Here is a 57022-nt window from a genome sequence, read left to right as displayed (position 1 = left end):
CGATGCGGACGGCCTTGGAACCGCGGCGGTGCTTGCCCTTGCCGGAAAGCAGCATGGAGATTCTCCTCACCGACGCCTACGAGGTGAGCTGTCGGGTTCGGGCGAGTGAGTTGCCCGGCCGTGCGACCTAGCGCACGTCTTAACCCCCAGCCGGTGGCGTGACCGTCTCTCAACGGCCGCTCCCGGCACCTACCTTGGTTCCCCCGCTCCTGCCTTCGGCGCTTGACGCGACGACTGTTCCCCCCGTCCGCCGGCAGGATTCGGCGATGCGGTCGAAGGAGCTCGCGGTGGCGAGCGATTCAGAAGGTAGACAGGTCTCTCCCCGATGTTCAACGAGGGACATCGGGGAGAAACGGCTCCTACTTGCGCTCCCCGCAGGGGTGTTTGCGCAGGTGAGGACGGGGTTTGCGGAAGCCCCGGGACGGGACACGCCAGTTGACCGGAAGAGATGCATGTCTCACTTGCAGAAACCCGACATTCAACTCTTTCCGGATGAATGAAGTGTCCTTATTACGGGGTTAGATCCAGGTTCTGGCCGGGCTTGATCAGATCGGCGTCCTCGCCGATGACCTGCTCGTTGGCCTGGTAGAGGCCGCTCCAGCCGCCCTCGACCCCCTTGGCATCCGCGATGGCGGCCAGGCTGTCGCCCACCTGGACCGTGTACGTGGAGCTCGACGCGGCGTCAGACGCCACGGGAACCTCGGCGGCGGGCGCACCGCGGTGCTTGCCGCTGCCCTCGCCGACAGTGGCTTCCGGGGCCACGGGGGCCGCCGGGTCGACCGGGAGCAGCCCCGGGGTGGTGGGCGGGGTGGTGGGCGCGGTCGGGTCCCCCGGGAGGGCGGGGGCCGTCGGACCGCCCGGGGTCACCGGAGGCGTGGTCGGATCGCCCGGGAGCCCCGGAAGGGTCGGGTCGGCGGGAGGCGTCGTCGGCACGTCCGGCGCGGGCATGACGGGCAGTCCGACGGACGGTGCGTCCGGGATCAGGAGCGGGCTGTCGGACGGGCTCGGGGCCGGCGGGGTCGGAGCCCCGAAGTCCGTGGCCGGATGGCCGCCCCCGGTGGTCGGCACCGTGTCGTCCGGGCGGGACGGGGTGGGGCCGACCGTGCCGGATCCGCCGGGCAGACCGGGGTCCACCTCCGCGGCGGGGCCCTGCCGGTCCAGCCCGGCCGAGGCCGCGCACAGCGGCCACGCCTGCGGCCCCTGCGAGGCCAGCACCCGCTCGGCCACGGCGATCTGCTGGGACCGGCTCGCGAGGTCGGGCCGCTCGGCGAAGTCGAGACCGCCGGCGCTCTGCCACTGCTCCTGGGTGAACTGGAGCCCGCCGTACGCGCCGCTGCCGGAGTTCGCACTCCAGGAGCCGCCGCTCTCGCACTCGGCGACCTTGTCCCAAGTGGAGGTGTCGGCAGCGGTGGCACTGGTGGCGGCTAGCAGCGGCAGGGCCAGCGCGGAGCCAGTGACTCCGGCTGTTACTACCAGCGCGGGGACCTGGCGGGGTCGTCTGTGGCGGCCGTTCCCGGAACGCATGAGGGTGCACCTTTCGCATAACAGCGGGGTAACGGCAGAACCTAGCGGCCTTCGAACGATTGTCACAAGTTCTGCGGGAAACTGACCCCGAATCAGGCGGCCCTCAAATGTTTGGAGCTGTGAAGCGGACGGGTAGGGTGCGCAGCCCACGCATGATCAAACCACCACGCCAGCGCAGGTCTTCGGGTGGAACGGCCAGTTCCAGATCGGGCAGCCGCGTCAGCAAAGTCGCGAGCGCCGTCTGCCCCTCAAGTCGCGCGAGCGGGGCGCCCAGGCAGTAGTGGATGCCGTGCCCGTACCCGAGGTGCTGGTTGTCGGTCCTGGAGAGATCGAGGGTGTCCGGATCGGCGAACCGCTCGGGGTCCCGGTCTGCGGCCGCGAGGACGACCAGGACCGGATCGCCGACCCCGATCCGCCGGCCGCCGAGGGTCAGCGGCTCGGTGGCGAACCGCCAGGTCGCCAGCTCCACGGGGCCGTCGTAGCGCAGCAGTTCCTCGACTCCGGTGGCCAGCAGACCGCTCTCGCCGGCGGCGAGGGAGAGCTGGAGCCGCTCGCGCTGGCCGGGGTTCATGAAGAGGGCGTGGACGCCGTTGCCGATGAGGTTCACGGTCGTCTCGAAGCCGGCGAAGAGCAGGATGAAGGCCATGGCGGTGGCCTCGCCCTCCGTCAGGTGGTCGCCGTGGTCGCTCGCCCGGATCAGGTCGGAGATCAGGTCGTCGCCCAGATCGTCCCTTTTGCGGTGGATGAGCTCGCCGAGATAGGTGCGCATCTGCTTGACCGACCGGGCGACCCCGCCGCGCGGGCCTCCGCCGTGCCGGATCATCATGCCGGCCCAGTCGCGGAAGTCGTCCTGGTCCTCGCGCGGTACTCCGAGCATCTCGCAGATGGCATAGATGGGGAGCGGGAAGGCGAACTCGTGGATGAGGTCCGCGGTCCCCTTCTCGCAGAACTGGTCGATGAGGTGATCCGTGAGCGCCTGCACCCTCGGGGTGAACTCGGCGACCCGGCGCGGGGTGAACGCCTTCGACACCAGCCGCCGCAGCCGGGTGTGGTCCGGCGGGTCGATGTTGAGCAGATGCGTCATCAGCTCGGCTTTGCGCTCGCCCGGGATCCCGGTCTTGCCCTTGGCGTGCGCGGGCTCCGCGTGGTGCGCCGGATTCTTGCTGAGCCGCTGGTCGGCGAGGGCCTGGCGGGCGTCGGCGTACCGGGTCACCAGCCAGGCCTCGACCCCGCTGGGGAGCGTGGTGCGGTGCACCGGGGAGTGCTCGCGCAGCCAGGCGTAGGCCGGGTACGGATCGGTCGCGAACTCCCAGTCGAAGAGGGTCGGACCCTCGGTGGCAGGGGGGTCGGCGGGGGCTGCGGGATTCTGCTCGTGCACCTGATGACCGTATCCCGGCGCCGGCCCGTCATCCCATATGACTGGTTCGTCGCGGCTGTCCGTAGATCGGCCATCGCTTGACCTCACCTTCCACGACACTCCTACTTTCGGTTCTGTGGATGTAAGGATCTTGAAAAGCAGTTTCGCGGTGGTGGAGAGACGGGCCGAGCACGCGGTCAAGTTCTTCTACGCCCACCTCTTCTGGCACCACCCCGCGGTCCGGGACCTCTTCCCGGCCTCCTTCGAGGACATGGAGCGGCAGCGGGACCGGCTCTTCGCGGCGCTCACCCACGTGGTCGCCCACCTCGACGACGAGACCCTCGTCCCCTACCTCCGCGACCTGGGGCGCGACCACCGCAAGTTCCAGGTCGGTCCCGAGCACTACGCGGCCGTGGGCTCCAGCCTCCTCGCCGCGCTCGCCGAGACCTCCGGAGAGGCCTGGACCCCCCGGGTGGAGAAGGCCTGGACCGAGGCGTACCAGGTGGTCGCCGACGCGATGACGACCGGCGCCGACACGAGCCAGGATCCGCCGTGGTGGGACGCCGAGGTCGTACGCCACCTCACGTACGGGCAGGACATCGGCGTCCTGACCCTGAGGCCGCACGCCCCCTTCCCCCATCTCCCCGGCCAGTACACGAGCGTGAGCAGCGCGCGCGTCCCGGCGACCTGGCGCACGTACTCCATCGGCAACGCCCCCCGCCCCGACGGCACCCTCGACCTGCACGTCAGCCGGATCGACGGGGGACGGCTCAGCACCGCCCTGGTCCGCGAGACCCGGCCGGGCGACGTGCTGCGGCTCGGCGCCGCCGGCGGGCAGCTGACCTTCCGCCGCGCGGACCGCCCGGTCAGCCTCATCGCCGCCGGGACCGGCTGGGCTCCGATCCGGGCCGTGCTGGAGGACCTCGTGGAACACCCTCCTGATCAGGACGTACGGCTCTTCGTGGTGGCACGGGACGGCGCGCACCTCTACGACCGCCCGCTCATCGACGAGTACGCCGCCACCTGCGGCTGGCTCGGCGTCACCTACATCACGCCCGCCCCCGGGCAGCACCGCGACGAGGCCACCGGCCGGCTCGCGACCGCGCTCGGCACCCGGGTCCTGTGGCCGGACCAGGACGTCTACCTCAGCGGACCGCCGGGGTTCATGGAGGAGATCGCGTACGTCCTGGAGGAGCTGGGCGCCCGCCCCGACCGCCTCTTCTACGACCGCGTACCCGCCGTGGGCAGGGACGACGGCGTGAACGGCCGCCCGCTCGGCTTCGGCGAGTGGTTCCTGAACCGCCCGCCGCCGCACTGGCACGACCCCGCGGCCCGCGCGCCGAGGGAGTACTGAGTCCTACGCCGCCGAGGCCTATCCGCCTACGCGCCGACGCCCTCGGCGGCCCGGATCGCGTCCCGGTAGACGCGGGCCGCCGCGCGCAGCGCGGTCTCGGGGTCGATCCCCGCCGCCTCGGCGCGCGCCGCCATCTCCAGCAGCTCGTAGCCGATGCCCTCGCCCCGCGGCAGCTCGACGGCCACCCCGCCCGCCCGGACCCGGCCCGCGAGTTTGGCGGCGAGCGCCAGACCCGGCTGGCCCACCGGGATGCCGTCGGTGACCGACTCCCGCTGCTTCTCGACCGCCTTGGTGCGCTGCCAGTGCGCGTGGACGTCCTCCGGGGTCTCGGCCTTCGCGTCACCGAAGACGTGCGGGTGCCGGTGGATCAGCTTCTCCACGAGGGCCCCGGCCACGTCGTCGATGGAGAACGCCTCGTCCGGCTCTTCGTGCTCCTCGGCGATCCGCGCGTGGAAGACCACCTGGAGCAGCACGTCGCCGAGCTCCTCGCGCAGCTCTTCCCGGTCCCCGGCCTCGATGGCCTCGACCAGCTCGTACGCCTCCTCGATCGCGTACTTGGCCAGGCCCCGGTGGGTCTGCCGGGAGGTCCACGGGCATTCGCGGCGGACCCGGTCCATCACCTGGACCAGGTCGAGCAGGCGCGCGCCCGGCAGGTCGTACGAGCCGGGCAGCAGCTCCAGGTCGGGCATGGAGACCCGGCCGGAGCCGGCCAGCCGGGCGAGCCCGTCGGTGAGCCGCTGGTCCCCCTCCCCGCTCGGGAGCACCACGACCGTACGGCCGCCCGCGCAGGCCTCGACCAGCGCGTGCGCGTCCGGGGTCTCGTGCGCGACCTCGATGCCCGCCTCCCGCAGGTACGGCAGCTGCGGGTGGCCGGGGTCGGCGCACAGCACCCGGTCCGCGGCGTGCAGGGTCTGCCACGCCGGCCAGGACAGCACGCCGGGGGCGACCCGGTGGCTGGTGGTCAGCAGGACGATGCGGCCCGTGGGCTCGGCGGCGGTGGATTCGGAGTGGTCGGTCACCCTCCGAACCTACCTCCGGCCGGCGGCCTCGGGCTCCGGCGGGGGCCTCGGCTTCCGGCCGGGGCCTCAGGCTCCGGCGCCGGCCTCAGGCTCCGGCCGGGGCCTGCTCGGGCCGGGTCCGCTCGGTGATCCAGGGGGTCTCCCCGAGGCCGAGCTTGATCTGCTGGGCGTCCCAGGCGCCGTAGCGCGGGTTGACCTCGATGCGCAGGGCCCGCACGGCGGCCCGCGCGGGCTCCTCCAGCTTCCCGCTGCCGTACTTGGCGGTCAGCTTGGCCAGGAGCACCCGGTCCCTGAGGAAGCGGTCGACCTGGCCGGGGGCCAGGGCGCCCTTCTGCAGGAGCAGCGCCTCGAACTGCTCCTTCCCGCCGTTCTCCTCGACGTACGCCGTGCGCTCGTCCTCGATGTCCTTCTCGGTGGCCGTGAGCCCGGCGGTCTCGGCCATCTTGTCGATGATCCGGCTCTGGAGGATCGAGTCGAGCTTCTGCCGCTCCAGGTTGGGCGTGCTCGCGATGAGCTCGGCGGCCGCCTGCCCGGAACGGTTCTGTGCGGCACGGACGTCGTTCACCTGCGCCTGGAGCGCGGAGGTGGTGATCCGTTCGCCACCGACGACGGCCGCGGTGCCGGGACGGGCCTCACCCGAGCAGGCGGACAGCAGGGGCGCCGCCAGGAGCAGGGCGGTGGAGACGGAGAGCGCTGTGCGACGGTGCAAAGGAGCCTCCAGGGCCGGGAGATTGTGCGTCGGTGCACAAGAGGGCCGTGCGGTGATCGATGGTATGCAGTCCGGGTGATCCGGACCACCGGTTCGGCCAACGATTCGCGCGTGGACCGAACACGCCTGGCGCAGACCGGATCTGCGGCTGGCCACCCGGACGCCACCCTTCGGTTACCCGGTGGTGCCAAGGTCTGCCCACTATGCCGACACCGCGCCGCTCACCGCACCTGACACGCCACTCGCCGCGCAGCGCGCCGCCGCGCCGCGCGAGCCTGCTCGGCTCGGCGCTCGCCGCCCTGCTCACGGCGGTGGCCGTGGGCGCCGGGGACGCCGCCGCCCGGGTCTTCCCGTACGGACCGCGCCACCGCAGCATCAACGACCTCGGCAACCAGTTCGTCCCCTTCCACGCGCACCTGTGGGACCTCCTGCACGGCCGCGCACGGGGCGGACTGCTGTTCAACTGGCAGTCCGGGTACGGCACCAGCTTCCTGCCGGACCTGGGCACCTACCTGAGCAGCCCGCTCTCCGTCCTCGTCGGGCTCTTCCCGCGCGACGGCATCGACCTCGCGGTGTACGCCGTCACCGTGCTCAAGACGGCGGCCGCGGCGGCGGCGATGGCCTGGCTGCTGCGCACGCAGCACCGCGGGCCGTGGTGGGCGGCCGGGCTGCTCGGGGCCTCGTACGCGCTGTGCGGCTGGTCGGTGATCGAGGCCTCGTACAACCCGATGTGGCTGGACGGGCTGATCGCCTTCCCCCTGCTGTGCCTGACCGGCGAATGGGCCCTGCGCGGGCGGCGGGCGCTGCTCGCCCCGCTGGTCGTCGCCGTCTGCTGGACGGCGAACTTCTACACCGCCTACATGGCGACGCTGGGTGCGGCGCTGGTGCTGGTGGTACGGGTGGTGCTGACCCGGGAGGGAGTCCGGTCCCGGGTGGCGGTGGTCGCGCGGGCGGCCGGGAGCACCCTGCTGGGGGTGGCGCTCGCGGCGCCGGTACTCCTTCCGCTGTTCCTCAGCTCGGGACGGGCGTACCCGGGGTGGGTCAAGGAGTTCCGGCCGGTGTCCTGGGCGGACCTCTTCGCGCGGCTGCTGCCGGGGACGTACTCCTTCTCCTCCCCCGCCGTCTTCGTGGGCACCGGGACCCTGCTGCTGGTGGCCGCGCTGCCCTTCCACCGGGCGGCGGCGGCGCGCACCCGGCTGTGGTGGACGGGGCTGACGGTGGCCGTGGCGCTCTCGCTCCAGTGGGCGCCGACGCACCTGGCGTGGCACCTCTTCGCGACGCCGAACGGAAGCCCCTACCGGCAGACCTTCGTCCTGGCCGGGATCGCCGTGATCGCCGCCTGGACCGGGCTGGCGGCGGGCCCGCCGCGGCCCCGGGCGCTGGCGGCGGGGGCGGGCGTCCTGGCGGCCGCCGGGCTGTGGGCGGGCGGGAGCACGCTGGTGACGGCCCCGGGGTACGTGCTGTTCGGCGGCGGGCTGGTGCTGGCGGGCGCGGCCTGGTGGGCGCTGCGCCACCGCCGGCTGGCGCTCCCGGCGGCCGGGGTGCTGGCGGCGGTGCTGCTGGCCCAGGCGGCCGCGACGAGCGCCTACGGTCACAAGGGGAAGCTGGGCGGCCTCGACGACTACCCGTCCTGGGGTCCGGCCCACACCGGGCGGGCCCAGGCCCTGGCGGGCGCCGGGGGCTGGCCCGCGTACCGTACCGACCCGAGCCGGCCCGCCTTGTCGGGCAACGATCCGCTGCTGCTGGGCGGGGAGGGCGGCGCGTACTACAGCAGCCACACCCCGGAGGTGTTCACGCGCACGATGGTGGCCCTCGGAGCGGGCTGGACCTCGCGCGGGCGCAACGTCCAGAGCATCGACAACCCGGTGACGGACGCCGTCTTCGCGGTCGGCGCGCGCCTCCAGCCCGACGGCACGGTCCGCCGCGCGCAGGTCCCCCCGCTGGTGACGACCCGCCCGCCCGGCGCGCCCGTCTCCTACGGCGACTCCCCCTTCACCAACCAGGAACTGCTCCTGGGCGCCCGGGTGTACGAGGACCCGCTCGCGCCGGGGGTCTGCCGCGCGGGCATGGAGGCCTACCTGTGGGCCCCGGAGTACAACGCGACGGCCCGCCTCGCGGACGGCCCGGCCTTCCGCCTGGGCGGCAACGCCCCCCGCAACCGGGCGGCCCTCCAGCCGATGGGCCTGTCCCGGGGGTCCTCCTCGGCCCTGGTCTTCGACGCGGCCCCGCCCCCGCGGTGGGCCCTGTCCTGCCTGGACCGCGCCCGGCTCGACGCCGCGGTGGCGACCCTGCGGGCCACGGCGGCCACCTCGGTCTCGGTCGGCTCCTCGGACGTCCGGGCCACGCTCCCGCCGGGCAGCACGGGTACCGCGGTCCTCTCGGTCCCCGCGATCGCGGGGTGGACCTGCAACGACCGCCCGGCCTCGGCGTACCTGGGCCTGGTGGCGATCCCCCTGGACGGCCTCACCACCACGGTGACCTGCGCCTTCCGCCCGCCGGGCCTGGTCCCGGGCGCGGCGGTCGCCGGGGTGGCCCTGGCCGTCCTGCTCGGCCGGATCCTGTGGAGGCGTCAGCGCACCTGACCGAGCCAGTGCAGGGTGCGGCGCACCTCGGCCGGGAACGGGTGGGCCGGGCCGTGCAGGCGTTCCGCGTCGAACAGGAGGCGGGCCAGGGTGTCGTGGGCCGCCTGGCGGTCGCCGAGGGAGAGCAGCAGGTGCGCTATCCGGCGGCGGACCTCCAGCGGCAGGCCCGGGTCCGGGTTGGCGTAGTGGTTCTCGAAGAGCGGGAGCAGCGAGCGGTACTCGGCCAGGGCGGCGGCCGGCTCGCCGAGTTGCTCCAGGCACTGGGCCGAGTCGTAGCGGAAGCGCAGGGACTGGGGGTCGCCGGCCGGGAACTCGTCGGCGAGGCGGCGCAGTTCCGGCAGGGCGCGGCGGTACTGGCCGTCGTCCATCAGCGTGGCGGCGTACTGCTTGCGCAGGGAGCGGACCACCGGGGAGTGCTCCCCGTGCTCGGCGGCCGCCGCCGGCAGGATGCCGCCGAGGATGTCCACGGCCTGGGTCAGGCGCCCCTGGTCCAGGAGCTTGCGGGCCTCGTCCACGGCGCCCGGGACGTCCGGCTTGGGCGGCGTCGTCGGGGTCGCCGGCGTCATCGGCGTCGCCGGCGGCGGGGCGCTGGGCCGCGGCGGGACGACCGCGGCCCGGTCGGGCCACGGCGCCTGGGGGCGCAGGAAGGGGCGGGTCGGGTCGAGCGGGCCCGAGGGTGCGCGGCCGTCGCGGGCGGGCAGCAGCGGGGCCAGGGCCTCGTACACCTCCTGCGCGGAGGCGGGCCGGTCCTGCGGGTCCTTGGCGAGGAGGTGGAGCAGGATCTTCTCCAGCTCCGGCGGGACCTCCGGGCGCAACTGGCGGACCGGGAGCGGGGGCTCGTACAGGTGGCGGTGCAGGACGCCGAGGGCGGTGGATCCGGCGAAGGGAACGCTGCCGCTGAGGAGTTCGTACAGCAGCACGCCGAGTGCGTAGAGGTCGGTGTACGGGCCCACCGCGCCGCCCATGGCCTGCTCGGGGGCCATGTACGCGGGGCTGCCGATGGGCGAACCGGTGCTGGTGAGGCGGGTGGTGTCGGTGTCCATCACCGAGGCCACGCCGAGGTCGAGGACCAGCAGGGTGCCGTCGGGGCGGACCATGACATTGCGCGGCTTCAGGTCCCGGTGGACGATCGGCACCGCGTGCACGGCCGACAGGACCGAGCACAGCTGCGCGACGACCGCGACCGCCCACTGCCAGGGGTACGGGTCGTGCTCGGCGAGGTGGTCGGCGAGGTCGGCGCCCTCGACGTAGCCCATGACGAGGAAGAGTTCGTCGCCGTCACTGCCCGCGTCGTGCACGGTGACCAGGCCGGGGTGGTCCACCTGCGCCGTGACCCGGCACTCGCGCACGAAGCGGCGGCGCAGTTCCTCGGCGACGGTGCCGGGGCCGGCGACCTTGTCGGGGCGCAGCAGCTTGACGGCGACGCGGCGGTCCAGGCGCCGGTCGTACGCCGTCCAGACCTGGCCCATGCCGCCCTGGCCGAGGACGGTCGCCAGTTGGTAGCGGTCGCCGATGAGCCGGTCGGTCACTGGTTCGGGTCCTGGAACGGGGTCTGGTGGGGGTCCGGGCGGGGGCCGGCGGGCGGCGGGGTCTGCTTGCGCAGCAGTTCGCTGAGTTCGTCGAGCTCGGCGCGGACCTGCCCGATGCGCGGGGCCGGGGTCGTCTGCGGCGGTACCTGCGGCGGGGCCGGCGTCGGCGTGGAGGGCTGGGTGGGGACCTGGGCGGGCGGGTACCCGTAGGCGGGCGAGGTCTGCTGCGGGTGGGTGTAGGGCGCGGGCTGCGCCGGGTACCACGGCGCCGAGGCCGCGACTCGCTGCGCCTCGTGGTGCTTGATGTCGGCGACGAGGAAGTACACGCAGATGGCGAAACCGGTGAGGACCGTGCCGCCGGCCCCGGTATCGCTCTGCCAGCCGGTGGTGTCGGGCGTCGGGTCGAGGCCGAACAACACGAACCAGAAGACGGCGAGTACGCAGCTGACGACCATCAGCACCCAGTCGCGGGTCTTCCGGGTGACCAGCGCCAGTCGCAGCATCGAGCCCCAGGCCAGGAACCCGCAGCTCAGGATGGGCAGCAGCGTGAACAGCACGCGCAGTGCCACCACGCCCCCGGAGGTGGGCTGGGGGCCGTGCTGCGGCGGAAGGCCGGGGCCGTGCATCGCTGCTCCTGACGGGCCGTGCGGAAGGACTTTTCGGGTCTGAGGGTATACAGCGTTTCCGGCCGTGAGTGAGGGGATGCCCGCAACCGTTGCACGGTCGCTGCACGGCTGCTCACTCGGGCGTGACCGTGCCGTCCGACAGGCCGTCGTAGAAGCCCTGTACGAGTTGTTCGCCGAGCCGTCCCGCCAGCCGCAGCGCGTCCTCGAACTCGGCGAGCGCGCGGAACCGGGCGCCGTAGGGCCGCTGCTGCGCCAGGGGCAGCCGGGGCAGCCGCAGCCGGCGTACGTCGAGCCGGGTGGCGGTGGAGGCATGGCTGCTGGCGCGGCGGTTGTTGGCGGTGCCGCGCAGGAATCCGGCCAGGAACCACGGGTCGAGGGCGGCCGGGTCGGGGCGCAGCAGCACCAGGCCCCGGCCGGGCACCGCGCCCGAGGTGGCCTCGCCGACGACCCGGGCGATGGCGGCGCCGCCGACGACGGGGACGAGGACGTCGCCGGGCGCGGTGAGGACGGGCTCGTCGGCGGTCGCCGCCAGGGTGCCGGAGGGCCCGGTTCCGGCGTACACGTCCTGCTCGGTGAGGACGGGTGCCGTGCCGGTCCCGCCGCCGGTGCCGGTGTGCAGCTCCAGGGCTCCGGCGCGGGCGAGTTCCCCGATGGTGGTCAGCGGCGGCCGGGCCGCGGCGCGGGCGGGCGGGGTGGCGGGCGGCGGGGTGAGCCGGGCGGCCCGGCCGAGGGTTTCGCCGAGCTGCTCCCGTACGGCGGTCAGCTCGGCCGGCCCGCCGCCGGCGGCCGGCGGCGGCAGATGGCGGGCGGGGGTGAGGTCCACGTCGTCGTCGAGCAGCTCGATGACGGGCACGACGCGGCTGACGCCCGGGACCTCCGCCACCGAGCCGGTGCGGTCGTACGCGCTCCAGGCGGCCTCCACCGCACGGTGCACGGCGGGCCAGGCGCCCCGGAGCTGCCCGTCGGCGGCGGGGGCGGCGGTGCCCGCGGCGGCCGCGCTGTCGATGAGCAGCAGCCCGGCCGGGGGCGCCGCGTGGGGCGCGGGCCGGCGCAGCACCCACAGGTGCAGGGGGATCCCGTACGGCGGCGCGGCGCCGGCCGGGAGCGCGACGACGGCCCGCAGCGCGCCCCGGCGCAGCAGGTCGGCGCGGATGCGGCGGCCGGAACGGCGGGCCGCGACGGCGGGCGGCATGAGCAGGACGGCGGTGCCGCCCTCGCGGAGGTGGGCCAGGGCGTGCTGGACCCAGGCGAGTTCGGATTCGGTGCGGGCGGGGAAGCCGTACTCCCAGCGCGGGTCGTAGGCCAGTTCCTCGTGGCCCCAGTTGCGTTCGTTGAACGGGGGGTGGCACAGCACGGCGTCGAAGGCGTCCTGCGCGAAGGCGTCGGCGCGCAGGCTGTCGGCGGCGGCCGCCCGGACCTGGGCGGGTCCGTGCAGGGCGAGGCGCAGCGCGGCCAGGGCGGCGAGTTCGGGCGCGGAGTCCTGCGCGTACAGGGCGGTGGCGCCGGAGACGGCCCGCAGCAGGGTGCCGGTGCCGCAGGCGGGGTCGAGCACGGTACGGGCCGAGGGCCCGGCGAGGACGGCCATGAGTTCGGCGAGGCCGTCCGGGGTGAGCGTGTACTGGCGGGGGTTGGCGTCGAGGTGGCGGCCGAGGAGGAACTCGAAGGCCTGGCGGGCGCCGAGTTCGGCGGCGAGTTCGGCGGCGGCCCGCAGCAGCGGCATGGCGGCGGGGCGCAGCGGGACCTCGGCGAGCGCGTGGCCCGGCCCGAGGCGTGCGCCGAGCACCTGGTCGAGGACGGGCCGCAGCAGGGTGGCCATGTGCGCGTCGGAGACGGCGGTCAGCTCCAGCCAGTCGGCGGGCCGGTCCCGTACGACGAGCAGCGCGCTGCCGGCGTTGACGAGCGCGGCGACTGCCCCGCCGGGGTGGGCGGTGATCTGCTGCCAGACGCGCTCGCGCAGGGGGACCTCGGCGAGTTTGCCCTGGGCGCGCAGCCAGTGCTCCACCTCGCCCAGAGAGAAGGAGGGGCTGGTCTCGGTGCCGCCGACGGGCTTGGGGAAATCGGCGTGGCGGCGCCGCCAGTTGCTCACGGCGGCACGGCCGACCCCGGCCAGGCGGGCGACCTCGGCCGCGGTGACCTCTGCGGCGTTCTCCTCGGACATGCCGGGAGCATACCCGTTCACACGCAGAGAGATCACTTCACAGCGTGAACCGAATTTCTTTCGTGAACCGTGTTGACTCGGTTCACACTCTTCTGGTCTGATCGGCACGTCGAACAGAGGACGCCGGACCTTCCGGAACCGATCATTCCGGTTCTCTCCTATTCTTCCTTCACCCCCGCTTCCCAGTCGTAGAGAGTCCCCATGCGCACCGTTCACCGCCTGACCGCCAGCACCGCCCTCGCCTGCGCCGCCGCCCTCGGCCTCACCGGATGCCTCGGGACCGGCCCGTCCGGCCCCTTCCCCGACCTGACCGGCTCCGAGGTGGCCGACAAGTCCGTGACCGCCCTGCGCGGCGCGTCCTCGCTCACCGTCAGCGGAAAGGTCTGGGACGAGGGCAAGCCCCTGCAGCTGAACATGGCGGTCAGCAAGGCCGGTGACTGCAAGGGCACCATCTCCGGCCAGGACGGCTCCTTCGAGCTGATCCGCAACGCCCAGTCCGTGTTCATCAAGGCGGACGAGCCCTTCTACCGCTCCCAGCTGAAGGACCTGCCCAAGGCGGAGGCCGACGCGGCGGTCAAGCAGCTCGCGGGCCGCTGGCTGAAGTCCAAGGCCGCGGACCCGGACTCCAAGGAACTGGCCGCCCTGTGCGACCTGGACGAGCTGCTGAAGGAGTTCGACGAGAGCAAGGGCGCGCAGAAGGGCAAGGTCACCACCGTCGACGGCCAGGAGGCCCTGACCCTGACCACGAAGACCACCGAGGGCGTGGAGACCCTGCTGGTGGCCACCAAGGGCGAGCCGTACCTGCTGAAGGCGAGCGTCACCGGCAAGGAGCCGTCGGAGGTCACCTTCAGCGGCTTCAACAAGCCGGTCCAGGCCGACGCCCCGACCGGCAAGGACGTCATCGACGCCGACAACCTCGGCTGATACCCCACCACGGGGGAACGCCCGGAGGCCGGGAGTCCGCACTGCGGACTCCCGGCCTCCCCGGCTGTCAGGACACTTTCCTCTTCCTCACGAGCCGAGGATCGTGGTGAGGAACTCCCCCGTCCACGCCAGCAGCTCCCGCCCGACCACCGGCTTGCCGCCGATCTTGCCCGCCTTCGGACGCGGGACCAGCACCTGCGAAGTGGCGGGCTTGAGCACCGTTCCCGGGTAGAGCCGCTTGAGCCGCAGCTCCTGCGACTCGCGCAGCTCCACCGGCCCGAACCGGATGTTGTTGCCCTGCAAGGTGATGTCCCCGACCCCGCAGGCCCGGGCGAGCATCCGCAGCCCGGCCACCAGCAGCAGGTTCTCCACCGGCTCCGGCAGCTTGCCGTAGCGGTCGGTGAGCTCCTCCCGTACGGCCTTGATGTCCGCCTCGGAATTGGCCGAGGCGATGGACCGGTACGCCTGCAGGCGCAGCCGCTCGCCGGGCGCGTAGTCGTGCGGGACGTGCGCGTCGACCGGGAGCTCGATCTTGACCTCCAGCGGCGGCTCCTCCTCCACGCCTCCCTCGACGGCGGCCCGGTAGTCGGCCACGGCCTCGCCGACCATGCGGATGTAGAGGTCGAAGCCGACGCCCGCGATGTGGCCCGACTGCTCACCACCGAGCAGGTTGCCCGCTCCGCGGATCTCCAGGTCCTTCATCGCCACGTACATGCCGGCGCCCATCTCGGTGTGCTGGGCGATCGTCGCGAGCCGCTCGTGCGCGGTCTCGGTCAGCGGCTTCTCCGGCGGGTACAGGAAGTACGCGTACCCGCGCTCGCGGCCGCGTCCCACCCGCCCGCGCAGCTGGTGCAGCTGCGAGAGGCCGAAGTTGTCGCCGCGCTCCACGATCAGGGTGTTCGCGTTGGAGATGTCGATGCCGGACTCGACGATCGTGGTCGACACCAGCACGTCGAACTTCTTCTCCCAGAAGTCCACGACGACCTGCTCCAGGGCCTGCTCCGACATCTGGCCGTGCGCCGTCGCGATGCGCGCCTCGGGCACGATCTCGCGCAGCTTGGCGGCGGCCCGGTCGATGGACTCGACCCGGTTGTGGATGTAGAAGCACTGGCCCTCGCGCAGCAGTTCACGGCGGATCGCCGCGCCGATCTGCTTCTCCTCGTACGGGCCCACGAAGGTGAGCACCGGGTGCCGCTCCTCCGGCGGGGTGGTGATCGTCGACATCTCGCGGATGCCGGTCACCGCCATCTCCAGGGTGCGCGGGATCGGGGTCGCGGACATCGTGAGCACGTCCACGTTGGCGCGGAGCTTCTTCAGCTGCTCCTTGTGCTCCACGCCGAACCGCTGCTCCTCGTCGACGATGACCAGGCCCAGGTCCTTGAACTTCGTCTCCTGCGAGAACAGCCGGTGGGTGCCGATGACCACGTCCACCGAGCCCTCGCGCAGGCCCTCCAGCGTGGCCTTCGACTCCGACTCGCCCTGGAAGCGCGACAGTGCCTTCACGTTCACCGGGAACTGGCTGTAGCGCTCGGAGAAGGTCCCGAAGTGCTGCTGCACGAGGAGGGTCGTCGGCACGAGGACGGCGACCTGCTTGCCGTCCTGGACCGCCTTGAAGGCGGCGCGCACCGCGATCTCGGTCTTGCCGTAGCCGACGTCACCGCAGATCAGCCGGTCCATCGGGACCGACTTCTCCATGTCCTCCTTGACCTCGGCGATGGTGGTGAGCTGGTCGGGCGTCTCCGCGTACGGGAAGGCGTCCTCCAGCTCGCGCTGCCAGGGGGTGTCGGGGCCGAAGACGTGGCCGGGGGCCGCCATGCGCGCGCTGTAGAGCTTGATGAGGTCGGCGGCGATCTCCTTGACCGCCTTCTTCGCGCGCGCCTTGGTCTTGGTCCAGTCGGCGCCGCCCAGCCGGTGCAGGGTCGGGGCCTCGCCGCCGACGTACTTGGTGACCTGCTCCAGCTGGTCGGTGGGGATGTAGAGCCGGTCGCCGGGCTGCCCGCGCTTGGCCGGCGCGTACTCCACCAGCAGGTACTCGCGGGTGGCGCCCTGGACCGTCCGCTGGACCATCTCGACGTAGCGGCCCACGCCGTGCTGCTCGTGGACGATGTAGTCGCCGGCCTCCAGGGTCAGCGGGTCGATCGTCTTGCGGCGCCGGGTCGGCATCCGGCCCAGGTCCTTGGTGGCGGTGCGCTGGCCGGTCAGGTCGGTCTCGGTGAGGACGGCGAGCTTGAGGGCCGGGTCGACGAACCCGTTGTCGATCGAGCCGCAGGCGACCTGGACCAGGCCCGGCTCCAGGGTGCGCAGGTCCGGCTCCAGCCGGGCCGCGATGCCCTCGCCGGAGAGCACCTCGACGGTACGGGCGGCCGGGCCGTGGCCCTCGGTGAGGTAGACGGTGTGCCAGCCGTCGGCGATCCAGCCCTTGGTGTCGGCCAGCGCCCGGGCGGTGTCCCCGCGGTAGGCCTCGGGGGCGTGCATGCCGAGCTTGAGCACCGCCGGCTCGCCGGCTGATGTCAACGTGCCGCCGGCAGCCTCTTCGTCGGCGGCGAAGGGGGAGACCGACCACCACATCATGTTCAGCTCGCGGGCCCGGTCGCGGACCTCCGCGATCCCGCGCAGCGAAGCCGCGCCGACGTCGATGGGGGCCTCGCCGCCGCCCGCCGTCGCCGCCCAGGAGGCCATCAGGAACTCCTGGCTCGTCGCCACCAGGTCGGCGGCCCGGGTCCGTACCCGCTCCGGGTCGCAGACGACGGCCATCGCCCCGGCGGGCAGCACGTCGAGCAGCAGCTCCATCTCGTCGACCAGCACCGGCGCCAGGGACTCCATGCCCTCGACGGCGATCCCCTCGGCGATCTTGTTCAGCAGCTCGCCGAGTTCGGGATGGGCCTCGGCGAGGGCCGCGGCCCGCTCCCGTACCGCGTCGGTCAGCAGCAGCTCGCGGCAGGGCGGCGCCCACAGCCCGTGCTCGGCGACCTCCAGGGAGCGCTGGTCGGCGACCTTGAAGTAGCGGATCTCCTCGACCTCGTCGCCCCAGAACTCGATGCGCAGCGGGTGTTCCTCGGTCGGCGGGAACACGTCGAGGATGCCGCCGCGGACGGCGAACTCGCCGCGCTTCTCGACGAGCTCGACGCGCGCGTACGCGGCGGCGGCCAGCGCCGCGGTGACCTCCCCCAGGTCGGCGCTGCCGCCCTGCCGCAGGCTCACCGGGACCAGCTCCCCGAGCCCCTTGACCTGCGGCTGGAGCACGGAGCGGATGGGTGCGACGATCACGCTCACTGGGCCCGCCGTCGGGTCGTCCTTGCTCGGGTGCACGAGCCGGCGCAGGACGGCGAGCCGGCGGCCCATGGTGTCGCTGCGCGGGCTGAGCCGTTCGTGCGGGAGCGTCTCCCAGGACGGGTAGTCCACCACCTCGTCGGGCGGCAACAGGGAGCGCAGCGCCGCGGCCAGGTCCTCGGCCTCGCGTCCGGTGGCGGTGACCGCGAGCACGGTCCGCTCGGTCTGCCGGGCCAGCGCGGCGATCGCGAAGGGCCGCGCGGCGGCGGGGCCGACCAGGTCCACGTGCATGCGGGTGCCGTCCCCGGCCGCGGTGACCGCCTCGGCGAGGGCGGGGTCCCGGGTGACGGCGTCGAGCAGTCCGTGCAGGCTCATGAAGGGGCTTTCCATCCGATGGAGGGCGTGCGGGGCAACGCGAAGGACCCGACACGTCGTACGGGCCGGGGGTTCCCACCCTACGACGCCCTCGACCCCCACGCGCGAGGGATTCGGGTCACCCGTGGGAGTGAGGGAGCTGGCGCCGGCTGGGCCGATCTGATTACGCTTGGTCCAGCAGTTAGCCCACCTTTCCCTGCCCTGGAGTGCCCATGGAAGCGGCCCGGCAGTACAACGTCCACGAGGCGAAAACGAACTTCTCCAAGATCCTGGAGGCGGTCGCCACCGGCGAGGAGGTCATCATCAGCAAGGCCGGCGAGCCGGTCGCGAAGGTGATCCCGCTCGCGGGGAAGGTCCGGCGCACGGATTACGGCGCCCTCGCGGGGCGGATCAAGATCGCCGATGACTTCGACGATCTGCCCGACGGATTCGCCGAGGCATTCGAGGCGGACGCGTGAAGCTGTTGCTCGACACCCATGTCGTCCTGTGGTGGATGAACGGGGAGCTTCCCGACGAAACGCGGGAACTCCTCGGGCGCGAACTCACGGTCTACATGAGCGCCATCACGCCCTGGGAGATCTCCGTGAAGCAGGCAGCGGGCAAGCTCACCAGCACCGAGGATCTGGCGATGCAGGCCTGCAACACACAGTTCCAGGCGCTGCCCATCGACGCACACCACGGTGTCCTCGCAGGGAAGCTGCCCCTCCACCACAAGGACCCCTTCGACCGGATACTGATCGCACAGGCCCAGTCCGAAGGGCTGACCCTCGTCACTCGCGACAAACACATCCCGCTCTACGATGTTCCCGTACTGACCGTCTGAGCTCGCCGCGTCGCCGCCGTGGAGTTCACGCCGCCCCGGCCGAGGAGCACGAGTCCGTGACGAGCGATGCGATGGCCCGCCCGGAGCCCGCGGCCCAGGAGCCCGCGAAGCCGGGGAGGGCCTGGTGGCCGGGCCCCTACGTGGTCGCCGCCGGGATGTTCCTCATCTACCTCGTGCTGTCCGTCGGGCGGTTCCGGCGGATGGAGTGGGCCTCCTGGGACCTGGGGATCTTCGAGCAGGCGATCCGCGCCTACGCCCACCTGCGGGAGCCCGTCGCCGACCTGAAGGGGCCGGGGGCCAACATCCTCGGGGACCACTTCAGCCCGATCATCGCGCTCGTCGCCCCCGTCTACCGGGTCTTCCCCGGGCCCGTCACCCTGCTGGTCGTACAGGCCGCGCTGTTCGCGCTCTCCGCCGTCCCCGTCACCCGGGCGGCCGGGCGGTTCCTCGGCCGGGCCCGCGGGCTCGCCGTAGGTGTCGCGTACGGGCTGTCCTGGGGCGTCCAGCGGGCCGTGGAGTTCGACTTCCACGAGATCGCCTTCGCCATGCCCCTGCTGGCCTTCTCCCTGGAGGCCGTCCTCGCCCGGCGCTGGCGGGCCGCCCTGCTGTGGGGGCTGCCACTGGTCCTCGTCAAGGAGGACCTCGGCTTCACGCTCGCCGCCCTGGCCGTGGTGGTGGCCTGGCGGGCCCGGTCCACCGACCGGCGGGCCGCCGCGATCGCGCTCGGCGTCGCCGTCGCCGCCACCGTCTTCGCCGTCCTGGTGTTCACCGTCTTCATACCGGCCTTCGCCACCGCGGGCTACGGCTACTGGGACAAGATCGACGGCGGTGGTCCGCTCGGCGGCATCGGCACCAAGCTCGCCACCCTGGCGTGGGTGCTGGTCCCCACCTCCGGACTGCTCGCCCTGCGCTCGCCGCTGCTGCTGGTCGCCGCGCCCACCCTCGGCTGGCGGTTCCTGTCCGGGGACGACCACTACTGGTCCACCGACTGGCACTACAGCGCCGTCCTCATGCCCGTCGTGGCCCTCGCCCTCGTCGACGCCATCGACACCGTCCGGCGCGGCGAACGGCCCTGGCTGCGCGCGTACGCCCTCCAGCTGCCGACCGCGGTCCTCGCCGCCGGCCTGGCCCTGGCCGCGACCAGCATGCCGACCGCCAAGCTCGCGCAGGCGCGTACGTACGAGAAGCCCGAGCGGGTCGTCGCCATCGAACGGCTCCTCGACCGGATTCCCGACGGGGCCACCGTGGAGGCCGACACCACGCCGCTGACCCGGCTGACCTCCCGCTGCCGCGTGCTGTGGATCGGCGGCAGCAAGGGCGTGGTCCCCGACTGGATCACCCTCGACAACTCCTCCCGCTGGGCCGGCGAGGACCCCACCGAGTACGCCCGCCAACTGCACCCGGGCGAGCGGTTCGCCCTGGTGGGCGAGGCCTCGGGGGTCGTCCTGATGCAGCGGGTGTGACGGGCGGGAAACGGCGCCGGCCCGGAACCCCAAGGTCCCGGACCGGCGCCCTCCCGCGTACGGACCCGCGCACCGACCCCCGTACGAACGCGGCCGAACGCGGCGCCCGCTACTCGCTCGCGATCGCGTTCAGGACGTTCATCCGGCCCGCCCGGAAGGCCGGGACCAGCGCGGCGAACAGGCCCACGAAGGCCGAGGCGGCGAACACCCCGAGGATCGTCGGCCACGGGATCTCCAGCACCTTCAGGCCCTCGAGCGCCAGCAGCTGCTGCGCGCTGGCCCCCCAGCCCATGCCCAACCCGAGGCCGAGCAGGGCGCCGAAGAGGGCGATGACCACCGACTCCAGGCGGATCATGCGGCGCAGCTGGCGGCGGGAGAGGCCGATGGCGCGCATCAGGCCGATCTCGCGGGTCCGCTCGACCACCGACAGGGCCAGGGTGTTCACGACGCCCAGGACGGCGACGATGATGGCGAGGCCGAGGAGCCCGTAGACCATGTTGAGCATCTGTCCGACCTGGTCCTTCAGGGACTGCTTGTAGTCGGTCTGGTTGCGCACCTTGTACTGCGGGTACTCCGCCATCGCCGCCTTGACCGCCTTGTACGCGGCGGCGTCGGACTGCCCGTCCTTCGCGCTGGCCAGCAGCATGAAGGGGAGGGGCAGCCGGTCGGCAGGGACGTTCGCGCGGGCCACCTCGGTGCTGACGTACTTCATGGTCCTGTCGAGGTTGCCCTCGTCGCTGGTGATCGCCGCGACCTTCAGCTTGACGGTGTTGCCCCCGGTGAAGGCGACCGTCAGCTCGTCGCCGAGCTTGACGCCGTGCCGGGTGGCGTATTCGGATCCGACCGACATGGAGTCCTTGCCGTACGCCGCCGCGTGCTCGCCGGCGATCATCTTGCGCCGGATGTCCTGGGCGTAGGTCGGGTCGGTGGCGCCCAGGCCCACCTCTTCGGTGGCGCCGTCGGGCGCGGTGACCTTGGCCTCCACCTCGCGGTAGGCGGTGACGTGGTCGAGGCCCTCGGTGGCGCGCAGGGCCTGCTCGGCCTGCGGCAGCACTGGCTGACCGGTCTCGGAGTTGACGATGTAGTCCGCCCCGACCGACTTGTCGAGCTCGTCGGTCGCGGAGGCCACCATCGACGAGCCGACCACCGACAGGCAGGCGACCAGCGCGAGGCCGATCATCAGCGCGGCGGCGGTGGCGCCGGTGCGGCGCGGGTTGCGCAGGGCGTTGCGCTCGGCGAGCCGGCCCACGGACCCGAAGGGCCGCAGCACCACGCCGGAGAGCACCCGCACCACGCCCGCGGCGAGCAGCGGGCCGATCACGATGAAGCCGTTGAGGGTGAAGAGGACGCCCAGGGCCAGCCAGAGCGATCCGGGACCGGCCTCCTCGGCTGCCGCGGCGAGGAAGAGCCCCGCGCCGCCGATGCCGGTGATGACCAGTCCGAGGACGGCGCGGACGACGCCGGCCTTCTTGTCCCCGGGGGCGGCGGACTCGCGCAGCGCGGCCATCGGGGAGACCTTGCCGGCCCGGCGGGCCGGGACGAAGGCGGCGATGACGGTGACGACGACGCCGAGGAGGACGCCGATGACCGGGGTGGTCCAGGCGACAGTCAGATCGTCGGTGGACAGGTGCATGCCCATCTGGCCCATGAGTTCCATCAGGCCGATGGCCAGGCCCACGCCCGCCCCGACACCCAGGACCGAGCCCACGACGCCGAGGAGGAAGGCCTCGACGACGACGGACTTGAGGACCTGTCCGCTGTCGGCGCCGATGGCGCGCATCAGGCCGATCTCGCGGGTGCGCTGGGCGACCAGCATCGAGAAGGTGTTGAAGATCAGGAAGATGCCGACGAGGAAGGCGATCCCGGCGAAGCCGAGCATCACGTACTTCAGGACGTCGAGGAAGGAGCCGACGTCCTTGCGGTTGGCGTCCGAGGCCTCCTTGGCGGTCTGCAGCTTGTACGCGTCCGCGCCGACGGCGGCCGCGATGTTCTGCTTGAGCTGCTCGTCGCTCACCCCGTCCTCGGCCGTGACGTTGACGTGGGTGAAGGAGCCGGGGGAACCGAGCAGGGCCTGCTGCGAGGTGGCGGTGTCGAAGTAGACGACGGCCGCACCCGGGTTGGTCACGGTGAAGGTGGCGATACCGCTGATCTTGGCGCGGATGTCGCCGGTGAGGGCGATGGTGCGCAGTTCGTCACCGAGCTTCAGGTGGTGCTTCTCCGCGGTGTCGGCGTCGACCATCACCTCGGTGGGCCCGCGCGGGGCGTGACCCGAGGTGATCTTCATGGACTTGAGCTCGTTGTCGCTCCAGTTGCCCGCGATGGTCGGGGCGCCGGTGGTCGAGCCCATGTTCTCGTTCTTGGCGTTGACCACCGTGACGGACATCGAGACGACGCTGCCCTCGGCGCCCTTGACGCCCTCGGCCTTGCGCACCTGATCGACGGCCGAGCCGGCCAGCATCTCGGGCCTGCCGCGGACCGAGATCTCCTCGCCGTCCTTCGCCTGCTTCGCGCTGACCGTCACATCGGCGCTGGTGACGGCGAACAGCTTCTCGAAGGTGGTGTTCATGGTGTCGGTGAACACCAGGGTGCCGCAGACGAAGGCGACGGAGAGCAGGACCGCGACGGCGGAGAGCGCCATCCGCCCCTTGTGCGCGACGAAGTTGCGCCGCGAGGTCTTCAGGACGGTGTTGCTCATGACGTCCGCCCGCGCGCGTCGAAGTCCTTCATACGGTCGAGGACCTGCTCGGCGGTGGGCCCGTACATCTCGTCGACGATCCGGCCGTCGGCGAGGAAGATGACGCGGTCCGCGTAAGAGGCGGCGACCGGGTCGTGGGTGACCATGACGATGGTCTGGCCGAGCTCGTCCACGGAGCGGCGCAGGAAGCCGAGGACCTCGGCGCCGGCCCGGGAGTCCAGGTTGCCGGTCGGCTCGTCGCCGAAGATGATCTGCGGGCGCGCGGCGAGGGCGCGGGCGACCGCCACGCGCTGCTGCTGGCCGCCGGAGAGCTCGGTGGGGCGGTGCCTCAGCCGGCCGGCGAGGCCCACGGTCTCCACGACCCGGTTCAGCCACTGGGCGTCGGGCTTGCGACCCGCGATGTCCATGGGGAGCGTGATGTTCTCCAGGGCGTTGAGCGTGGGCAGCAGGTTGAAGGCCTGGAAGATGAAGCCGATCCGGTCGCGGCGCAGCTGCGTGAGCTTCTTGTCCTTCAGCCCGGTGATCTCGGTGTCGTCCAGGTGGATCTGCCCGCTGGTCACCGTGTCGAGACCGGCCAGGCAGTGCATCAGCGTGGACTTGCCGGAGCCGGAGGGACCCATGATCGCGGTGAACTGGCCGCGCATGATGTCCACGTCCACGTCGTCGAGGGCGACGACGCGCGTCTCCCCGGAGCCGTAGGCCTTGACGACCTTGCGTGCCCGGGCCGCGACGGCTGCATGGCCCCCAGTACCCCCGTGCCTGGTTTCGGTCATAGCCGTTGTCACGGTCTTCTCCTTCTTCTGCTTCTGCTGCTGCTGCTTGTTCGGGTGCGCGTCTGCGTACGTCGCCGTCATGAAGTCTGTTTCCGGGCGGGGTGCGGCGCGCTGGTGCCCATCGCCGTATCCGCCCGGGGGTTAACCCCACCCCCCGCGCTCCCCGCCCGTACGAACCAGTCAAGAAGGTGCCGGGATCTCGCACCTCCTCCGCCGGGAGGAATGACCCCTGGCCCCTTGTGAGGAGCGCCCCCTAGGGGATCTGCGCCCTTCGGGGGAGGAGCCGTGGGGGATACCGCCGGACACGGCGGCGGTGAGAAGGTGTTCCCCGCAAGTACGTGCAGGGGGAAGGAATCTCGGTGGCCTCAGGGGAGAGCACGGCCGCGGACCCGGACGGCATATCCGGGACCGCGGGCGCGGACGCCGGACCGGCCGCCGGTGCGACCGGTGGCGCGGCCGTCGGCGCGGCCGTCGGCGGCCCCGCGGACAAGCCGTCGACGAGACCGCCCACCCCCGTGGTCGCCTCACTGATGCTCGGCATGTCCCTCGTCGCCCTCGACAGCACCATCGTCGCCACCGCCGTCCCGCAGATCGTGGGCGACCTCGGCGGCTTCTCCGTCTTCTCCTGGCTCTTCTCCGGCTACCTGCTGGCCGTCACCGTCACCCTGCCCGTCTACGGCAAGCTCTCCGACACCTTCGGCCGCAAGCCCGTACTGCTCTTCGGCATCGGCCTCTTCCTCGTCGGCTCGCTGCTGTGCGCGCTCGCCTGGAACATGGCCGCCCTCATCGCCTTCCGGATCGTCCAGGGCCTGGGCGGCGGCGCCCTCCAGGGCACCGTCCAGACCCTGGCCGCCGACCTCTACCCGCTGAAGGAACGGCCGCGGATCCAGGCCCGGATGTCCAGCGTCTGGGCCACCTCGGCCGTGGCCGGCCCCGCGCTGGGCGGGCTGCTCGCCTCGTACGCCCACTGGCGCTGGATCTTCCTGATCAACCTGCCGCTGGCCGCCCTCGCCCTGTGGATGATCACCCGTCACCTGACCGAGCCCGCACGGTCCCCCGGCCGCCGGGGTCCGGTCGACTGGGCCGGGGCCCTGGGCGTCTTCGCCTGCGGCGGACTGCTGCTCTTCGCACTCGTCCAGGGCGGCGTCGCCTGGCCCTGGCTGTCCGCTCCCTCGCTGGGGCTGCTGGGCGCGAGCGCGGTGCTGGCCGCGGTGGTGGTCCGGGTGGAACGCCGGGCCGAGGAACCGATCCTGCCCGGCTGGGTGTGGCGCCGGCGCACCATCGCCGCCGTCAACCTGGCCATGGGGGCGCTCGGCCTGCTCATGGTCGCCCCGATGGTGTTCATGCCGACCTACGCCCAGTCCGTGCTCGGCCTCGGACCCGTCGGCGCCGGACTGGTCATGTCGGTGATGACCCTGAGCTGGCCCGTCACGGCCGCCTGCAGCCAGCACGTCTACCGGCGCATCGGCTTCCGGAACACCGCGGCCGTCGGGATCGCGCTGGCCGCGGTGGTCCTGTACTCCTTCACGCTGCTGCCGTATCCCGCCCGGCCCTGGCAGCCCGCGCTGATCATGCTGCTGCTGGGCGGCGCCCTCGGCCTCTTCCAGCTCCCGCTGATCGTCGGCGTCCAGTCCACCGTGGGCTGGGCCGAGCGGGGAACCACGACGGCCTCGGTGCTGTTCTGCCGGCAGGTCGGCCAGAGCGTGGGCGCCGCCCTCCTCGCGGCCGTGGCCAACGCCACCATCGCCGCCCGCCTGGTGAACGCGCCCGTGCCCGGGCTCCCGGACCACCTGGACGACGTGGCGAAGGCACTGGATCAGGCGGAACTGCTCCCCCGGGCCGCCGCCGACCACTTGCGCGAGGCCGTGGCCGCCGCCGTGGAGCACATCTTCCTCGGCGCGTCGGCGGCCGCCGTGGCCGCGCTGCTGATCCTGCTGCTGGTGGCGCCGCGCAGGTTCCCGGTCCTGCCGGAACTGCGCGAGGAGCAACCGGCCGCCGGAGCCCGCGACTTGTCATGACCGGGGCCAGTGGGTAAGTCTCTGGCACAGGAACCGCTTCCGGGGGGACGACGCATGGCTTCCGCACTCTTCGCACTGGCTCTGCTGGCCGCGCTGGCCGGGCCGATCGGCTGGCGGCTACGGCGCCACCCCGGCTTCGTCACCGGCCGCGACGGCCGGCTCTCCACCTCGACGGCGCTCGCCCTGGCCTGGACGGTGATCCTGGTCTGGCTGCTGCTCGCGATCCTCGCCTACGGGCTCACCGCGGGCGGCGGAGTCCGGTACTTCCGGGGCGCCGACGGCCCGCTGTCCACGCTGACCACGGTGTACCTGCCGCTGCTCGGCGGCCCGTACGTGGCCCTGATCGCGGCGAAGGCGGTCGTCGGCCTGCGCGTGGAGAACGGCACCCTGGCCAAGCCGGCCCCGAAGCCGACGGCCTCGGGCCGGCGGCCGCTGCGGGAGCTGATCGCGAACGACAGCGGGCGCACGGACCTGGTCGACCTCCAGTACGTCGCGCTCAGCGCCGTCACCATGCTGTACGTGGCGCTGTTCTTCCTCGCGGACGTGGGCGGCGGGCTTCCGCGCCTGCCCTCCGAGATGTGGGCCCTGACGGGCGCCCCGGCGGGGGCGTACCTGGTGAACAAGATGGCCGTCCGCGCGACCCCGGTGATCACGGACGTCTCGGTCGCCGACGGCCGGCTGACGGTCGTGGGCGGCGGCTTCGCCCCGGGCGCGGCTGCGGCTCCCGTTCCGGCTCCGGCGGCCACCACGACCCAGGTGATCGTGGACGGCACCGCCGCCGCCCCGGCCTCCTTCGACCCGGTGACGGGCACGCTGACGGCCCCGCTCCCGCCGGGCACGACCGCCCCCTTCACGGTGGCGGTGATGGCCCGCGGCCTGCGCAGCGACCCGTACCGGTACGAGCCGACGCCGCCGCTGACGCCCCCGCCGCCGGCCGTTCCGGCGCAGCCGGGGCCGGTGGACTAGGGGTGCCTGCTGTGCGGGGTCGCCGCTGCGCGGAGCTGGTCTCCCCGCCCCGCCCTTTCACCGTTTCCCGGGGCTCCGCCCCAGACCCCGCGCCTCAAACGCCGGCGAGGCTGGAACGTCCAGCCCCGCCGGCGTTTGAGGCGATCTTTCAGCCTCGCCGGCGTTTGAGGCGACCTCCCAGCCCCGCCGGCGCTTGAGGCGACCTCCCAGCCCCGCCGGCGTTTGAGGCGCGGGGGGCTGGGGGCGGCGCCCCCAGGAGGCGGGCCGCAGGGTCAGCCTTCCGCGGGGGCGCGGCCGGTCAGGGCCGCCAGGCTGGAGCGGACATGGTTCATGTGGGCCCGCATCTCCTCCTGCGCCTCCGCGTGCTCCCGCAGGACCCGCTCCGTATCCCGCCCGATCCGCTCCTCCGCCACCCGCGCCTGCGCGATCAGCTCCGCGGCCCGCGCCTCCGCGTCCTCCTGGCCGTGCCGCGCCGACTCCTCGGCCTCCGCGAAGCCGCGCCGCGCCTCCGCCAGCCGGGTCTCGGCGTGCCGCTCCAGCTCCGCGTGCCGCGCCACGAGCTCCGCCTCCCGCGCCGCCAGCTCCCGCTCCGCCGCCTCCCAGCGCTCCGCGTGCTCCTGCTCGTGCTCCGCCTGCACCGCGTCCGCCCGCCGCCGCGCCTCCGCAAGCACGGCCGCCGCCTGCGCCCGCCACTGCGCCGCTTCCTCCCGCGCCTGCGCCCGCGCGTCATCCGCCTCCCGCTGCGCCCGCGCCAGCCCCTGCCGGGCCCGGACCTCGGTCTGCTCGCGCACCGCCTCCGCGTCGCCCCGCGCCAGCTCCGCCGCCCGGTCGGCACGCGCTTCGGCCGCACCCAGCGTCGCGGACGCGTCCGCCCGCGCCTCCATCCGTACGGCGTCCGCCTCTTCCTGCGCCAACAGCAGGATCCGGCGGGCCCGCTCGCTCAGTTCGTCGTACGTCTGCGGGGCGAGCCCGGCCACCACCTCGCGCAGCCGCGCCGCCTCCGCCTCCATCTGCTTGGCCAGCACCGTCAGCCGCGCCACCCGCTCCCAGGCCTCGTCACGGCTCCCGGACAGCCGGGCGAGATACCGGTCGACCTCTTCCATGCGGTAGCCGCGACCGCGCACGGTCGCAATCGGTGCACTCATCCTGGATGCGCCTCTCTCGCGGGGATTCCCGTCAAGGATGCGCCATTTGATCCCAGAAGCCCGAATGGCCGGGCCGAGACCCCTTTCGAGGGTCCCGACCCGGCCATTCACCTGATCACCCGATCACCGATCACCCGATCAGGCCGACGTCACAACAGCCCGTCCCACATCTGCTCCAGCAGCACCGACCACCAGCTCTCCGGCGAAGCCAGCGCCGCACTGTCGAGCCCGGCCAGGTTCGCCTGGAAATCGACCGTCCAGCGACCCGCCTGCTCCGGCGTCAGATGCTGTCGCAGCCGCCACATGTGACCCAGCATCGCGAGGGACCGTACGAACTGCGGCAGGCTCGAATTCACAAACTGCGGCGGCACCGGAGCACCCCCCGGACCACCCTCCACCGGCACCGCCACGATGTTCGCGGTCCCGTACTGCACACAGAGCGCCTTGCCGAAGTCGCTGCCGACCACTAGGTACGAGCCCGCGTCCGAGGCCGGCTGCACCTGCCGCTGCGCGGCCATCTCGGCCAGTGTCGGCACCGGTTGACCCGGCACCGCCTGCGCCCAGAAGAACGGCCCGAAATCGACGGGCAGGCCCGACCACATCAGCGTCTGCGCCACGATCTCGGGCACACCCTGACGGGACACCGCCCGCTGGTCGAAGCGGAAGACGCCCTGCGGACCGAACGCCCCCGCCAGCTCCTGCGCGATCGCGTCCAGCGGGATGGCCGGCTGCAGCGGGACCTGCGGCAGGGGCGCCCGAACCGGCGCGGGGCGCGCCGGACCGTCCGCCACCTGGTGCAGCTCGCCCTGATGGGTGAGCAGGTGTCGCATGCCCTGCTGACGGCCCGCGTGGTCCTTGCCGTACGGGGCCACGCTGGTGATCCGCACCTGCGGCCACGTCTCCCGGATCATCCGGGCGCAGTAGCCACCGGGCAGCTCACAGGACTCCAGCTCGGTGTGCAGCTCCAGCACCTGCTGCGGCGGCACGTTCATGGCGCGCAGCTCGTGCAGGATCTGCCACTCCGGGTGCGGGGTACCGGGCGCCGAGCGGCGGATGAGCTGCTGCTCCGAGCCGTCGGGTGCCCGGTAGCGGAGCACGGCCTGGTAGCCGGGGCCGACGGTGGGCGCACCGGTCGGGGCCGGGGGCTGCGCCACGGGTCCGCCCGGCGGCGGGCCGGGAGGAGCGGGCGGCTGACCCGGCTGACCCATCGCGGGGCCGGCCAGCATCGTCGCGGCATGGTCGATCCCGGCCCCGGGCGCGCCGGGAGCCCCCGGCGGACCGGGCGGCTGCGGTACGCCGGGACCCGCGAGCATGGTCGCGGCGTGATGGGCCCCGCCACCGGGAGCCCCGGGCGGACCCGGAGGCGCCGGAGGCTGACCCGTCACGGCCGGACCCGCCAGCATCGTGGCGGCATGGTCCAGCCCGCGGCCGAGCGAACCGGGAGCCCCCGGCGGGCCGGGAGGCTGGGGTGCGCCGGCGCCCGGAGCACCGGGCGGGCCGGGAGGCGCGGGCGGCTGACCCGTCACGGCGGGGCCCGCCAGCATGGTCGCGGCATGGTCGAGCCCGCGGCCGAGCGAACCGGGAGCCCCGGGGGGACCGGGAGGCGCGGGCGGCTGTCCGGCACCCGGAGCACCCGGAGCACCGGGCGCGCCAGGGGGGCCGGGCGGCTGCGGAACACCGGGGCTCGCCAGCATCGTGGCGGCGTAGTGCGCCCCACCACCGGCCGAGCCACCACCCGCACCGGGCGGACCCGGAGGCGTCGGCGGCTGCCCCGCACCACCCGCGGAGCCGCCCGGCCGGGAGATCTGGGCCTTGCTCGTCGGCGCGTCGGCGATATCGCCCGCCGATGATCCCAGCGCGGGCACGACCGCGGTCCTCGGCAGCTGGCTGCCGCCCAGAATCAGCGCGGTCTTCGCCTCCGAGGCCACCGCGGACGGCGGCGCGTCCTCCAGGTCGGACCCGGACAGCGGCGGCGCGAACACGGTCGCGGGCAGCGGCACGGACACGTCGTCCGCACCGGGGTTCACATCGGTCCCCGCCCACGGAGTGGCACCGGTCGGCACGACCGCCGGGGCCGCCGGAGCCGCCGCCGGAACGCCGTCGTTGGCCGTCGGCTCGTACGGGACCTCGCCCCCGCGCCGCAACGGCACCGCGTCCACCGGAGCCGGAGCGGGCGCGGACGCGGGCGCGGCGTCAACGGGCTCCACGGAAACGGGAGTCGGAGCCGGAGCCGGAGCGGAAGGGGAAGCCGGCACCGCATCAGGCGCAGCCGCAGCCGCAGGCGCCGACACGGACGCCGACGCCGGAGCGGCGGCCGGCGGAATCCCCGCCCGGTCCGCGGCCTCCTGCAGCCACTCGGGTGGGCTCAGCATGAACGACGTCTGCTCCGAGTCGATCCGCGGCGGCGGAACCGAAGCCTCCGAAGCCGCCGCCGCGGCCACCGCCCCGTACTCCTCCTCGTACCGGCGGATCACCTCACCCACCGGCAGCCCCGGCCACAGCGTCACCTCGCCGCTGTCCCGCGCGATGACCAGCCGCTGCCGGCCACCCCCGGAGACCGGACCCGCCGCGCGGTCCTCCGCCCACACCACGAACCCGAGCCCGAACTCCCGTACGCGCACCTCCCGGTGCTGGTACGCGGGCACGTCCCCGTTGATCCACTCCTCGGCGCGCTCCTGCGCCTGCGCAAACGTCACCACCGCGCCGTCACCCCTCATCCGAACCGGAACGCGCCACCGCGGCCACCGGAACCGAACGTGCGAATCCGCCGTCCACCATCAGACCGGCCACCGTCTCCAGCTCCGGCGGATTGCCCGCCAACCGCTCCAGAAAGGCATCGAAATCACCGCCGCACGGCAGCAACAGCCGCTCCACACGCTCCTGCACCGACCAACCGTCCCGGTCGCGCGCGTCGTCGTACGGGGAGAACCACACCGAGCCGATGCCCTCTCCCCTCACCTTCAGCGCGAGCAGCCCGCCCTGCGCGAAGGCCACGCACAGGTAGTCCTTCGTCAGGTGGTCCCGCAGACACTTGTTGACGTACACCAGGTCATTAACCGCCGCCTCCTCACGCACCGTGAAGAACGGCTGGTCCACCAGCAGACCGAGGTCCACGTCCAGCCCCGCGCCCACCGGCGCGCAGCCGCCCGCGGCCTTCAGGAACGAGCGGTACGCCTCCGGCAGCCGGTAGCCGAGGTCCTCCTCGACGCCCTGCACCTGCTCCTCGGAGACCGACACCACCGACTTCGGCAGCCCCATGTGCGCCGGGCGCAGCTCCTGCAACGGCCGCGTCCCGCGCTTCTCGTGGTCCACCGGAGCCGTCGCCAGGCCCGCGTGATGCCGCAGCAGCGCCTTCACCTCGACCGGCACCAGCTCCATGCGCCGCGAACCCGCCACGTGGTGCCAGGTCCAGCCGTGCGGGGTCGCCACCGGCCCGACCGTGTCCCACAACTCGTGCCCGGCGGCCTTCATCGCCGCGTTCGCGGACACGTAGTCCGTCAGCCGCAGCTCGTCCACGCCGAAGCCCTCCGGCGGTTCGGCGATCTCCACCGCCGCGCGCGCGTAGGCGGAGAAGTCCGGATACCCGTTGCCGTCCATCCGCACCCCGTGGGGATGCCGAGCGGCCCGGACCGGGTCCGGGAAATGCACGACCTGCCCCGAGTAAGCGGCGTTGGGTGGCGCGGCCTGCTGCCCGAGCCGACCTGTCGTCATGGCGGTAGCCCCCTGCTGGATCTGGCTGGTTCACCACAGCCTATGCGCTGGGGCAAGGGGCTCACCCGCACACGACCGGCGCACCCACCCGAGGGCCAGGAAGATCCGAATTGATACGAATATTCGACCCCGCTTCCGTATGACAGATGACATTTGGCAGGCTGTCCCCGCAGCACGGGGGCGTGCGCGACAGCGGTCACCACCGCCGCCACGGGAGGGAAAGCGCGACCATGCACCACACGGCAACACGCACAGAACCGGGCGACACCACCCCGAAAGCGCCAGGCGCACCGGCAGCCACGGGCGCGGCTACGGGCGCGGTCACGGGACCGGCCACGGGCCCGGCCACAGGCCCGGCCGCCGAACCAGGCGGCCCCGCCGGCGACCCCCGCCTGCGCTGGAGCAGCACCGCCGGCCGCCCCGCCGTGCCCGTCCTGCGCTTCCGCCGGGACGGCATCCTGCCCACCATCGCCGCCGCCCTCTCCGTACGCGGCGAAACCCTCACCGGCACCGCCGGCAAGGCCGACCAGCCCCCCGTCCTCCACCCCCTCGTACAGGACTTCCTCGACACCCTCACCAGCGGCCAGCGCGAACGTTTCACCGGGCGGTGCCCGGAGGCCATCCTGCTCTCCCGCCACCTGGCCGCCGTCGAAGGCGCCCGCTCCAGGCGCGCCTCCCGCAAACCCCTCTCAGCGAGCGAAGCCCGCCGCTCCCTCAAACACGCGAAGATCACCGCCCGCCGCATCCGCGAGGACGGCGACCCCCTCCACGGCAGCTACGCGCCCCCCTGCCGCTCCTGCGACGCCCTCCTCGCCCACTTCGGCGTACGCCCCGTCGACCTCACCCCCTCCGAGTAGCCATGACCACCACCTCCGCCTCCTACGACCGCTCCTCGGCCACCCGCTTCCCGGTCGCCGTGGACTCCGCCCTGCGCACCGCCGGCTGGGAACCGGGCCGCTGGGACATCAAGCAGGCCGAGTACTGGGCCGACGCGCTGCGGGACCACACCACCCCGGCCGGGCACCGGCACGCCGTCTTCCCCGCCGCCGTCGAGGCCTGGGCCGAATTCGGCGGCCTCACGATCACCGCCCCCGGGCCCGGCCGTCAGATCGCCCCCACCCCGCTCCACCTCGACCCGCTCACCGGACTCCACCTCGCGCGCACCTTCGCCGACCTCGGCCGAGCCCTCTCCACCCAGCTCTGCCCCCTCGGCGTCGAGGCCGACGGCGGCTCCCACCTCGCCCTCGACCGCGAAGGCCGCGTCTACGGCATCGACCACACCGGCGACTGGTACCTCGGCCCCACCCTCGACGAGGCCCTCACCCTCCTCCTGACGGGCCTCCAACCAACCCGCCTCACCACAGCCTGACCCCAGGCCCCACCGGCCAAATCCAGCCCCGCCGGCGTTTGAGGCGCGGGGTCTGGGGCGGAGCCCCAGCAACGGCGCCGCACCGGCCCCCGGATACCGCCCACCGCCCACCGCCCACCCGCCAAGGCCACCGCCTACCGCACCGGCAAGACCACCGACACCCGAAAGCCCCCCACCTCCGTCGCCCCCGACACGAACACCCCGCCCAGCCCCAGCACCCGCTCCCGCATCCCGACCAGCCCGTTCCCCCCACTCGGCAGCCCGACCCCGTCGGCCTGCCCCTCACACGGCCCGTTCTCCACCTGCATCGCCACCTCCCCGTCCCGATGCGCGACCCGCACCACGACCCGCGCCCCCGGAGCGTGCTTGTGGCAATTGGTGAGCGCCTCCTGCACCACGCGGTACGCCGTCTGCTCCACCTCCGCCGCGTACGCCACCGCCTCGCCCTGCACCACCATCTCCACGACCATCCCGGCCGCCCGCGACTGCCCGACCAGCGCCTCCAGCTCGTCCAGCGAGGGCCCGTCCTCGACGCTCCCCACAAGCGCGACGGGAACAACCGGAGCGCCGGCCGAGGCCGACACGGAGGGCACGGCGGCCGCGGCGGGCGCGGCGGGCGCGGCGGGCGCGGCGGGCGCGGCCACGGCGGATACCGCCACCGGCTTAGGAGCCGCCCTCAGCACGCCGAGCATCTCCCGCAGCTCCGTCAGCGCCTGCCGCCCCATGTCCCCCACCAGCGCCGCGTTCTTCGCCGCCCGCGCCGGGTCCTTGACCGCCACCGCCTCCAGCGCGGCCGCGTGCACCACCATCAGCGACACCCGGTGGGCCACCACGTCGTGCATCTCCCGCGCGATCCGGGTCCGCTCCTCGGTCCGGGCCCACTCGGCCCGCTCCTCCGCCCGGTCCGCCAGCAGCGACAGCTCCCGCTCCAGCGAGTCCGCGCGCTCCTGCAAGCTCTCCATCAGCCGCCGCCGGGCGCCGATGTAGAGCCCGAACAGCACCGGCGGCACGGTCAGCGCCACCGCCACGAACCCGGAGAGCACCACCACGAGCATGTGGTCGGCCTCGACATCGCTCCTGGTCCGCAGGTACATCACCACGAAGGTCGCGGCCAGCGACATCGAGGCCAGCGTGGCCGTGATCCGCCGGGGCACCTCGGAGGAGGCCAGCGTGTACATCCCCACCACCGCGAGCAGGAATCCCATCGCGGCCGGCGCCACGGCGATCCCCACGAGCACCACGGCGATCGGCCACCGCCGCCGCAGCACGAGCGTGGCCCCCACCACGAGCCCGAACAGCACCCCGACGACAACGGGTATCCCGGCCTCCCGCGCGAAGGGCACCCCCTCCCACGCGCACTCGACGGCGGACACCCCGCCGAGCACCACGTCCCCCACGGCATCCCGCCGCCGCGCCCACCACAAAGGCGGCCCAGCGCGGCCTTCCACTTCCCCCGTACTGGTCATGCCGCCCAGCGTACGCAGCGCGCCCAGCACACGGTCGAACGAAAATCCCGAGAACCGCGAGTAATCGCACGTACGACGGAAACGTCCGCTGAACGAGACCTGAATCTCGCATTCCGGACGACATTGGCGACATGACCGAAATCCGACCTCGTCCCGGCGACGGCACCGGGGGCCTCCGCACCGGAACCGCGACCTTCGAATCCCTCCGCGAGCAGGCGATCACCCTCCGCCGGGAGGGCCTCAGCCGCCGGGACATCCGCGACCGCCTGGCCGTCCACAACAACGACATCCTCAACCGGCTCCTGGAGGACGAGCCCCCACCCGAGTGGACGAAGCGCCCGAACGCGAAGGACGACCTCCGCGCCCGCGCCCGCGAGCTCCGCCTCCAGGGCCTCACGTACGACCAGATCCAGCTCAAGCTGGGCTGCTCGAAGAGCTCGATCTCCCTCTGGGTCCGCGACCTCCCGAAGCCGGAGCGTCGACGTACCACCGAGGAGGCATCAGCCATCGCCAAGCGGGGGTGGGAACGAACCCTTGTCCTGCGCGACGAGGAGAGGCGGCAGGCGAAACAGGTGGCAGAGGCCGAGATCGACAGCATCTCGGACCGGGAACTGTTCATCCTCGGCGTCGGCCTCTACTGGGCAGAGGGCAGCAAGGACAAGCCGTACGACCGCCGCGAGCGCGTGATCTTCGTGAACAGCGACCCGGGCATGATTCGCGTTTACCTCTCCTGGCTGCGCCTCCTGGGTGTCAAGGAAGAACACATCCGCTACTCCGTCATGATCCACGAAACAGCAGACGTCGCAGGCGCGGAAAGATTCTGGGCGGACTTCGTGGGCACGGACGTCGCGCGACTCCTCAAGACAACCCTCAAGCGCCACAATCCCAAAACCACCCGCAAGAACACCGGCGAGAGCTACTACGGCTGCCTAGCCATTCGCATCCTTCAAAGTGCCGGTCTGTACCGTCGCGTCGAAGGCTGGTGGTGCGGCATAGTAGGGGCTGCAGCGGAGTCCGATCATCAAAATCGGACATAGCGGGCGAACCATCCCGGATCGTCTAAAGGCAGGACAAATGGTTTTGGTCCATTGAATGAGGGTTCGAATCCTTCTCCGGGAGCACACAGAGCGCTGATGCTCAGATTCGGGTCCTGACCTCCACGGTCGGGACCCGGCCTCGTTTCGGGCCCGCGGCCCCCCGGTATCCTTTGCGGGTCCACCCCCGAAGCCGAAGGGCATCCCCGTGAGCGCCAACCGCCCGGCAGCCGTCGTCGTACTCGCAGCGGGTGAAGGCACCCGCATGAAGTCGGCCACTCCCAAGGTCCTGCACGAGATCTGCGGGCGCTCGCTCGTCGGTCACGTCGTCGCCGCCTCCCGCGAGCTGGACCCCGCCCACCTCGTCGTGGTCGTCGGGCACGCCCGGGAGCAGGTCACCGCGCACCTCGCCGACGTCGACGCCGGCGTGCGCACCGCCGTCCAGTACGAGCAGAACGGCACCGGGCACGCCGTCCGCATGGCCCTCGAAGAGCTCGGCGGCCAGCTCACCGGCACCGTGATCGTCGTCTGCGGCGACACCCCGCTGCTCACCGGCGAGACCCTGAAGCAGCTCGCGGCGACGCACGAGGCCGACGGCAACGCCGTCACCGTGCTCACCGCCGAGGTGCCGGACTCCACCGGCTACGGGCGGATCGTGCGCGACGGGGAGACCGGCGCCGTGACGGCCATCGTCGAGCACAAGGACGCCACCGACGCCCAGCGCGCGATCCGCGAGATCAACTCGGGCGTCTTCGCCTTCGACGGCGCCCTGCTCGCCGACGCGCTCGGCAAGGTCCGTACCGACAACAGCCAGGGCGAGGAGTACCTCACCGACGTCCTCGGCATCCTGCGCGAGGCCGGGCACCGCGTCGGCGCGGCCGTCGGCAGCGACCACCGCCAGATCCTCGGGATCAACAACCGCGTCCAGCTCGCCGAGGCCCGCGCCCTGCTGAACGCGCGCCTGCTGGAGCAGGCCATGCTCGCGGGCGTGACGGTCGTCGACCCCGCCAGTACGTTCGTGGACGTGACCGTCACCTTCGGACAGGACTCCCTGATCCACCCGGGCACGCAGCTGCTCGGCGCCACGCACATCGCCGAAGGGGCCGAGGTCGGCCCGAACACCCGCCTGAAGGACACCCGGGTGGGCGCGGGCGCCCGCGTGGACAACACGGTCGCGGAGGGCGCGGTCGTGGGCGCCCAGGCGACGGTGGGGCCCTTCGCGTACCTGCGTCCCGGCACGAACCTCGGCGTGAAGGCCAAGGCCGGCACGTACGTCGAGATGAAGAACGCGACGATCGGCGAGGGCACCAAGGTGCCGCACCTGTCCTACGTCGGCGACGCGACGATCGGCGAGTACACCAACATCGGCGCCGCGAGCGTCTTCGTGAACTACGACGGTGAGCACAAGCACCACACCACCGTCGGCTCACACTGCAAGACGGGCTCGGACAACATGTTTGTGGCGCCCGTCACGATCGGGGACGGCGCCTACACGGCGGCGGGGTCCGTGATCACGAAGGACGTGCCGCCCGGCGCGCTGGCCGTGGCCCGTGGCCAGCAGCGGAATATCGAGGGTTGGGTGGCCCGCAAGCGTCCGGGAAGTGCCGCCGCCGCGGCGGCGCAGTCGGTGGTCCCCGAGGACTCCGAGCGGCACTGAGGTGAACTGACCGGAAACAGGTACGCCCGGGACCGCGTACCGTGATACGTGCACGCAATTCGGCTGGCTCACCGTGTGCGGGACGGACGCACATGGGGGCGAGCAGCTTCAACACGTCTGAGGAGACAGTGCTGTGACCGGGATCAAGACGACCGGCGAGAAGAAGCTGATGCTCTTCTCCGGCCGCGCCCACCCCGAGCTGGCCGAGGAGGTCGCGCACCAGCTGGGAGTCGGCCTCGTGCCGACCAAGGCTTTCGACTTCGCGAACGGTGAGATCTACGTCCGCTTCCAGGAGTCGGCTCGTGGCGCCGACTGCTTCCTGATCCAGAGCCATACGGCTCCGATCAACAAGTGGATCATGGAGCAGCTGATCATGATCGACGCGCTGAAGCGCGCGTCGGCACGCTCCATCACCGTGATCGTCCCGTCCTACGGGTACGCCCGCCAGGACAAGAAGCACAAGGGCCGCGAGCCGATCTCGGCCCGCCTGGTGGCCGACCTGCTGAAGACCGCGGGTGCGGACCGCATCCTCACGGTCGACCTGCACACGGACCAGATCCAGGGCTTCTTCGACGGCCCGGTGGACCACCTGTCGGCCCTGAACGTCCTCGCGGACTACGTCGGCGCCAAGGTGGACCGTTCGAAGCTGACGATCGTCTCCCCGGACGCCGGCCGCGTGCGCGTGGCCGACCGCTGGTGCGACCGGCTGGACGCGCCGCTGGCGATCGTGCACAAGCGCCGTGACAAGGACGTCGCCAACCAGGTGACCGTCCACGAGGTCGTCGGTGAGGTCAAGGGCCGCGTCTGCGTGCTGGTCGACGACATGATCGACACGGGTGGCACGATCTGCGCCGCGGCCGACGCGCTGTTCGCGCACGGCGCGGAGGACGTCATCGTGACGGCGACGCACGGCATCCTGTCGGGTCCGGCGGCCGACCGTCTGAAGAACTCCAAGGTCAGTGAGTTCGTCTTCACGAACACCCTGCCGGACCCGTCGGACCTGGAGCTCGACAAGATCACGGTGCTGTCGATCGCCCCGATGATCGCGCGCGCGGTGCGCGAGGTCTTCGAGGACGGTTCTGTCACCAGCCTCTTCGAGGAGCAGCAGTAGAAGAGCAGCGGTAGGGGTTCCGCGCGGAGCCCCTTGCTGTGATCGTTTTTGTGGGCGGCCTCCCCGCCGGGTAGACTCATGAAGTTGCTCGGCGAGGGAGGCCGCACTGTCATGTGCGGGCACTCCGTTATCGACGCGCTCTTCGTAGCAGGCCGTTCCGGCCGGGTGACTCAATCCGTTTTCCGTCACCCCACGAGGAGTGAGCATGTCCGAGGTCAAGCTTTCCGCCCAGCTCCGTGACACCTTCGGCAAGGGCTCTGCCCGTCAGGCCCGTCGCGACGCGCTGGTTCCCGCCGTCATCTACGGTCACGGCCAGGACCCGAAGCACGTCAACGTCGAGGGCCACGGCCTGCTGCTGGCGCTGCGTACCCCGAACGTCCTGATCTCCCTGGACATCGCGGGCGCCGGCCAGGAGCTGGTCATCCCGAAGGCCGTGCAGCGTCACCCCCTGAAGCGCTCGATCTCGCACGTCGACTTCCTGATCGTCCAGAAGGGCGAGAAGGTCACCGTCGACGTCGCGATCGTCACCGAGGGCGAGCTGGCCGCGGGCGGCAACATGCTGGAGACCCTCCAGAACACCGTCTCCGTCGAGGCCGAGGCCACCCACATCCCGACCGAGGTCACCGTCTCGATCGCGGGCCTCCAGGCCGGCGCCACCATCCACGCCAAGGACCTGGTCCTCCCGAAGGGCACCACCCTGGCCGTCGACGGCGACGTCGCCGTCCTCCAGGTCGTCGCCCCGCAGGCCGAGGAGCCGGCCGCCGAGGCCGAGGGCACCGAGGCCTGAGCCTCGCCCTTTCCTCTCAGCAGTTGCTGACCGACCGCCGTCCGGCTCCACTGGAGCGGGACGGCGGTCGTCTTCACGCAGGCCCTAAGGAGCTTTAGATGTCGGACGACGCGGCGCCCTGGCTGATCGTGGGCCTCGGCAATCCCGGACCGGATTACGCGGGCAACCGCCACAACATCGGGTTCATGGTGGTCGATCTGCTGGCGGAGCGGATCGGCGGGAAGTTCAAGGCGCACAAGGCCCGGGCCCAGGTGGTCGAGGGCCGCATCGGTCCGCCGGGGCCGGAGAACCGCCGGGTGGTGCTGGCCAAGCCGATGACGTACATGAACCTGTCGGGCGGTCCGGTGACGGCGCTGCGCGACTTCTACAAGGTGCCGCTGGACCGGATCGTCGCGATCCACGACGAGCTGGACATCGACTATCCGACGCTGCGGCTGAAGCTGGGCGGCGGGGACAACGGCCACAACGGGCTGAAGTCGATGACGAAGTCGATGGGGCCGGACTACCACCGGGTGCGGTGCGGCATCGGCCGGCCTCCGGGCCGGATGCAGGTCGCGGACTTCGTGCTGAAGGACTTCTCCTCCACGGAGCGCAAGGAGTTGGACTGGTTCGTGGACCGGGCGGCGGATTCCGTGGAGTGCCTGATCTCGGAGGGTCTGGAGCGCGCCCAGTCGGCGTACAACTCCTGACCGTGCGGGGATCGTTATACGGGACAAACGGAATGTCAGTTCCCAAGTCCCCACGAATACTGCCGAGTACCACTTGACCTTGACGGTCGGGCGTCAGCATGCTGGGCCGCCACCTCCCACGGCACCGTCCCTCATCAGCGTCAGAGGTATCTCCATGCCAGTTTCCCGCGCCCGTTGGGCCGCCGCTGTGGTTCCCGCGGCAGCGTCTCTCGTCCTTCTCGCCGGCGCCGCTCCGGCCTTCGCCACCGGGGACACCCGTACCGTCCCCCTGCACCAGACCGTGCCGATCACGGCCGCGAACCCGGGCCAGGGCGTGGGCGTCGAGAAGAAGTGCGCCGACATCCCGGCGAACCAGGACGGTTGGCACTTCCTGTTCCCCGGTAACCCCAATGAAGCCTCCTTCGTGGAGCTGAAGGTCACCTTCGAGCCCGGTGGCGAGCAGGTCATCAAGGTCTTCGGGCCGCCGGCGGACAACCACGCGTACGTGGCCTCCGAGGCCGGCGCCAAGCTGACGAAGGCCGTTGCCGAGGTCAAGGGCGGCAAGCAGGAGTGGTTCAACCTGTCCCACGTCTGCCCGGCCACCGCCACGCCGAGCCCGACGAAGACGACGACCGCCTCGCCGTCCGCCTCCACCTCGGCCTCCGCGTCGGCCTCGACGTCGGCGTCGGCGTCGGCTTCGGCCAGCACGTCCGCCTCGGCTTCGTCGAGCGCGTCGCCGTCCGGCTCGGCCACCTCCCCGGCTCCGACCGGTTCGGCCGCCGCGGCCGGCGGTTCCACCGGTGGTGGCGACCTGGCGAAGACCGGTTCCGACGCGCCGATCGGCCTGATCGCCACGATGGCGGCCGCGCTGATCGCGGGCGGCGCCGTGCTGGTGGTCCGCCGCCGCAAGGCCGGCGCCGAGGGCTGAGCCCCGTAGCTCCGTAGCTCCGTAACGACAAGGCCCCCGCACCATCACCGTGGTGCGGGGGCCTTGTCGTACGTACGCCGGGCGGTCAGCCGGTGTTGCGCAGGCCGGCGGCGACGCCGTTGACGGTCAGCAGCAGGGCGCGGGCGAGCAGCGGGTCCGGTTCCTCGCCGCGGGCGGCGGCCGCGCGCTGGCGGGCCAGCAGGGAGACCTGGAGGTAGGAGATGGGGTCCAGGTAGGCGTCGCGTACGGCGAAGGTCTGCTGGAGCACCGGGTTCGAGCCCAGGAGCTTCTCGTTGCCGGTGATGCGCAGGACCTCGCGGACGGTGAGCTCGTGTTCGGCCTCGATGCGGGTGAAGACGTGCTTGAGGTGGTCGGGCACGAGGGTGTCGACGTAGTGGCGGGCGATCCGCAGGTCGGTCTTGGCCAGTGTCATCTCGACGTTGGACAGGAAGTTGCGGAAGAAGTGCCAGCGGGCGCCCATTTCGGCGAGGACGTCCTCCTGGCCCGCATCGCGCAGGGCCTTGAGGCCGGAGCCGACGCCGTACCAGCCGGGGACGATCTGGCGGGACTGGGTCCAGCCGAAGACCCACGGGATGGCGCGCAGGCCGTCGAGGCCGGCGCCGGAGTCGGGGCGGCGCGAGGGGCGGGAGCCCAGGTGCAGGTCGGCGAGCTGGTCGACGGGGGTGGCGGCGAAGAAGTACGCCGGCAGGTCGGGGTCCTCGACGAGCGCGCGGTACGCGGAGTGCGCGGCGTCGGAGACGGTGTCCATGGCGGCGTCCCAGCGGGCGAGGGCCTCGTCGGACTGGCGGGGGGCGGTGTGCAGGGCGGAGGCCTGCAGGGTCGCCGCGACGGTCAGTTCCAGGTTCTCCCGGGCGAGGGAGGGGACCAGGTACTTGTCGGAGATGACCTCGCCCTGCTCGGTGACCTTGATCTCGCCTTCGAGGGTGCCCCAGGGCTGGGCGAGGATCGCGTCGTGGGAGGGGCCGCCACCGCGGCCGACGGTGCCGCCGCGGCCGTGGAAGAGGCGCAGGCGCACGCCGTAGCGGTGGGCGACGTCGCGCAGGCGGCGCTGGGCGCGGTGGATCTCCCACTGGGAGGTGGTGATGCCGCCGAACTTGGAGGAGTCGGAGTAACCGAGCATGACCTCCTGGACGTCGCCGCGCAGGGAGACCAGGCGCCGGTAGGAAGGGTCGGCGAGCATCTCGTCGAGGATGACGTCGGCGGCGCGCAGCTCGTCGGTGGTCTCCAGGAGCGGCACGATGCCGATCTTGGCCCAGCCGCCGTGCAGGTCGAGGAGGCCTGCCTCGCGGGCGAGGACGGCGGCGGCGAAGACGTCGTCGGCGCCCTGGCACATCGAGATGATGTAGGACTCGATGACCTCGGGGCCGAACTTCTCGAAGGCGTCCTTGATGGCGAAGAAGACGCCGAGGGTCTTGGCTCCGGCGGCGTCGAGCGGGGCCGGGGTGGGGGCCAGCGGGCGGCGGGAGCGCAGTTCCTTGGCGAGGAGCTTCTGCCGGTAGTCGCGCGGCATGTCGGCGTAGCGCCAGGACTCCTCGCCGAGCCGGTCGAAGAGCTGGCCGAGCGCGTGGTGGTGGGCGTCGGCGTGCTCGCGTACGTCCATGGTGGCCAGCTGGAGGCCGAAGGCGGCCAGGGTGCGGATGGTGCGGTCCATGCGGCCGTCGGCGAAGAGCGCGCCGCGGTGTTCGCGCAGGGAGGTCTGGATGAGGGTGAGGTCGCTCAGCAGCTCGGCGGTGCCGAGGTAGTCGCGGCCTTCCTCGTGCGGGATGCCCTTGGCGAGGCGTTCGCGGGTGTTGAGGAGCTTCTGGCGGATGCAGGTGGCCTTGAGGCGGTACGGCTCCTCCGCGTTCAGCCGCTTGTAGCGCGGGCTGATCTCGGGCAGGCGTTCGAGGTCGGCCTGGAGGGAGGCGAGGAGTTCCTCGGTGGCTCCGGTGTAGCGGATGGAGTTGGAGAGGAGGCCGCGCAGGAAGTCGATGAGTTCGAGGGCGTCCGTGATGCCGTGTTCGTGCTGGAGGATCAGCACGTCGCGGGTGACCTCGGGGGTGACGTTGGGGTTGCCGTCGCGGTCGCCGCCGATCCAGGTGCCGAAGGTGAGGGGGCGGGTGCCGGCGGGGAGCTCGATGCCGACGCGCTGCAGTTCAGCGGCCAGATCCTCGAGTACGTCGCCGACGGCGCCGGCGTGCAGTTCGTCGAGGTAGTAGATGGCGTTGCGGGCCTCGTCGGCGGGCTCGGGGCGGACCACGCGCAGTTCGTCGGTCTGCCAGACGAGGTCGATGTTCTCGGCGAGGCGCAGGTCGTGGCGGCGGCGGTCGCCGGCGCCGGTGACGGGCTCTTCCAGCAGCGCGGCGATGCGGCGCAGCTTGTTCAGGACGCTGCGGCGGGCCGCCTCGGTGGGGTGCGCGGTGAAGACGGGGCGGACGTTGAGGTTCGCGACCGTCTCGCGCAGGTGTTCGGGGTCGGCGTCCTTCAGCATGTCGGCGGTGCGGGCGAGGAGCCCGCCTTCGGCGGCACGGTGGGCGCGCAGTTCCTTGCCGCGGTGCACCTGCTCGGTGACGTTGGCGAGGTGGAAGTAGGTGGAGAACGCGCGTACGAGCTTGGCGGCGGTCTCCAGGTCGGTGTCGCCGAGCAGCGCGGCGGCGGCTTCGCCGTCGGTGCGGGTGAGGGCGCGGACCCGTTCGACGAGGTCGAGCAGGTCCTGGCCCTCCTGGCGTACGAGGGTCTCCCCGAGGAGGTCGCCGAGGCGGCGGATGTCCGCGCGCAGTTCCGCGTTGGCGGTGGCGGCCGGGGTGGCGGGGCCGGCCGGGGTGGCGGGGGCGGCCTGCTGGGAGGCCAGGGGGGCCTTGTCAGCACTGCTCACAGGTGCGGCTCCTTGCAGTGTTCGAGCGCTACTGGGCGGTGGGCTTCCGGCCGCGCACGGCGACGCCTCCCCCGACTCCTTCCGGGGGGTCCCCGCTCCTGATGCGCAGCTCGGGCTGCCCGTGCGGACCGCGCTGTCCGACGGGACCAGGATAGGTGTCCGAGGCGTGTGCCTGGGCAAATGTCTCATCAGGCGGCGCGTGACCGGCTCGCGGGCACGCGGGCCGCCCTCGGCCGCGCTCCTGTTGCTGCGGGCTCCGGCTTTGCCATACTTACGATGCCGTAGGTTACGGGTCCGTAGGGTCCGTCGTACGAGCACCTGCCCACCACCCCCTTCTCACCCCCCAGGGGACAACCATGACCACCAGTCCCGATCTGATCGAGGGCGCCTCCGCGCCCTCCGATACGTCTGCGCCATCCGCGACTCTCGGCGGCGAGAGCAAGCGCTCCATCGAGCAGATCGCTCTGCTGCTGTTCATCACCGTCCCCTTCCTGGCGCTGCTGGCGGCGGTCCCGCTGGCCTGGGGCTGGGGGGTGAGCTGGCTGGACCTCGGCTTGATGGTCTTCATGTACTTCCTGGCCTGCCACGGGGTCACCATCGGTTTCCACCGTTACTTCACGCACGGTTCCTTCAAGGCGAAGCGGCCGCTGCGGATCGCCCTCGCCGTGATGGGGTCGATGGCGGTGGAGGGCCCGCTGGTGCGCTGGGTGGCGGACCACCGCAAGCACCACAAGTACTCCGATCACGAGGGTGACCCGCATTCGCCGTGGCGGTTCGGGGAGACGCTGCCGGCGCTGATGAAGGGCCTGTGGTGGGCGCACATCGGCTGGCTCTTCGACGAGGAGCAGACCGATCAGCAGAAGTACGCCCCCGACCTGATCAAGGATCCGGCGATCCGCCGCATCTCGCGCGACTTCATCTTCTGGACGATGTTCTCGCTGGCGATCCCGCCGCTGGTGGGCGGTCTGGTGACGATGTCCTGGTGGGGCGCGTTCACGGCGTTCTTCTGGGGCTCGCTGGTACGGGTCGCGCTGCTGCACCACGTGACGTGGTCGATCAATTCGATCTGTCACGCGGTGGGCAAGCGGCCGTTCAAGTCGCGGGACCGCTCGGGCAACGTGTGGTGGCTGGCGGTGCTCTCGTGCGGGGAGTCCTGGCACAACCTGCACCACGCCGACCCGACCTCGGCCCGGCACGGTGTGCTGCGCGGCCAGATCGACTCCAGCGCGCGACTGATCCGCTGGTGCGAGCAGCTGGGCTGGGCCACGGACGTGCGCTGGCCGTCGGCGGCCCGCATCGACGCCCGGCGCAGGGAAAACGAGCCGAACGCGGCATGATGGGGGGCGTGGCGATCGACGGCGGTAACTCCAGCAGCGACAAGCCCCGGCGCGGCCGCCGGGTGCGGATGACGGGCGCGGAGCGGCGTCAGCAACTGCTGGACATCGGCCGGACCCTCTTCGCGGAGAAGGGCTTCGAAGGAACCTCGGTGGAGGAGATCGCGGCGAAGGCCGGGGTGTCCAAGCCGGTGGTGTACGAGCACTTCGGCGGCAAGGAGGGACTGTACGCGGTCGTCGTGGACCGGGAGATGCGCCAGCTGCTGGACGGGGTCACGGGCGCGTTGACGGCCGGGCATCCGCGGGAGCTGCTGGAGCAGGCGGCGTTCGCGCTGCTGGACTACATCGAGTCCTATACGGACGGGTTCCGGATTCTCGTACGGGACTCCCCCGTCGCGCAGTCGACCGGCACCTTCGCCTCGCTGATCAGCGACATCGCCACGCAGGTCGAGGACATCCTGGGTCTGGAGTTCAAGGCCCGGGGCTTCGACCCCAAGCTGGCCCCGCTCTACGCGCAGGCGCTGGTCGGGATGGTCGCGCTGACCGGGCAGTGGTGGCTGGACGTCCGCAAGCCGAAGAAGGCGGAGGTCGCCGCGCACCTGGTGAACCTGGCCTGGCACGGGCTGGACGGGCTGGAGTCGAAGCCGCAGCTGGTGGGCCGCCGCAAGAGCTAGTAGCGGGCTGGTCCCCGTACGCGCACGACGGCGCCCCGTCACCGGATGTCCGGTGACGGGGCGCCGTCGTGTGGTCCCGAGCGATCAGGCGCTCCGGTCCGGGGCGTGCCTCTCCAGGAATTCGAGCCGGTTGCCGACCGGATCCTCCGAGTAGAAGCGGCGGTGGCCCGGCAGGCTGTCGTCCCAGACGACCTTGGCTCCGCGCCCCTCCAGTCTGTTCGCGTACGCCTCGATGCCGGTCACCCGCAGTCCCGGGTGGGCCTTGCGGGCGGGACGGAAATCCTCCTCCACGCCGAGGTGCAGCTGCACCGGTCCGGCGGCGAACCAGCAGCCCCCGTGCGCGGCGAGGACGGGCGGCTTGGGGATCTCGGTCATGCCGAGGACGTCCGTGTAGTAGGCGCGGAGCCGGTCCTCCGAGTCCGGCGGCGCGGCGAGTTGGACGTGGTCGACAGCGGTCAGCACGGTCAGGCCTCCTTGCGGGCGACGGCGAAGATCCGGCGGAAGGGGAAGACGGTGCCGCGCGGCCCCGTCGGGTAGACCGCGCGCAGCCGGTCGCGGTATTCGACGAGAAAGGCGTCCACGGCGTCCTGGTCGTCGCCGAGGGCGGTGAGGACGGGCCGCAGCGCGGTGCCCTTGACCCAGTCGAGTACGGGGTCGGGGCCTTGGAGCAGTTGGTGGTAGGTGGTCTCCCAGACATCGGCGGCGCAGCCGAGTGCGGTGAACCGGGCGAGGTATTCGGCAGGTTCGAGAAGGTGGATGTAGCGGGCGCCGTGACCGGCGAGCCGGGACCGCCAGCGCGGGGCGTCGCAGAGTTCGGCGAGCAGGGCGTGGCTGGGGGCGGTGAAGTTGCCGGGGATCTGGAAGGCGAAGGTGCCGCCGGGGCGCAAGCCGTTGATCCATGCGCCGAAGGAGCCGGCGTGGCCGGGGACCCATTGGAGGGCGGCGTTGGAAACGATCAGGTCGTAGGGCTCCTCGGGGAGCCAGCCGTTGAGGTCCCCGTGGCGGAAGTCGAGGCTGCCGCCGCCGGCGGTGGGGCCGGCGTGCTCCTGGGCGGCGCGGTGGAGCATTTCCCGGGAAAGGTCGAATCCGGTGATGCGGGCCTCGGGCCAGCGGCCGGCGAGGAGCGCCGTGACATTGCCGGGTCCGCAGCCGAGGTCGGCGATGCGGGCGGGCCGGCCGGGGAGGTCGGGTATGCGGGTGAGGAGGTCCAGGAAGGGTCGGGTGCGATGGCCTGCGTGCCGGAGGTACTGCTGGGGATCCCACGTGGGGGCGGACGGCGCGGTGGACGTGGGGGTCCCGGCGCGCGCGGTATCGGAATACATGTTCGAGCCTCCCTGCTGGCGGGGCGGTCGGAAGCGGAATCTGTTCCGGCCCCCTCCATGCCCCATGCTCGCGTTTTTATATCTCGCCGTCAAGATACTTGTGATCAAGATACTCGTTATGAAGAGACTTCACATCGACAGACCCCTTACACTGATCGGCATGGAGGACGAGGTCGACCGACTGGTGGCGGCATGGCGGCGGGAGCGCCCTGACCTCGACGTGGAACCGCTCGAGGTCCTGAGCCGCGTCAGCAGGCTCGCGCGCCACCTCGACCGCGCCCGCAGGCTGGCCTTCTCCGAGCACGGCCTGGAGCCTTGGGAGTTCGACGTCCTGACCTCCCTGCGGCGCGCCGGCGCGCCCTACCAGCTCTCCCCCGGCCAGCTGTTGACCCAGACCCTGGTCACCTCCGGCACCATGACCAACCGCATCGACCGGCTCGCCAAGAAGGGCCTCGTCGAGCGCCTCCCGGACCCCAGCGACCGCCGCGGGGTCCTGGTGCGGCTCACCCCCGAGGGCCGGGACCGCGCCGACCAGGCCCTCGCCGGACTGCTGGCCCAGGAGCGGGCCATCCTGGCCCAGCTCTCGCGGAACCAGCGCGGCGATCTCGCCGGGCTGCTACGCCAGTTGACCGCTCCGTTCGACAACATCCCCGGCTAGGTCCGCCGGCCGTACGCCGGCCCGCCGGGCCAGAGCCACCGCCGCCAGGGTGGAGTGCACGCCGAGCTTGCCCAGCACGTTCTGCATGTGGGTACGAACGGTGTGCGGGGACAGGAACAGCCGCGCCGCCACGTCCTTGCGGCCCAGCCCCGCCACCATGCAGCGCAGCACCTCGTGTTCGCGCGGGGTGAGCGACTCCACGAGCCGTTCGCTGTCCGTACGGTGCTTGCGCGCCGCCGTCAGTTCCCGGAGCACTCCGGTGAGCAGGGCGGGCGGAAGGTGCGTCTCCTCGCGCAGGACCCCCCGGATGACGGCCAGCAGCCGCGAGAGGGAGCAGTCCTTCGCCACCCAGCCCGAAGCCCCCGCCTGGAGCGCGAGCGCCGCACGCCGGGGGTCGTCGCGCTCGGCGAGCACGACCGTACGGACCCCGGGGTGGGCCACCCGGATCCCGGCGACCAGCGCGATCCCGTCCGAGCCGGGCGGCGGCGGCCCGGCCCCCGGCTCCCGCTGGGCGGGCACGGTCCCGGCGACGGCGCCGAGATCGGCGTCGACCAGCAGGACGTCGAAGCGGCGGCCCTCGGCCGCCGCGCGTTCGAGGCAGCGCAGCGCGGCGGGGCCGCTGCCGGCCGCGGACACGTCCACGTCCGGCTCGGCCGCGAGCGCGGCTGCGAGCGATTCGGCGAAGATGCGGTGATCGTCGACGACGAGAACCCGGATACGAACCACAAAACCCCCAAGGGTCGGGGAACGGACGACGGCGGGTACGGCGCCCGGACCGGGTGATCCGCAGCTGCCCCGGCCGCCGCCGTGACACCTCTGCACTACCCCGGACCGGACGCCGTACCCGACGTGTCTCGACCCCTGAATCAACACCGGCCCCCACCGGTGTCACGCATCAGCGTAGGGCCGGGGGCGGCGCGCGGTTGGCCGAATAGCAGAAGTTTTCCCAGCGATTTTCCGGCGCGGGCGTGGTGAACGGCCTTTGTGGTGGCTGGAAATCGTCCGAACCGAGGGTCCAGATGGCCGCTTCCGCACCGGCCCGTGCCACGGGCAGTTGCACGGGGAGAATTTCACCCGGCGTGTGCACGCCGGGCGCCCGCGCACAGCGCCCACCCACAGCGCGCGGCGAACACGCACGCGCCCCCCGCACCGAAAAGGGTGCGGGGGGCGCGCAGGACAGAGGTGGTCCGGGTGGATACCGGTGGTTCAGGAGGTGTGCGTGCGCGCGAAGTTCCACGCGTCCGTGATGATGCCGGTGAGGTCCGAGCGGCTCGGGGTCCAGCCGAGGCGCTCGTGGGCCGTGCGGGCGGAGGCGACCAGCATCGCCGGGTCGCCGGCCCGGCGCGGGGCGACGACCTCGGGGATCTCCCGGCCGGTGACCTTGCGGACGGTCTCGACGACCTCGCGGACCGAGAAGCCGCTGCCGTTGCCCAGGTTGCAGATCAGGTGCTCTCCGGCGGTGGCGTGGTCCAGCGCGGCCAGGTGGGCCTCCGCCAGGTCGGCGACGTGGATGTAGTCGCGTACGCAGGTGCCGTCGGGGGTCGGGTAGTCCTCGCCGAACACCGAGATCGACTCCCGCTCGCCGAGCGCCACCTGCAGGACCAGCGGGATCAGGTGTGTCTCGGGGGTGTGCCGCTCACCGAACTGTCCGTAAGCACCGGCCACGTTGAAGTAGCGCAGGGACACCGCGGCCAGGCCGTGCGCCACGCACTCGCCCGCGATCATGTGGTCGACGGCCAGCTTCGAGGCACCGTACGGGTTGGTCGGCGCGGTCACCGAGGCCTCGGTGAGCAGGCCTTCCGTCGGCTCCCCGTAGGTGGCGGCGGTGGAGGAGAAGACCAGCTTGCGCACCCCCGCCTCGCGCATCGCGCCCAGCAGGGCGAGCGTGCCGCCGACGTTGTTCTCCCAGTACTTGCCCGGGTTCACCACGGACTCACCGACCTGCGAGGAGGCCGCGAAGTGCAGCACCGCGTCGTAGGAGGCGTCGAGGTGGCGCGCGGCGTCCTGGATCCGGCCCTCGATGAAGGCGGCGCCCGCCGGGACGCCGACACGGAAGCCGGTGCTGAGGTCGTCGAGGACGGTGACCTCGTGGCCCGCCTCCAGGAGGTGGGCCGCGACCACGCTGCCGACGTATCCGGCGCCACCGGTTACCAGGTACTTGCTCACTCGCCTACTGCCTCTCGAGGGGGAGCACACGCGGGTGCGTGCGCATGTAGGTCCTACCCGATTCGGCGCCCACGGGGAAATCGGCGGCCGAGCGCCCCGGCCGTCAGCCCCGTGCGGCGGGGGACGGCTGGGCGGGCACGGCCCGGTCCAGCAGCCCGGTACGGGCGGCCAGCGCGGCCGCCTCCAGCCGTGACCCCACGCCCAGCTTCATCAGCACCCGCTGCACGTGCGTACGGGCGGTGCTCGGCGCGATCTCCATGCCCGCGGCGATCAGCCGGGTGTCCTCGCCCTCGGCGACCCGGACCAGCACCTCCACCTCGCGCGGGGTCAGCAGCCGCAGCAGCCGGCTGCCCTCGTCGTCGGGCTGGGCGGCGGGGTTCAGGAGCTCCGCGAAGGCCCCCTGCAGCAGTTGCGGGGCGATCGCGACCTCCCCGGCCCTCGCCTTGGCCAGCGCCCGCTCCACGCCCTCGATGCGCTCGTCCTGGCGCACGTACCCCGAGGCACCGGCGGCGAAGGCGGCCGCGATCCCGCGCGGGCTGGGCACCGGGCCGAGGACGACGACGGCGATCTGCGGGCGCTCCCGCTTGATGCGGACCACCGGCTCGAAGACCTCGGGCTCGGCGGGGGCGGCCGTGCCGAAGAGGCAGACCTCCGGGGCCCGGCTGATCACCAGCTCGGCGGCGCCCGCCGCCGGAGCGGCGGCGGCCAGGACCCGGTGACCGCGCAGTTTCAGTGCAGAGGCGAGCGCCTCGGCCAACAGCCGGTGCTCGTCGACCACCACGACCCGTACGCCCATTGAGGAACCACCCCCCACCCTTCCTGACCCGGCAAGCTACCAGGATTAGTCGCGCCGCATCGGGCTAAGCGTGCGGTCGGGTGGGACGGGCGGCAGGAGACGCAACGCAAGCCCCCGATCGGCAGGACCGTTCGGGGGCTTGTGGTGTGCTGTGCGAATCAGCTCGCGGTGAAGGAGACGAAGAGGTACTCCGGGTCGCTCTTGTCCGAGTACGGCTTGCGGGCCGTCGTACGGGAGATGAAGAGCTTGCCGTTGTGGTAGCGGTACTCCGAATAATCCGGTGAGAAGCCGGTCTCGGCGCGCTGGGTCGCCTTGTCCGCCGGGTTCTCCATGAGGAGGGTTTCTTTCATCGTCCTGCTGTCGATGCTGACGATCTGGCCGCCCTTGTCGTACGGGGGGACCTTGTAGGCGATGATGTTCGACCCGTCCATGCGCAGCGGGAACATCGTGTACCGCTCGCCCGCGTCGGCGCGGTCGGTGGTCTGCTTGCCGGTCTCCAGGTCGAAGGAGAGCAGCTCGTTGGTGCGGCCGCTGGAGGACTGGCCCTGGTGCTCCTGGGAGGGCACGTAGATCTTGCCGTTGCCGACCACCATGTTGTGGCACTTCTCGACCTCGGTGGCTCCGCACTTGGCGGCGAAGTTTCCGGAGGCGAGCGGGATGCGTGCCTTCAGCTCGCCCTTGGGGTCGACGACGAAGAGGTCGCTGACGCCCTTGCCGCCCTTCGCGTTGTCGCCGACGTCGGCCGCCACGATCAGCGGCTTGGTGGAGACGATGTGCGCGTAGTCGATGCCCGGGGAGAGCTTGTACGAAGCGGTGGGCGCACCCGTGGCCGGGTCGAGGAGCTGCCCGTACAGGGTGTAGTTGGGGCTCTGGCCGCACTTGCGGATGACGCCGAGGGCCTCGCCTCCGGCGTAGCCGGTGTCGCGGCAGCCTTCGCCGTCGACCTTGGGCAGCCACAGGGACTTGCCGTCGGCGAGGTTCCAGGCGGCGCCGCCCGCGGAGACGCCGGCCGCGGCGACGGTCTTGCCGCTGAGGGTGACCTCGGAGAACGACACGGGCTTGTCGCCGCCGGTGGCGCTCTTGGCGTGGCCGGACCAGACGAGCTTGCCGGTCTCCAGGTCGAAGACGCCGACCTCGGTGCACGGCGGATACTTGTTCTCGGGCGTGGCCGGGCCGGCCTTGAAGAGGACCGCCGTCTTGTTCTCGCTGACGTGCTGGGTGGCGCCGCAGAGCTCGCCCGGGAAGGGCAGCTCCCACTTCTTGCCGCCGTCGACGAGGTTGTAGCCGACGACCTTCGCCACGTCGGACTTGATGTAGGTGGAGTCGGTGAGCCAGGAACCGGCGACGGTGACGATGTCGGCCGGCGCCGGGTTCGGCTGGTTGAAGAGCACCTTCGACTTGGGGTTGGCGGGCACCTTCTCGGTACCGGGCACGGAGGGCTGGCCCTTGTCCTCGCCCGGGGAGGCGCCGCCCTCCGCGGTCGTCTGGGCGCCGCCGTCACCGGAGGTGTACCAGAGGCCGCCGCCGACGATGAGGACGATGGCCAGCAGGGCCGCGCCGACGATCATCAGCTGGGTGCGCTTGTCGTTGTTGCCGCCGGCCGGGGCCTGGATGGCGGTCGTCGGCCCGATGGGTGCACCGGGCGCACCTGGCGTGCCGAACGGCGGCGGGGTGCCGGGCTGCTGCGGGTAGCCGTAGCCGGGCCCGGGCTGCGGGTAGCCGTACGCGGGCTGCGCGGCCGGCGGCTGCGGCGGCGGCGCGGGCGGCCCGGCGGGCGGCGTGGGCGCGCCGAACCCGCCCGGCGGGGGGTCCTGCGGCGCACCGAAGCCGCCGGACGGCGGCTGGCTGGGGGGCGGCGGGGTACTCATCGGTTGCTCTTGCCTCTCGGTGGACGGCTCGTTGGACGGCCTGTCGGACGGCTTGTCGGACGGCTTGTCGGACGCGTTCTCACTTGCCGAAGACCATGAGGAGCTTCTCGTCCTTGCCCTGGGCCTGCAGTTGGGTGGCGGAGATGAAGAACCGTCCGTCCACGTAGTCGAGCTTCGGGGTGCGGAAGGAGCTCTCGATCGGAGCGGCGGGGCCCGACGGATGGCGCAGGAGTGCGGTGGGGGTGCCGCCGCCGGCCGGGATCGCGAGGACCTCGCCGCCCTGGTCGGCCTCGGCCTTGCGATAGGCGATCAGCTGCCCGTTCGCGGCCTTGAGCGGGATGAGGGTGCGCTTGTCCCCTGCCGGGGTGCGCCACTTGTCCTTGCCGGTGGCCAGGTCGAAGGCGACGATCTCGTTGGCCTTGCCGGCCGAGGCCGCGGTGGCCAGGTAGAGGGTGCCCCCGTCGACGACGGACGAGGGACAGGTCACCAGGGACCGGAAGAGGCCGGTGTCACCGCAGCCGACGGCGAAGCTGCCCTCGGCGGCGAGGGTGGCGGTCTGTTTGCCGTCGGGGCCGAGGACCACGATGGAGCGCTGCTTCGTCTCCTCGTTGCCGATGTCGAGGACGAGGGGGTCCACCGAGTAGATGCTGGTGACCTTGAACTTCTTGGGAAGGCGGAAGGCCCAGCCCTTCTTGCCGGTGACCGGGTCGACGCCGTGGACCTCGGCGGTGGCGTCCGCGTCGGAGCAGGTGGCGAGGGCGATCATCTTGCCATTGCCGGCCTCGTAGGAGTCGGGGTTGCAGCCGTCACCCAGGGCGTTGGCGAAGAGCTTGTCACCGTTGCTGATCTTGAAGGCGCTGGCGGTGCCGCCGCGGCTGACGGTGACGGTGTCGCCGGTCATGGAGAGGGTGGGGCTGGTGAAGATGTCGAAGAGCCCTTCCTTGGGCACCTCCTTCGACCAGACCTCCTTGCCCGTCTTGAGGTCGACCACGCGCAGCTGCGTGCACGAGGCGTTCTCCGTCTCGCCGTCGCGGTACATGACGACCGTCTTGCCGTCGGCGGTGGTCTGGGCTGCGACGGAGCAGATCACGGCAGGGAAGGGCAGCGTCCACTTCTCCTTGCCGTCGGTGACCGCGTAGCCGGTGAGGGACTTCCAGACGCTCTTGACGACGGTGTCGCCGACGACCCACTGGGCCGTGGAGTCGACGCCCGCGCCGGGGCCGTCGACCTTGGCGGTCTTGAACCAGAGGACCTTGTCCTCGCCCTGCTTGCGGCCCGAGTTGAGGTCGGCCTGCTGGCCGCCGTTGCCGCTGCCGTCGCCCTTGTCCACGGAAGGCGAGGCGGAGGGCTTGGCGTCGGTGGACTCCTGTGCGACGGGCTGCTTGGGGTCCTCGTCGCCCTTGAAGAAGGCGACGTAGCCGACGAGTCCGGCGACGAGGACGGCGGCGACCGAGGCGGCGATCAGCAGGGTCAGCTTCTTCTTCGGCGGCAGGCCGGGAGCGCCGGGAGCACCCGGACCGCCGGGCGCAAGAGGAGGCGGCGGCGGGTAACCGTAGCCGGACTGCTGCTGGACGGTGGGCGGCTGCTGCGCGTACGGGGCCTGCTGGGCGTACGGGTTCTCGCCCTGCTGCGGGTATCCGTACCCCTGCTGCGGCGGGCCCGGCAGGTGTCCGTAACCGGAAGGTGTCGGCGGCTGGTTCGGCGGCTGGGGCGGCTCGGTCATCAGCGCACTTTCGGCTTCGGGGCGTCGTGGAGGATGACCTTTCTATCACTGACGGCGCTCATACATCGGGCCGGTCCGCCCCCTGTTCCCAAGGGAGGACCGGCCCGTGACGCCGCCGTTATCGGGCCAGTTGGCCCGGGCAGGTGCCGGAATCTAGGCTTCCTCGGCCAGCTCCAGCCAGCGCATCTCCAAATCTTCGCGGTCCGCGAGGAGTCCACGGAGCTCCGCGTCGAGCTTGGCCACCTTGTCGTAGTCGGTGGAGTTCTCGGCGATCTGGGCGTGCAGGTTGCCCTCGCGGTCGGAGAGCTTGTTGAGCTGCCGCTCGATCTTCTGGAGTTCCTTCTTCGCGGCGCGAGAGTCCCCCGAGGCGGTGGACTTCGTGGCGGTGGCGGCGGCGACGGTCGCCGGGGTGGCCGCCTCGATCATCCGCTGCCGGCGCTCCAGGTACTCGTCCAGGCCGCGCGGCAGCATCCGCAGGCTCGCGTCGCCGAGCAGCGCCATCACCGTGTCGGTGGTGCGCTCGATGAAGAAGCGGTCGTGGGAGATCACGATCATGGAGCCGGGCCAGCCGTCGAGGAGGTCCTCCAGCTGGGTCAGGGTCTCGATGTCGAGGTCGTTGGTGGGCTCGTCGAGGAAGAGGACGTTGGGCTCGTCCATCAGCAGGCGCAGGATCTGCAGCCGGCGCCGCTCGCCGCCGGAGAGGTCGCCGACCGGCGTCCACTGCTTCTCCTTGGTGAAGCCGAACTGCTCGCACAGCTGGCCCGCCGTCATCTCGCGGCCCTTGCCGAGGTCGACGCGGTCGCGGACCCGCTGGACGGCCTCCAGGACGCGCAGGGACGGGTCGAGTTCGCCGACCTCCTGGGAGAGGTAGGCCAGCTTGACGGTCTTGCCGACGGTGACCTTGCCGGCGGCGGGCTGGACCTCGCCCTGGGTGCGGGCGGCATCGGCGAGGGCGCGCAGCAGGGAGGTCTTGCCGGCGCCGTTGACGCCGACGAGGCCGACGCGGTCGCCGGGGCCCAGGTGCCAGGTGAGGTGCTTGAGCAGTTCCTTGTGACCGGCGTGCACGCTGACGTCCTCGAGGTCGAAGACCGTCTTGCCGAGGCGGGCGTTGGCGAACTTCATCAGCTCGCTGGTGTCGCGCGGCGGCGGCACGTCAGCGATCAGCTCGTTGGCGGCCTCGATGCGGTAGCGGGGCTTGGAGGTCCGGGCGGGGGCGCCGCGGCGCAGCCAGGCCAGCTCCTTGCGCATGAGGTTCTGCCGCTTGGACTCCTCGGTGGCGGCGATCCGCTCGCGCTCGGCGCGGGCGAAGACGTAGTCGCTGTAGCCGCCCTCGTACTCGTGGACGTCACCGCGCTGGACGTCCCACATGCGGGTGCAGACCTGGTCGAGGAACCAGCGGTCGTGGGTGACGCAGACGAGCGCGGAGCGGCGCTCCTGGAGGTGCTTGGCCAGCCAGGAGATGCCCTCGACGTCGAGGTGGTTGGTGGGCTCGTCGAGGATCAGGAGGTCCTGGTCGGCGATGAGCAGCTTGGCGAGGGCGATACGGCGGCGCTCGCCGCCGGAGAGCGGGCCGATGACGGTGTCGAGGCCCTGGCCGAAGCCGGGCAGGTCGAGGCCGCCGAAGAGTCCGGTCAGGACGTCGCGGATCTTGGAGTTGCCGGCCCACTCGTGGTCGGCCATGTCACGGATGATCTCGTGCCGGATGGTGGCCTGGGGATCGAGGGAGTCGTGCTGGGTGAGGACGCCCATGCGCAGGCCGCCGGACTGGGTGACCCGGCCGGTGTCGGGTTCCTCCAGCTTGGCGAGCATCCGGATGAGGGTGGTCTTGCCGTCGCCGTTCCGGCCGACGACACCGATCCGGTCCCCCTCGGACACGCCGAGGGAGATGCCGTCCAGCAGGGTACGTGTGCCGTACACCTTGCTGACTGCCTCGACATTGACCAGATTGACGGCCATCAGACGCGCTCCAGGGAAAGGTTTAGGGATCAGCCCCTCAGCCTAACGCTCCGGAGCGAGGCGGACCGTTCCACCAGGAGCCAGCCGCCCAGCGCCATGCCGATCGCCGCCGGCGCGGTGACGGGGAGCGCGATCAGGGTGGCGGTGTGGCCGTCGAGCAGCCCGCCGAGTCCGGTCATGGACAGGCCGAGGATGCCGAGGAGGCACAGGGTGATGCCGAGGGCGGCGACGGGTCCGCCGGTGGCCCCGGTGGACCCGGCAGGGGCGGCCGGGGTGGCGGGGGCGGCCGGGCTCGGCCGGGCGGGTGCCTCGAAGCGGCGGAACAGTGCGACGAACACGCCCGTCAGCGCGGCCGCGGCCAGGATCCGTACGGGGACCTGCGCCCACCAGCCGGCGGTGGCGGGGACCGGGAGGTCCAGGCCAAGGGCGAGCTGCGCCCCGTACACGCCGAGCATGGCGGTGAGGTGCCAGAGGAAGGCGGTCATGGCGACGCCGTTGGCGGCGACGACCCCGCGCCAGACGCGGGGGCGGCGCAGCCAGGCGGCGGCCGGACCGGCCATGAGCTGTACGGCGCCGACGAGCCACATGCCGTGGCACAGGAGGGCGAGGGTGGGCGGGGCCATGTTGGACACCTTCTCGCCGGGCATCCCGACCATGGACAGCGGGTACGGGCCGTACGCGACCAGCAGGACGGCCCCGGCGAGGCCCGCGGCGGCGAGGGCGGCGGGCCTGCGGATGCGCCCGTCGGCGCGGAGGAAGCCGAGCTGGTGGACGGCGAGCCAGACGAGGGCGAAGTTCAGGAACTCGACGTAGGGCACGCCGAGCGCGAAGCGCAGTACGTCGACCAGCGCGGCCGACCCGGCCAGGGCGGCGAAGGCGCCCCAGCCGTGGCGCTCGTGGAGCTTCAGCAGGGGCGGGGTGAAGGCGACCATGGCCAGGTAGATCCCGATGAACCACAGCGGCTGGGTGACCAGCCGCAGCGCGGCCCCGGTCAGCCGGCCCTCGCCCCGGCCGGCGAGCTGCACGGCGAGCGCGGCCGCGGCCCACACCAGGACGAAGACGAGGGTGGGGCGCAGCAGCCGCTGGAGCCGGGCCCGGAGGAAGGCGGCGTAGACGGACCCGTCGGCGCGGCGGGCGAGGGAGCGGTAGGACAGGGCGTGGGAGAAGCCGCCGACGAAGAAGAAGACCGGCATGATCTGCAGCCCCCAGGTGAGCACCTGGAGCGCGGGCACGAGGGCGAGCAGGTTCCCTATGCCGTCGCTGCTGACGGCGGCCATCAGCCAGTGCCCGGCGATGACGGTGCCGAGCGAGGCGACGCGCAGCAGGTCGACGTACCGGTCGCGGTGGGCGGGGGTGGCCGCGGCCATGGCGCTTGCGCTGACTGTCATGGGGCTACGGTCGCCGCGGGCGGTCGTCTCCCGACAGGGCGCGGATACTCACCTTCCGCCTGAGTACGGGCGCGGCCCGGGCCCTTGGTCGTCCGCCGAAGGTTCCGTCGCAGCCCGTCCGCGGCCCCGCTGCTGGGGCTCCGCCCCAGACCCCGCGCCTCAAACGCCGGCGGGGCTGAAATACAGCCACCCGCACACGCGAAGGGCCGGGCCCCCTGACG

Annotated in this window: 44 protein-coding genes, 1 tRNA gene and 1 riboswitch (1 of these 46 cut by a window edge); of the genes, 20 read left to right on the top strand and 25 right to left on the bottom strand. The window is 72.3% G+C overall.

All coding sequences use genetic code 11. The features are described 5' to 3' along the window. The 3 genes from ACZ4TV_RS28905 to ACZ4TV_RS28895 form a co-directional block, all read right to left on the bottom strand. Window positions 1–55, bottom strand: the 5' portion of a protein-coding gene (locus ACZ4TV_RS28905; protein ID WP_468138006.1) for a transglycosylase family protein. It extends 638 nt beyond the left edge of the window; 55 of the gene's 693 nt are visible here — the first part of the coding sequence; it begins with the start codon at window positions 53–55; its stop codon lies off the left edge, out of view. 3 nt (window positions 56–58) lie between these two features. Continuing rightward, window positions 59–231, bottom strand: a riboswitch (cyclic di-AMP (ydaO/yuaA leader). 279 nt (window positions 232–510) lie between these two features. Then, a complete protein-coding gene (locus tag ACZ4TV_RS28900) occupies window positions 511–1524 on the bottom strand; it encodes a transglycosylase family protein (protein WP_468138005.1) in 1014 nt (337 codons plus the stop codon). A 103-nt stretch (window positions 1525–1627) separates the two neighbouring features. Beyond that, on the bottom strand, window positions 1628–2902 hold the full coding sequence (locus ACZ4TV_RS28895) for a cytochrome P450 family protein (RefSeq protein WP_468138004.1): 1275 nt from the start codon (window positions 2900–2902) through the stop codon (window positions 1628–1630). A 148-nt stretch (window positions 2903–3050) separates the two neighbouring features. On the opposite strand from ACZ4TV_RS28895, the gene ACZ4TV_RS28890 reads away from it, so the two are divergent. After that, window positions 3051–4235, top strand: coding sequence for a globin domain-containing protein (locus ACZ4TV_RS28890; protein WP_468138002.1), 1185 nt, complete (start codon window positions 3051–3053; stop codon window positions 4233–4235). Window positions 4236–4261: 26 nt separating this feature from the next. Here ACZ4TV_RS28890 and ACZ4TV_RS28885 read toward each other — a convergent pair whose 3' ends face one another. Beyond that, entirely contained in the window at window positions 4262–5254 is a 993-nt protein-coding gene (locus ACZ4TV_RS28885) for a nucleoside triphosphate pyrophosphohydrolase (protein WP_468138001.1), read from the bottom strand. 85 nt (window positions 5255–5339) lie between these two features. After that, entirely contained in the window at window positions 5340–5963 is a 624-nt protein-coding gene (locus tag ACZ4TV_RS28880) for a SurA N-terminal domain-containing protein (RefSeq protein ID WP_468138000.1), read from the bottom strand. A 203-nt stretch (window positions 5964–6166) separates the two neighbouring features. Between ACZ4TV_RS28880 and ACZ4TV_RS28875 the strand changes: the two genes are divergently transcribed. Then, window positions 6167–8545: a YfhO family protein gene (locus ACZ4TV_RS28875; RefSeq protein WP_468137999.1), complete on the top strand. Its 2379-nt coding sequence runs from the start codon at window positions 6167–6169 to the stop codon at window positions 8543–8545. Here the strand turns inward: ACZ4TV_RS28875 and ACZ4TV_RS28870 are convergent. The 3 genes from ACZ4TV_RS28870 to ACZ4TV_RS28860 all read right to left on the bottom strand — a co-directional run bounded on the left by ACZ4TV_RS28870 (window position 8533) and on the right by ACZ4TV_RS28860 (window position 12858). Then, entirely contained in the window at window positions 8533–10074 is a 1542-nt protein-coding gene (locus ACZ4TV_RS28870; RefSeq protein ID WP_468137997.1) for a protein kinase domain-containing protein, read from the bottom strand. The genes ACZ4TV_RS28875 and ACZ4TV_RS28870 overlap by 13 nt on opposite strands. Further along, window positions 10071–10700 carry a hypothetical protein gene (locus ACZ4TV_RS28865; RefSeq protein WP_468137996.1) on the bottom strand — a complete coding sequence of 210 codons (630 nt, stop codon included), beginning with the start codon at window positions 10698–10700 and terminating at the stop codon, window positions 10071–10073. The genes ACZ4TV_RS28870 and ACZ4TV_RS28865 overlap by 4 nt, the downstream gene beginning before the upstream one ends. A 112-nt stretch (window positions 10701–10812) precedes the next feature. Continuing rightward, window positions 10813–12858: an N-6 DNA methylase gene (locus tag ACZ4TV_RS28860; protein ID WP_468137995.1), complete on the bottom strand. Its 2046-nt coding sequence runs from the start codon at window positions 12856–12858 to the stop codon at window positions 10813–10815. Between the two features lie 201 nt (window positions 12859–13059). Between ACZ4TV_RS28860 and ACZ4TV_RS28855 the strand changes: the two genes are divergently transcribed. After that, complete coding sequence (locus ACZ4TV_RS28855; protein ID WP_468137994.1) at window positions 13060–13782, top strand: hypothetical protein; 723 nt, start codon at window positions 13060–13062, stop codon at window positions 13780–13782. An 87-nt stretch (window positions 13783–13869) separates the two neighbouring features. On the opposite strand, the gene mfd is transcribed toward ACZ4TV_RS28855, so the two are convergent. After that, on the bottom strand, window positions 13870–17427 hold the full coding sequence (mfd, locus tag ACZ4TV_RS28850) for a transcription-repair coupling factor (protein ID WP_468137993.1): 3558 nt from the start codon (window positions 17425–17427) through the stop codon (window positions 13870–13872). Between the two features lie 212 nt (window positions 17428–17639). Here mfd and ACZ4TV_RS28845 point away from each other — a divergent pair, with 212 nt between their 5' ends. The 3 genes from ACZ4TV_RS28845 (at window position 17640) to ACZ4TV_RS28835 (ending at window position 19713) form a co-directional block, all read left to right on the top strand. Beyond that, window positions 17640–17885, top strand: a complete 246-nt coding sequence (locus tag ACZ4TV_RS28845) for a type II toxin-antitoxin system Phd/YefM family antitoxin (protein WP_468137992.1) — start codon at window positions 17640–17642, stop codon at window positions 17883–17885. Beyond that, a complete protein-coding gene (locus tag ACZ4TV_RS28840) occupies window positions 17882–18250 on the top strand; it encodes a type II toxin-antitoxin system VapC family toxin (protein WP_468137991.1) in 369 nt (122 codons plus the stop codon). Before ACZ4TV_RS28845 ends, ACZ4TV_RS28840 begins: the two co-directional genes overlap by 4 nt. A gap of 71 nt (window positions 18251–18321) precedes the next feature. Further along, on the top strand, window positions 18322–19713 hold the full coding sequence (locus ACZ4TV_RS28835; RefSeq protein WP_468138037.1) for a DUF2079 domain-containing protein: 1392 nt from the start codon (window positions 18322–18324) through the stop codon (window positions 19711–19713). 109 nt (window positions 19714–19822) lie between these two features. On the opposite strand, the gene ACZ4TV_RS28830 is transcribed toward ACZ4TV_RS28835, so the two are convergent. Together ACZ4TV_RS28830 and ACZ4TV_RS28825 are read right to left on the bottom strand one after the other, a co-directional pair. Continuing rightward, the gene (locus tag ACZ4TV_RS28830) at window positions 19823–22408 is read right to left on the bottom strand and encodes an ABC transporter permease (protein ID WP_468137990.1); all 2586 of its coding nucleotides are present in this window, start codon (window positions 22406–22408) and stop codon (window positions 19823–19825) included. Continuing rightward, complete coding sequence (locus ACZ4TV_RS28825) at window positions 22405–23181, bottom strand: ABC transporter ATP-binding protein (protein WP_468138036.1); 777 nt, start codon at window positions 23179–23181, stop codon at window positions 22405–22407. Before ACZ4TV_RS28825 ends, ACZ4TV_RS28830 begins: the two co-directional genes overlap by 4 nt. Window positions 23182–23579: 398 nt before the next feature. On the opposite strand from ACZ4TV_RS28825, the gene ACZ4TV_RS28820 reads away from it, so the two are divergent. Both ACZ4TV_RS28820 and ACZ4TV_RS28815 read left to right on the top strand, forming a co-directional pair. Continuing rightward, on the top strand, window positions 23580–25199 hold the full coding sequence (locus ACZ4TV_RS28820; protein ID WP_468138035.1) for an MDR family MFS transporter: 1620 nt from the start codon (window positions 23580–23582) through the stop codon (window positions 25197–25199). A 54-nt stretch (window positions 25200–25253) separates the two neighbouring features. After that, a complete protein-coding gene (locus ACZ4TV_RS28815) occupies window positions 25254–26165 on the top strand; it encodes a hypothetical protein (RefSeq protein WP_468137989.1) in 912 nt (303 codons plus the stop codon). Between the two features lie 272 nt (window positions 26166–26437). Here the strand turns inward: ACZ4TV_RS28815 and ACZ4TV_RS28810 are convergent, their stop codons facing one another. From ACZ4TV_RS28810 to ACZ4TV_RS28800, 3 genes are all read right to left on the bottom strand, one after another. Next, complete coding sequence (locus ACZ4TV_RS28810) at window positions 26438–27310, bottom strand: cellulose-binding protein (protein WP_468137987.1); 873 nt, start codon at window positions 27308–27310, stop codon at window positions 26438–26440. A gap of 149 nt (window positions 27311–27459) precedes the next feature. After that, window positions 27460–30027 carry an SUKH-4 family immunity protein gene (locus ACZ4TV_RS28805; protein WP_468137985.1) on the bottom strand — a complete coding sequence of 856 codons (2568 nt, stop codon included), beginning with the start codon at window positions 30025–30027 and terminating at the stop codon, window positions 27460–27462. Then, window positions 30017–31021 carry an SMI1/KNR4 family protein gene (locus ACZ4TV_RS28800; RefSeq protein ID WP_468137984.1) on the bottom strand — a complete coding sequence of 335 codons (1005 nt, stop codon included), beginning with the start codon at window positions 31019–31021 and terminating at the stop codon, window positions 30017–30019. Before ACZ4TV_RS28800 ends, ACZ4TV_RS28805 begins: the two co-directional genes overlap by 11 nt. 230 nt (window positions 31022–31251) lie before the next feature. Here ACZ4TV_RS28800 and ACZ4TV_RS28795 point away from each other — a divergent pair, with 230 nt between their 5' ends. Together ACZ4TV_RS28795 and ACZ4TV_RS28790 are read left to right on the top strand one after the other, a co-directional pair. Beyond that, entirely contained in the window at window positions 31252–31878 is a 627-nt protein-coding gene (locus ACZ4TV_RS28795; RefSeq protein ID WP_468137982.1) for a YwqJ-related putative deaminase, read from the top strand. 2 nt (window positions 31879–31880) lie between these two features. Continuing rightward, window positions 31881–32390 (top strand): SUKH-3 domain-containing protein, encoded by a 510-nt coding sequence (locus tag ACZ4TV_RS28790; RefSeq protein WP_468137980.1) that lies wholly within the window; start codon window positions 31881–31883, stop codon window positions 32388–32390. A 134-nt stretch (window positions 32391–32524) separates the two neighbouring features. On the opposite strand, the gene ACZ4TV_RS28785 is transcribed toward ACZ4TV_RS28790, so the two are convergent. Beyond that, entirely contained in the window at window positions 32525–33856 is a 1332-nt protein-coding gene (locus tag ACZ4TV_RS28785) for a sensor histidine kinase (protein WP_468137979.1), read from the bottom strand. A gap of 131 nt (window positions 33857–33987) precedes the next feature. On the opposite strand from ACZ4TV_RS28785, the gene ACZ4TV_RS28780 reads away from it, so the two are divergent. The 7 genes from ACZ4TV_RS28780 to ACZ4TV_RS28750 all read left to right on the top strand — a co-directional run bounded on the left by ACZ4TV_RS28780 (window position 33988) and on the right by ACZ4TV_RS28750 (window position 40041). Next, a complete protein-coding gene (locus tag ACZ4TV_RS28780; RefSeq protein ID WP_468137977.1) occupies window positions 33988–34893 on the top strand; it encodes a hypothetical protein in 906 nt (301 codons plus the stop codon). An 11-nt stretch (window positions 34894–34904) separates the two neighbouring features. Further along, window positions 34905–34975, top strand: a tRNA-Gln gene (locus ACZ4TV_RS28775). Between the two features lie 123 nt (window positions 34976–35098). Then, on the top strand, window positions 35099–36547 hold the full coding sequence (glmU, locus tag ACZ4TV_RS28770; protein ID WP_468137975.1) for a bifunctional UDP-N-acetylglucosamine diphosphorylase/glucosamine-1-phosphate N-acetyltransferase GlmU: 1449 nt from the start codon (window positions 35099–35101) through the stop codon (window positions 36545–36547). A 133-nt stretch (window positions 36548–36680) separates the two neighbouring features. Continuing rightward, entirely contained in the window at window positions 36681–37658 is a 978-nt protein-coding gene (locus tag ACZ4TV_RS28765; protein WP_382648525.1) for a ribose-phosphate diphosphokinase, read from the top strand. 205 nt (window positions 37659–37863) lie between these two features. After that, on the top strand, window positions 37864–38445 hold the full coding sequence (locus ACZ4TV_RS28760) for a 50S ribosomal protein L25/general stress protein Ctc (RefSeq protein ID WP_468137974.1): 582 nt from the start codon (window positions 37864–37866) through the stop codon (window positions 38443–38445). A gap of 98 nt (window positions 38446–38543) precedes the next feature. Continuing rightward, complete coding sequence (pth, locus tag ACZ4TV_RS28755) at window positions 38544–39134, top strand: aminoacyl-tRNA hydrolase (protein WP_468137973.1); 591 nt, start codon at window positions 38544–38546, stop codon at window positions 39132–39134. Between the two features lie 154 nt (window positions 39135–39288). Continuing rightward, window positions 39289–40041 (top strand): LPXTG cell wall anchor domain-containing protein, encoded by a 753-nt coding sequence (locus ACZ4TV_RS28750; RefSeq protein WP_468137972.1) that lies wholly within the window; start codon window positions 39289–39291, stop codon window positions 40039–40041. 85 nt (window positions 40042–40126) lie between these two features. Here the strand turns inward: ACZ4TV_RS28750 and ppc are convergent, their stop codons facing one another. After that, on the bottom strand, window positions 40127–42892 hold the full coding sequence (gene ppc, locus ACZ4TV_RS28745) for a phosphoenolpyruvate carboxylase (protein WP_468138034.1): 2766 nt from the start codon (window positions 42890–42892) through the stop codon (window positions 40127–40129). A 380-nt stretch (window positions 42893–43272) separates the two neighbouring features. On the opposite strand from ppc, the gene ACZ4TV_RS28740 reads away from it, so the two are divergent. Further along, window positions 43273–44253 (top strand): acyl-CoA desaturase, encoded by a 981-nt coding sequence (locus tag ACZ4TV_RS28740; protein ID WP_468137971.1) that lies wholly within the window; start codon window positions 43273–43275, stop codon window positions 44251–44253. Next, entirely contained in the window at window positions 44250–44924 is a 675-nt protein-coding gene (locus ACZ4TV_RS28735) for a TetR family transcriptional regulator (protein WP_030827526.1), read from the top strand. Before ACZ4TV_RS28740 ends, ACZ4TV_RS28735 begins: the two co-directional genes overlap by 4 nt. 84 nt (window positions 44925–45008) lie before the next feature. Here the strand turns inward: ACZ4TV_RS28735 and ACZ4TV_RS28730 are convergent, their stop codons facing one another. After that, entirely contained in the window at window positions 45009–45386 is a 378-nt protein-coding gene (locus tag ACZ4TV_RS28730; protein ID WP_468137970.1) for a VOC family protein, read from the bottom strand. Window positions 45387–45388: 2 nt separating this feature from the next. Continuing rightward, window positions 45389–46246 (bottom strand): trans-aconitate 2-methyltransferase, encoded by an 858-nt coding sequence (locus tag ACZ4TV_RS28725; RefSeq protein WP_468137969.1) that lies wholly within the window; start codon window positions 46244–46246, stop codon window positions 45389–45391. A 160-nt stretch (window positions 46247–46406) separates the two neighbouring features. Here ACZ4TV_RS28725 and ACZ4TV_RS28720 point away from each other — a divergent pair, with 160 nt between their 5' ends. Further along, window positions 46407–46904 (top strand): MarR family winged helix-turn-helix transcriptional regulator, encoded by a 498-nt coding sequence (locus tag ACZ4TV_RS28720; RefSeq protein WP_215017422.1) that lies wholly within the window; start codon window positions 46407–46409, stop codon window positions 46902–46904. Here ACZ4TV_RS28720 and ACZ4TV_RS28715 read toward each other — a convergent pair. The 7 genes from ACZ4TV_RS28715 to ACZ4TV_RS28685 form a co-directional block, all read right to left on the bottom strand. Continuing rightward, the gene (locus tag ACZ4TV_RS28715; protein WP_468137968.1) at window positions 46863–47630 is read right to left on the bottom strand and encodes a LuxR C-terminal-related transcriptional regulator; all 768 of its coding nucleotides are present in this window, start codon (window positions 47628–47630) and stop codon (window positions 46863–46865) included. The genes ACZ4TV_RS28720 and ACZ4TV_RS28715 overlap by 42 nt on opposite strands. Window positions 47631–48110: 480 nt before the next feature. Then, entirely contained in the window at window positions 48111–49070 is a 960-nt protein-coding gene (gene galE / locus ACZ4TV_RS28710; protein ID WP_468137967.1) for a UDP-glucose 4-epimerase GalE, read from the bottom strand. A gap of 103 nt (window positions 49071–49173) precedes the next feature. Next, entirely contained in the window at window positions 49174–49866 is a 693-nt protein-coding gene (locus tag ACZ4TV_RS28705; RefSeq protein ID WP_468137966.1) for a response regulator transcription factor, read from the bottom strand. Between the two features lie 158 nt (window positions 49867–50024). Next, window positions 50025–51734, bottom strand: a complete 1710-nt coding sequence (locus ACZ4TV_RS28700; protein WP_468137965.1) for an outer membrane protein assembly factor BamB family protein — start codon at window positions 51732–51734, stop codon at window positions 50025–50027. Window positions 51735–51813: 79 nt separating this feature from the next. After that, window positions 51814–53457: an outer membrane protein assembly factor BamB family protein gene (locus tag ACZ4TV_RS28695; RefSeq protein ID WP_468137963.1), complete on the bottom strand. Its 1644-nt coding sequence runs from the start codon at window positions 53455–53457 to the stop codon at window positions 51814–51816. A 153-nt stretch (window positions 53458–53610) separates the two neighbouring features. Next, entirely contained in the window at window positions 53611–55413 is a 1803-nt protein-coding gene (locus ACZ4TV_RS28690) for an ABC-F family ATP-binding cassette domain-containing protein (RefSeq protein ID WP_468137961.1), read from the bottom strand. Between the two features lie 29 nt (window positions 55414–55442). Further along, window positions 55443–56801 (bottom strand): acyltransferase family protein, encoded by a 1359-nt coding sequence (locus ACZ4TV_RS28685; RefSeq protein WP_468137960.1) that lies wholly within the window; start codon window positions 56799–56801, stop codon window positions 55443–55445. Between the last annotated feature and the right edge of the window lie 221 nt (window positions 56802–57022).

Source organism: Streptomyces sp. NPDC028910 (genome assembly GCF_055564955.1).
This window is presented reverse-complemented; position numbering and strand designations above follow the sequence as displayed.

Excerpts from the sequence above, each read along its gene's own strand:
- ACZ4TV_RS28810 (WP_468137987.1), bottom strand. The coding sequence starts at position 27,310 with ATGAGTGCACCGATTGCGACCGTGCGCGGTCGCGGCTACCGCATGGAA.
- ACZ4TV_RS28700 (WP_468137965.1), bottom strand. The coding sequence starts at position 51,734 with ATGAGTACCCCGCCGCCCCCCAGCCAGCCGCCGTCCGGCGGCTTCGGT.
- ACZ4TV_RS28865 (WP_468137996.1), bottom strand. The coding sequence starts at position 10,700 with ATGCACGGCCCCGGCCTTCCGCCGCAGCACGGCCCCCAGCCCACCTCC.
- ACZ4TV_RS28790 (WP_468137980.1), top strand. The coding sequence starts at position 31,881 with ATGACCACCACCTCCGCCTCCTACGACCGCTCCTCGGCCACCCGCTTC.
- ACZ4TV_RS28845 (WP_468137992.1), top strand. The coding sequence starts at position 17,640 with ATGGAAGCGGCCCGGCAGTACAACGTCCACGAGGCGAAAACGAACTTC.
- ACZ4TV_RS28855 (WP_468137994.1), top strand. The coding sequence starts at position 13,060 with ATGCGCACCGTTCACCGCCTGACCGCCAGCACCGCCCTCGCCTGCGCC.
- ACZ4TV_RS28795 (WP_468137982.1), top strand. The coding sequence starts at position 31,252 with ATGCACCACACGGCAACACGCACAGAACCGGGCGACACCACCCCGAAA.
- ACZ4TV_RS28835 (WP_468138037.1), top strand. The coding sequence starts at position 18,322 with ATGGCCCGCCCGGAGCCCGCGGCCCAGGAGCCCGCGAAGCCGGGGAGG.
- ACZ4TV_RS28695 (WP_468137963.1), bottom strand. The coding sequence starts at position 53,457 with ATGACCGAGCCGCCCCAGCCGCCGAACCAGCCGCCGACACCTTCCGGT.
- ACZ4TV_RS28705 (WP_468137966.1), bottom strand. The coding sequence starts at position 49,866 with ATGGGCGTACGGGTCGTGGTGGTCGACGAGCACCGGCTGTTGGCCGAG.
- pth (WP_468137973.1), top strand. The coding sequence starts at position 38,544 with ATGTCGGACGACGCGGCGCCCTGGCTGATCGTGGGCCTCGGCAATCCC.
- ACZ4TV_RS28720 (WP_215017422.1), top strand. The coding sequence starts at position 46,407 with ATGGAGGACGAGGTCGACCGACTGGTGGCGGCATGGCGGCGGGAGCGC.
- ACZ4TV_RS28900 (WP_468138005.1), bottom strand. The coding sequence starts at position 1,524 with ATGCGTTCCGGGAACGGCCGCCACAGACGACCCCGCCAGGTCCCCGCG.
- ACZ4TV_RS28685 (WP_468137960.1), bottom strand. The coding sequence starts at position 56,801 with ATGACAGTCAGCGCAAGCGCCATGGCCGCGGCCACCCCCGCCCACCGC.
- ACZ4TV_RS28740 (WP_468137971.1), top strand. The coding sequence starts at position 43,273 with ATGACCACCAGTCCCGATCTGATCGAGGGCGCCTCCGCGCCCTCCGAT.
- ACZ4TV_RS28780 (WP_468137977.1), top strand. The coding sequence starts at position 33,988 with ATGACCGAAATCCGACCTCGTCCCGGCGACGGCACCGGGGGCCTCCGC.
- ACZ4TV_RS28725 (WP_468137969.1), bottom strand. The coding sequence starts at position 46,246 with ATGTATTCCGATACCGCGCGCGCCGGGACCCCCACGTCCACCGCGCCG.
- ACZ4TV_RS28805 (WP_468137985.1), bottom strand. The coding sequence starts at position 30,027 with ATGAGGGGTGACGGCGCGGTGGTGACGTTTGCGCAGGCGCAGGAGCGC.
- ACZ4TV_RS28875 (WP_468137999.1), top strand. The coding sequence starts at position 6,167 with ATGCCGACACCGCGCCGCTCACCGCACCTGACACGCCACTCGCCGCGC.
- ACZ4TV_RS28690 (WP_468137961.1), bottom strand. The coding sequence starts at position 55,413 with ATGGCCGTCAATCTGGTCAATGTCGAGGCAGTCAGCAAGGTGTACGGC.
- mfd (WP_468137993.1), bottom strand. The coding sequence starts at position 17,427 with ATGAGCCTGCACGGACTGCTCGACGCCGTCACCCGGGACCCCGCCCTC.
- ACZ4TV_RS28830 (WP_468137990.1), bottom strand. The coding sequence starts at position 22,408 with ATGAGCAACACCGTCCTGAAGACCTCGCGGCGCAACTTCGTCGCGCAC.
- ACZ4TV_RS28750 (WP_468137972.1), top strand. The coding sequence starts at position 39,289 with ATGCCAGTTTCCCGCGCCCGTTGGGCCGCCGCTGTGGTTCCCGCGGCA.
- ACZ4TV_RS28735 (WP_030827526.1), top strand. The coding sequence starts at position 44,250 with ATGATGGGGGGCGTGGCGATCGACGGCGGTAACTCCAGCAGCGACAAG.
- ACZ4TV_RS28800 (WP_468137984.1), bottom strand. The coding sequence starts at position 31,021 with ATGACGACAGGTCGGCTCGGGCAGCAGGCCGCGCCACCCAACGCCGCT.
- ACZ4TV_RS28785 (WP_468137979.1), bottom strand. The coding sequence starts at position 33,856 with ATGACCAGTACGGGGGAAGTGGAAGGCCGCGCTGGGCCGCCTTTGTGG.
- ACZ4TV_RS28815 (WP_468137989.1), top strand. The coding sequence starts at position 25,254 with ATGGCTTCCGCACTCTTCGCACTGGCTCTGCTGGCCGCGCTGGCCGGG.
- ACZ4TV_RS28825 (WP_468138036.1), bottom strand. The coding sequence starts at position 23,181 with ATGACCGAAACCAGGCACGGGGGTACTGGGGGCCATGCAGCCGTCGCG.
- ACZ4TV_RS28760 (WP_468137974.1), top strand. The coding sequence starts at position 37,864 with ATGTCCGAGGTCAAGCTTTCCGCCCAGCTCCGTGACACCTTCGGCAAG.
- ACZ4TV_RS28860 (WP_468137995.1), bottom strand. The coding sequence starts at position 12,858 with ATGTCCGAGGAGAACGCCGCAGAGGTCACCGCGGCCGAGGTCGCCCGC.